Annotated in this window: 56 protein-coding genes and 1 pseudogene (2 of these 57 running past the window's edge); 39 read left to right on the plus strand and 18 right to left on the minus strand. The window is 55.6% G+C overall.

The features are described 5' to 3' along the window. Positions 1 to 372: the 3' end of an AraC family transcriptional regulator gene (locus tag JI62_RS15430; RefSeq protein WP_088700989.1), read on the plus strand. The gene continues 564 nt to the left of window position 1, outside the view; the window shows 372 of its 936 coding nt (coding positions 565–936); its start codon lies beyond the left edge, outside the window; its stop codon occupies positions 370 to 372. A gap of 52 nt (positions 373 to 424) precedes the next feature. On the opposite strand, the gene JI62_RS15435 is transcribed toward JI62_RS15430, so the two are convergent. After that, on the minus strand, positions 425 to 1,213 hold the full coding sequence (locus JI62_RS15435; RefSeq protein ID WP_088700990.1) for a helix-turn-helix transcriptional regulator: 789 nt from the start codon (positions 1,211 to 1,213) through the stop codon (positions 425 to 427). 93 nt (positions 1,214 to 1,306) lie between these two features. On the opposite strand from JI62_RS15435, the gene JI62_RS15440 reads away from it, so the two are divergent. The 4 genes from JI62_RS15440 (at position 1,307) to JI62_RS15455 (ending at position 4,943) form a co-directional block, all read left to right on the plus strand. After that, positions 1,307 to 2,872, plus strand: a complete 1,566-nt coding sequence (locus tag JI62_RS15440) for an MFS transporter (protein ID WP_088700991.1) — start codon at positions 1,307 to 1,309, stop codon at positions 2,870 to 2,872. Between the two features lie 213 nt (positions 2,873 to 3,085). After that, positions 3,086 to 3,544, plus strand: coding sequence for a carboxymuconolactone decarboxylase family protein (locus tag JI62_RS15445; protein WP_088700992.1), 459 nt, complete (start codon positions 3,086 to 3,088; stop codon positions 3,542 to 3,544). Between the two features lie 66 nt (positions 3,545 to 3,610). Then, positions 3,611 to 4,039 carry a RidA family protein gene (locus JI62_RS15450; protein WP_205737538.1) on the plus strand — a complete coding sequence of 143 codons (429 nt, stop codon included), beginning with the start codon at positions 3,611 to 3,613 and terminating at the stop codon, positions 4,037 to 4,039. Between the two features lie 16 nt (positions 4,040 to 4,055). Beyond that, positions 4,056 to 4,943, plus strand: a complete 888-nt coding sequence (locus JI62_RS15455) for a sigma-70 family RNA polymerase sigma factor (protein ID WP_088700994.1) — start codon at positions 4,056 to 4,058, stop codon at positions 4,941 to 4,943. Between the two features lie 124 nt (positions 4,944 to 5,067). Here the strand turns inward: JI62_RS15455 and JI62_RS15460 are convergent, their stop codons facing one another. Beyond that, positions 5,068 to 5,628: a manganese efflux pump MntP gene (locus tag JI62_RS15460; protein WP_088700995.1), complete on the minus strand. Its 561-nt coding sequence runs from the start codon at positions 5,626 to 5,628 to the stop codon at positions 5,068 to 5,070. Positions 5,629 to 6,136: 508 nt separating this feature from the next. Here JI62_RS15460 and JI62_RS15465 point away from each other — a divergent pair. After that, on the plus strand, positions 6,137 to 7,456 hold the full coding sequence (locus JI62_RS15465) for a GGDEF domain-containing protein (protein WP_240513263.1): 1,320 nt from the start codon (positions 6,137 to 6,139) through the stop codon (positions 7,454 to 7,456). A gap of 100 nt (positions 7,457 to 7,556) precedes the next feature. Here the strand turns inward: JI62_RS15465 and JI62_RS15470 are convergent, their stop codons facing one another. Next, positions 7,557 to 8,516: an AraC family transcriptional regulator gene (locus JI62_RS15470; RefSeq protein WP_088700996.1), complete on the minus strand. Its 960-nt coding sequence runs from the start codon at positions 8,514 to 8,516 to the stop codon at positions 7,557 to 7,559. A 453-nt stretch (positions 8,517 to 8,969) separates the two neighbouring features. Here JI62_RS15470 and JI62_RS15475 point away from each other — a divergent pair, with 453 nt between their 5' ends. The 4 genes from JI62_RS15475 to JI62_RS15490 all read left to right on the plus strand — a co-directional run bounded on the left by JI62_RS15475 (position 8,970) and on the right by JI62_RS15490 (position 15,821). Then, positions 8,970 to 10,154, plus strand: coding sequence for an efflux RND transporter periplasmic adaptor subunit (locus JI62_RS15475; RefSeq protein ID WP_088700997.1), 1,185 nt, complete (start codon positions 8,970 to 8,972; stop codon positions 10,152 to 10,154). A gap of 6 nt (positions 10,155 to 10,160) precedes the next feature. Further along, positions 10,161 to 13,364 carry an efflux RND transporter permease subunit gene (locus tag JI62_RS15480; protein WP_088700998.1) on the plus strand — a complete coding sequence of 1,068 codons (3,204 nt, stop codon included), beginning with the start codon at positions 10,161 to 10,163 and terminating at the stop codon, positions 13,362 to 13,364. Positions 13,365 to 13,708: 344 nt separating this feature from the next. Continuing rightward, entirely contained in the window at positions 13,709 to 14,176 is a 468-nt protein-coding gene (locus tag JI62_RS15485; protein ID WP_088700999.1) for an Lrp/AsnC family transcriptional regulator, read from the plus strand. Next, positions 14,163 to 15,821, plus strand: a complete 1,659-nt coding sequence (locus JI62_RS15490) for an aminotransferase class V-fold PLP-dependent enzyme (protein ID WP_240513264.1) — start codon at positions 14,163 to 14,165, stop codon at positions 15,819 to 15,821. The genes JI62_RS15485 and JI62_RS15490 overlap by 14 nt, the downstream gene beginning before the upstream one ends. Before the next feature lie 57 nt (positions 15,822 to 15,878). Here JI62_RS15490 and JI62_RS15495 read toward each other — a convergent pair whose 3' ends face one another. Then, entirely contained in the window at positions 15,879 to 16,838 is a 960-nt protein-coding gene (locus JI62_RS15495) for a sodium-dependent bicarbonate transport family permease (RefSeq protein ID WP_088701000.1), read from the minus strand. A 109-nt stretch (positions 16,839 to 16,947) separates the two neighbouring features. Between JI62_RS15495 and JI62_RS15500 the strand changes: the two genes are divergently transcribed. Both JI62_RS15500 and JI62_RS15505 read left to right on the plus strand, forming a co-directional pair. Then, positions 16,948 to 17,907, plus strand: coding sequence for a LysR family transcriptional regulator (locus JI62_RS15500; protein ID WP_088701001.1), 960 nt, complete (start codon positions 16,948 to 16,950; stop codon positions 17,905 to 17,907). 160 nt (positions 17,908 to 18,067) lie between these two features. Then, the gene (locus JI62_RS15505; RefSeq protein WP_088701002.1) at positions 18,068 to 18,538 is read left to right on the plus strand and encodes a GFA family protein; all 471 of its coding nucleotides are present in this window, start codon (positions 18,068 to 18,070) and stop codon (positions 18,536 to 18,538) included. Here JI62_RS15505 and JI62_RS15510 read toward each other — a convergent pair. Beyond that, positions 18,535 to 19,272: a CDP-alcohol phosphatidyltransferase family protein gene (locus tag JI62_RS15510; protein ID WP_088701003.1), complete on the minus strand. Its 738-nt coding sequence runs from the start codon at positions 19,270 to 19,272 to the stop codon at positions 18,535 to 18,537. The two genes, JI62_RS15505 and JI62_RS15510, sit on opposite strands and share 4 nt — an antisense overlap. Positions 19,273 to 19,632: 360 nt before the next feature. Between JI62_RS15510 and JI62_RS15515 the strand changes: the two genes are divergently transcribed. The 4 genes and pseudogenes from JI62_RS15515 to JI62_RS22945 all read left to right on the plus strand — a co-directional run. Continuing rightward, the gene (locus tag JI62_RS15515) at positions 19,633 to 20,652 is read left to right on the plus strand and encodes a zinc-dependent alcohol dehydrogenase (RefSeq protein ID WP_088701004.1); all 1,020 of its coding nucleotides are present in this window, start codon (positions 19,633 to 19,635) and stop codon (positions 20,650 to 20,652) included. Between the two features lie 26 nt (positions 20,653 to 20,678). Beyond that, positions 20,679 to 21,077, plus strand: a complete 399-nt coding sequence (locus JI62_RS15520) for a 6-pyruvoyl trahydropterin synthase family protein (protein ID WP_088701005.1) — start codon at positions 20,679 to 20,681, stop codon at positions 21,075 to 21,077. After that, a complete protein-coding gene (locus JI62_RS15525) occupies positions 21,074 to 23,011 on the plus strand; it encodes a glycosyltransferase (RefSeq protein ID WP_088701006.1) in 1,938 nt (645 codons plus the stop codon). Before JI62_RS15520 ends, JI62_RS15525 begins: the two co-directional genes overlap by 4 nt. A 4-nt stretch (positions 23,012 to 23,015) precedes the next feature. Beyond that, a pseudogene (locus tag JI62_RS22945) lies at positions 23,016 to 23,915 on the plus strand (lysylphosphatidylglycerol synthase transmembrane domain-containing protein); the annotation flags it as partial. A gap of 57 nt (positions 23,916 to 23,972) precedes the next feature. Here JI62_RS22945 and JI62_RS22655 read toward each other — a convergent pair. Beyond that, positions 23,973 to 24,815 carry a dihydrofolate reductase family protein gene (locus JI62_RS22655; protein WP_170938585.1) on the minus strand — a complete coding sequence of 281 codons (843 nt, stop codon included), beginning with the start codon at positions 24,813 to 24,815 and terminating at the stop codon, positions 23,973 to 23,975. 148 nt (positions 24,816 to 24,963) lie between these two features. Between JI62_RS22655 and ribA the strand changes: the two genes are divergently transcribed. Continuing rightward, positions 24,964 to 26,067 (plus strand): GTP cyclohydrolase II RibA, encoded by a 1,104-nt coding sequence (ribA, locus tag JI62_RS15535; protein WP_088701008.1) that lies wholly within the window; start codon positions 24,964 to 24,966, stop codon positions 26,065 to 26,067. 47 nt (positions 26,068 to 26,114) lie between these two features. On the opposite strand, the gene JI62_RS15540 is transcribed toward ribA, so the two are convergent. The 3 genes from JI62_RS15540 to JI62_RS15550 form a co-directional block, all read right to left on the minus strand. Further along, positions 26,115 to 26,888, minus strand: a complete 774-nt coding sequence (locus JI62_RS15540) for a creatininase family protein (protein ID WP_088701009.1) — start codon at positions 26,886 to 26,888, stop codon at positions 26,115 to 26,117. Between the two features lie 49 nt (positions 26,889 to 26,937). Then, complete coding sequence (locus tag JI62_RS15545) at positions 26,938 to 27,711, minus strand: FkbM family methyltransferase (RefSeq protein WP_240513265.1); 774 nt, start codon at positions 27,709 to 27,711, stop codon at positions 26,938 to 26,940. Between the two features lie 81 nt (positions 27,712 to 27,792). Beyond that, positions 27,793 to 29,298 carry a glucan biosynthesis protein gene (locus JI62_RS15550; RefSeq protein WP_240513288.1) on the minus strand — a complete coding sequence of 502 codons (1,506 nt, stop codon included), beginning with the start codon at positions 29,296 to 29,298 and terminating at the stop codon, positions 27,793 to 27,795. A gap of 309 nt (positions 29,299 to 29,607) precedes the next feature. Here JI62_RS15550 and JI62_RS15555 point away from each other — a divergent pair, with 309 nt between their 5' ends. Then, positions 29,608 to 31,191 (plus strand): alkaline phosphatase, encoded by a 1,584-nt coding sequence (locus tag JI62_RS15555; RefSeq protein WP_088701012.1) that lies wholly within the window; start codon positions 29,608 to 29,610, stop codon positions 31,189 to 31,191. Positions 31,192 to 31,220: 29 nt separating this feature from the next. Here JI62_RS15555 and JI62_RS15560 read toward each other — a convergent pair whose 3' ends face one another. The 4 genes from JI62_RS15560 to JI62_RS15575 all read right to left on the minus strand — a co-directional run bounded on the left by JI62_RS15560 (position 31,221) and on the right by JI62_RS15575 (position 33,414). Further along, positions 31,221 to 31,571 (minus strand): DUF4870 family protein, encoded by a 351-nt coding sequence (locus JI62_RS15560; protein WP_088701013.1) that lies wholly within the window; start codon positions 31,569 to 31,571, stop codon positions 31,221 to 31,223. 19 nt (positions 31,572 to 31,590) lie between these two features. After that, positions 31,591 to 32,526 carry a lysophospholipid acyltransferase family protein gene (locus JI62_RS15565; protein WP_088701014.1) on the minus strand — a complete coding sequence of 312 codons (936 nt, stop codon included), beginning with the start codon at positions 32,524 to 32,526 and terminating at the stop codon, positions 31,591 to 31,593. Between the two features lie 2 nt (positions 32,527 to 32,528). Then, positions 32,529 to 32,915, minus strand: a complete 387-nt coding sequence (locus tag JI62_RS15570) for a DUF4870 family protein (RefSeq protein ID WP_088701015.1) — start codon at positions 32,913 to 32,915, stop codon at positions 32,529 to 32,531. Positions 32,916 to 33,030: 115 nt separating this feature from the next. Then, entirely contained in the window at positions 33,031 to 33,414 is a 384-nt protein-coding gene (locus JI62_RS15575; protein ID WP_088701016.1) for a VOC family protein, read from the minus strand. A 40-nt stretch (positions 33,415 to 33,454) separates the two neighbouring features. Here JI62_RS15575 and JI62_RS15580 point away from each other — a divergent pair, with 40 nt between their 5' ends. The 13 genes from JI62_RS15580 (at position 33,455) to JI62_RS15640 (ending at position 45,894) form a co-directional block, all read left to right on the plus strand. Next, positions 33,455 to 34,099, plus strand: a complete 645-nt coding sequence (locus JI62_RS15580; protein ID WP_170938570.1) for a class I SAM-dependent methyltransferase — start codon at positions 33,455 to 33,457, stop codon at positions 34,097 to 34,099. A 181-nt stretch (positions 34,100 to 34,280) separates the two neighbouring features. Next, positions 34,281 to 35,654, plus strand: coding sequence for an MFS transporter (locus JI62_RS15585; RefSeq protein WP_088701018.1), 1,374 nt, complete (start codon positions 34,281 to 34,283; stop codon positions 35,652 to 35,654). Between the two features lie 124 nt (positions 35,655 to 35,778). Continuing rightward, complete coding sequence (locus tag JI62_RS15590; RefSeq protein WP_088701019.1) at positions 35,779 to 37,566, plus strand: acyl-CoA dehydrogenase; 1,788 nt, start codon at positions 35,779 to 35,781, stop codon at positions 37,564 to 37,566. Positions 37,567 to 37,710: 144 nt separating this feature from the next. Next, positions 37,711 to 39,339, plus strand: a complete 1,629-nt coding sequence (locus JI62_RS15595; RefSeq protein ID WP_088701020.1) for an acyl-CoA synthetase — start codon at positions 37,711 to 37,713, stop codon at positions 39,337 to 39,339. A gap of 22 nt (positions 39,340 to 39,361) precedes the next feature. Beyond that, positions 39,362 to 40,210, plus strand: coding sequence for a 3-hydroxybutyryl-CoA dehydrogenase (locus JI62_RS15600; protein ID WP_088701021.1), 849 nt, complete (start codon positions 39,362 to 39,364; stop codon positions 40,208 to 40,210). 113 nt (positions 40,211 to 40,323) lie between these two features. Beyond that, complete coding sequence (locus JI62_RS15605) at positions 40,324 to 41,097, plus strand: enoyl-CoA hydratase/isomerase family protein (RefSeq protein WP_088701022.1); 774 nt, start codon at positions 40,324 to 40,326, stop codon at positions 41,095 to 41,097. Positions 41,098 to 41,211: 114 nt separating this feature from the next. Beyond that, the gene (locus JI62_RS15610; protein ID WP_088701023.1) at positions 41,212 to 41,829 is read left to right on the plus strand and encodes a LysE family translocator; all 618 of its coding nucleotides are present in this window, start codon (positions 41,212 to 41,214) and stop codon (positions 41,827 to 41,829) included. 52 nt (positions 41,830 to 41,881) lie between these two features. Next, positions 41,882 to 42,571, plus strand: coding sequence for a glutathione S-transferase family protein (locus tag JI62_RS15615; RefSeq protein ID WP_088701024.1), 690 nt, complete (start codon positions 41,882 to 41,884; stop codon positions 42,569 to 42,571). A gap of 110 nt (positions 42,572 to 42,681) precedes the next feature. Then, on the plus strand, positions 42,682 to 43,221 hold the full coding sequence (locus JI62_RS15620) for a YaeQ family protein (protein ID WP_088701025.1): 540 nt from the start codon (positions 42,682 to 42,684) through the stop codon (positions 43,219 to 43,221). A 262-nt stretch (positions 43,222 to 43,483) separates the two neighbouring features. After that, positions 43,484 to 44,473 carry a lipid A deacylase LpxR family protein gene (locus JI62_RS15625; RefSeq protein ID WP_088701026.1) on the plus strand — a complete coding sequence of 330 codons (990 nt, stop codon included), beginning with the start codon at positions 43,484 to 43,486 and terminating at the stop codon, positions 44,471 to 44,473. A gap of 65 nt (positions 44,474 to 44,538) precedes the next feature. After that, complete coding sequence (locus tag JI62_RS15630; protein WP_088701027.1) at positions 44,539 to 44,859, plus strand: hypothetical protein; 321 nt, start codon at positions 44,539 to 44,541, stop codon at positions 44,857 to 44,859. Between the two features lie 97 nt (positions 44,860 to 44,956). Next, positions 44,957 to 45,478: a DUF421 domain-containing protein gene (locus JI62_RS15635; RefSeq protein WP_088701028.1), complete on the plus strand. Its 522-nt coding sequence runs from the start codon at positions 44,957 to 44,959 to the stop codon at positions 45,476 to 45,478. A 101-nt stretch (positions 45,479 to 45,579) separates the two neighbouring features. Then, on the plus strand, positions 45,580 to 45,894 hold the full coding sequence (locus JI62_RS15640) for a DUF6693 family protein (RefSeq protein ID WP_088701029.1): 315 nt from the start codon (positions 45,580 to 45,582) through the stop codon (positions 45,892 to 45,894). 72 nt (positions 45,895 to 45,966) lie between these two features. Here JI62_RS15640 and yghU read toward each other — a convergent pair whose 3' ends face one another. Further along, complete coding sequence (gene yghU / locus JI62_RS15645) at positions 45,967 to 46,839, minus strand: glutathione-dependent disulfide-bond oxidoreductase (protein ID WP_088701030.1); 873 nt, start codon at positions 46,837 to 46,839, stop codon at positions 45,967 to 45,969. 106 nt (positions 46,840 to 46,945) lie between these two features. On the opposite strand from yghU, the gene JI62_RS15650 reads away from it, so the two are divergent. Then, positions 46,946 to 47,641 carry an aspartate/glutamate racemase family protein gene (locus JI62_RS15650; protein WP_022520515.1) on the plus strand — a complete coding sequence of 232 codons (696 nt, stop codon included), beginning with the start codon at positions 46,946 to 46,948 and terminating at the stop codon, positions 47,639 to 47,641. A gap of 15 nt (positions 47,642 to 47,656) precedes the next feature. On the opposite strand, the gene JI62_RS15655 is transcribed toward JI62_RS15650, so the two are convergent. Both JI62_RS15655 and JI62_RS15660 read right to left on the minus strand, forming a co-directional pair. Then, positions 47,657 to 48,088 carry an organic hydroperoxide resistance protein gene (locus tag JI62_RS15655; protein ID WP_088701031.1) on the minus strand — a complete coding sequence of 144 codons (432 nt, stop codon included), beginning with the start codon at positions 48,086 to 48,088 and terminating at the stop codon, positions 47,657 to 47,659. Between the two features lie 118 nt (positions 48,089 to 48,206). After that, a complete protein-coding gene (locus tag JI62_RS15660; RefSeq protein ID WP_088701032.1) occupies positions 48,207 to 48,650 on the minus strand; it encodes a MarR family winged helix-turn-helix transcriptional regulator in 444 nt (147 codons plus the stop codon). 236 nt (positions 48,651 to 48,886) lie between these two features. Between JI62_RS15660 and JI62_RS15665 the strand changes: the two genes are divergently transcribed. From JI62_RS15665 to JI62_RS15690, 6 genes are all read left to right on the plus strand, one after another. Beyond that, positions 48,887 to 49,960 (plus strand): TRAP transporter substrate-binding protein, encoded by a 1,074-nt coding sequence (locus JI62_RS15665; RefSeq protein ID WP_088701033.1) that lies wholly within the window; start codon positions 48,887 to 48,889, stop codon positions 49,958 to 49,960. Between the two features lie 70 nt (positions 49,961 to 50,030). Continuing rightward, a complete protein-coding gene (locus JI62_RS15670; RefSeq protein WP_088701034.1) occupies positions 50,031 to 50,624 on the plus strand; it encodes a TRAP transporter small permease in 594 nt (197 codons plus the stop codon). A 2-nt stretch (positions 50,625 to 50,626) separates the two neighbouring features. Then, a complete protein-coding gene (locus JI62_RS15675; RefSeq protein WP_088701035.1) occupies positions 50,627 to 51,907 on the plus strand; it encodes a TRAP transporter large permease in 1,281 nt (426 codons plus the stop codon). A 17-nt stretch (positions 51,908 to 51,924) separates the two neighbouring features. Continuing rightward, positions 51,925 to 52,452 carry a gluconokinase gene (locus JI62_RS15680; RefSeq protein WP_088701036.1) on the plus strand — a complete coding sequence of 176 codons (528 nt, stop codon included), beginning with the start codon at positions 51,925 to 51,927 and terminating at the stop codon, positions 52,450 to 52,452. Positions 52,453 to 52,527: 75 nt separating this feature from the next. Then, entirely contained in the window at positions 52,528 to 53,523 is a 996-nt protein-coding gene (gene gntR / locus JI62_RS15685) for a gluconate operon transcriptional repressor GntR (protein ID WP_088701037.1), read from the plus strand. Positions 53,524 to 53,594: 71 nt separating this feature from the next. Further along, positions 53,595 to 54,443 carry an MOSC domain-containing protein gene (locus JI62_RS15690; RefSeq protein WP_088701354.1) on the plus strand — a complete coding sequence of 283 codons (849 nt, stop codon included), beginning with the start codon at positions 53,595 to 53,597 and terminating at the stop codon, positions 54,441 to 54,443. Here JI62_RS15690 and JI62_RS15695 read toward each other — a convergent pair. Further along, positions 54,397 to 55,302 (minus strand): DMT family transporter, encoded by a 906-nt coding sequence (locus tag JI62_RS15695; RefSeq protein WP_088701038.1) that lies wholly within the window; start codon positions 55,300 to 55,302, stop codon positions 54,397 to 54,399. The genes JI62_RS15690 and JI62_RS15695 overlap by 47 nt on opposite strands. 204 nt (positions 55,303 to 55,506) lie before the next feature. Here JI62_RS15695 and JI62_RS15700 point away from each other — a divergent pair, with 204 nt between their 5' ends. After that, on the plus strand, positions 55,507 to 55,929 hold the full coding sequence (locus JI62_RS15700) for an OsmC family protein (RefSeq protein ID WP_088701039.1): 423 nt from the start codon (positions 55,507 to 55,509) through the stop codon (positions 55,927 to 55,929). Between the two features lie 169 nt (positions 55,930 to 56,098). Here the strand turns inward: JI62_RS15700 and JI62_RS15705 are convergent, their stop codons facing one another. Continuing rightward, positions 56,099 to 56,447 carry the 3' portion of a PRC-barrel domain-containing protein gene (locus tag JI62_RS15705; protein ID WP_088701040.1) on the minus strand. The gene runs 83 nt beyond the window's last position, so 349 of the gene's 432 nt are visible here — the last part of the coding sequence; its start codon lies beyond the right edge, outside the window; the stop codon is at positions 56,099 to 56,101.

Consider the following 56,447-nt stretch of genomic DNA (forward strand, 5'->3'; position numbering starts at 1 on the left):
ATTGAGTGTGCCTGCAGCGGCGACTCCAGCGGTTGGATTGCCGCCGTGCGCTGCCCACAGCTAGGCAAGGTGCTGGCAGCTATCCATACCCAACCGGAGCGCGATTGGTCAGTCGCCGAGTTAGCGGATGTCATGGGGGCTTCGCGCTCAAGCTTTAACGATAAGTTCAGTCGGATGTTAGGTGTGACTCCCGCTAAGTATGTGGCGCGGGTAAAGATGTTTCAGGCTCGACAGTGGATAGCGCGGGACAATATGCGCATCGCTGTGGCCGCGAACCGGCTTGGCTATGACTCCGAAGCCTCATTCAGTCGCGCGTTCAAACGCATTATTGGACACCCGCCGAGTGAAGCACGTGAAGCAGAGATCGTGTGACGGTTAAGTTTTCTCTTCAACACCCCGTTAAAGACGATGGCATAGGAACGGTTTAGCTGTCGAAGTAAACAACCATTTTGAGATGACGGTGCTCATCAACGATTAGCGTCTCATGGGTATAGGTATGATACACGCCACCTGTATCAAGGAGGCTGCTGATTCCTCGATTGTACCCCTCCATATTTGAAGCCTCCCACCAGCGACGGAAGTCGGGTGATAGCTGACTAAGCTCGTCGATCAGCGTTTGCATGATCGGGTCTTCAGGGACGACAGCTAAGTCACAACGAAACTGCGCCAGCATATGCGAGGCATCCTGCTGCCAGTCAGGGAGTCGCCGTCGCAGGTCGGGCGCGGTAAACACCATCCTTAATAGATTGCGTTCAGACGCTTCTCGGCTGCTGAACTGGAGTAGCTCATCAGCCTGTGTATTCCAACCAATAACATCCCAACGCAGGTTCATGACGTAGCTAGGGCGAGAGAGGTCATCCATCAGCGACTGAATGCGGGGAGACGTGCTTTGCTCTTGATACGCTTCTGCTGGTGGCGCTCGGCGGTGTGCCAACAGAAAAAGATGACAGCACTCAGCGTCATCCAGTTTCAGAGCACGGGAGATATTGAGCAAAAAGCGTTCGGAGACCTTAATGTCACGACCTTGCTCAAACCACGTGTACCAAGTCAGTCCCACCCCGGCAAGCGCTGCAACTTCTTCTCGCCTTAGGCCCGGCGTACGCCTTCGCCCGCTGGTGGGAAGGCCGACGTCAGCGGGCGTCAATTTGCGACGATGCCGCAGCATGAATTCGGTGAGATCATCCTGCGTTCGCTCAAGTCTATGATTTGCCATGCTATTACCTTTGGTAATAGGATAATTTGCTATATTGTAACCCCATATTGAGTGTCTGAGAATGCCTGCTTCCATGATGAAGTCGGAGGCGACATGTCATTCAATTGTGATGTTCACACCCCTTTTTATACGGATGCAGGCGGGCGGCCCTCTAACAAGGCTGGCATTAAAGAGTGGGCGGGGCTTGCGGTACTGGCACTGCCTACCATTCTACTTGGGCTCGATGTAACTATTCTCTATTTGGCACTTCCAGCCCTGGCGGTAGAACTGCAGCCAAGCAGTACCCAGGCACTGTGGATTATGGACGCCTACGGCTTCATGATCGCCGGTTTTCTGATCACTATGGGCACACTAGGGGATCGGGTTGGCCGACGGCGACTGCTGATGGTGGGGGCCTTTGCGTTTGCGATCGCGTCAGTGTTTGCAGCTTATGCACCCAATGCCGAGTGGCTCATTGTGGCGCGGGCAGCGCTGGGTATTGCTGGAGCAACCCTGATGCCCTCTACGCTGGCCCTGATTAGCAATATGTTTTTTGATCAGCGCCAGCGTGCACTGGCGATTGGTATATGGGCAACCATGTTCGCACTGGGGATGGCGTTAGGCCCTGTGGTCGGTGGGTTGCTGTTAGCGCCCTTTTGGTGGGGAGCCGCTTTCTTAATTGCCGTGCCTATCGTCACCGTACTGCTGTTAACTGCTCCTTTACTGCTGCCGGAGTACCGTAACCCACAGGCAGGCCGTCTGGATATTTTGAGTGTCCTATTACTGTTGATAGCAATTTTGCCAAGTATTTATGCCATAAAGGAGTTCTCTAAAGCAGGTGTGACGCCACTGGTATTGGTCACTCTTGCGCTAGGAGTCGTGGGAACACTGCTCTTTGTACGTCGTCAAAAGCAGCTTCCCGATCCACTGCTTGATCTCAAACTTTTTGCCAGTAAAACTTTCACTGCCGCCCTCTTTATACTCCTGATAGGGCTGGTGGGCGTGGCGGGAATGATGCTCTTAGTTACCCAATATCTTCAGCTAGTGGCGGGCTACACGCCGCTGATGGCTGGGCTGTGGATGGGGCCTCCAGCACTCATGATGGTGCTTGCCGGTATCCTTGCCCCTCTCTTTGCGCGCCATATTCGGCCAGCGTTTGTTATTACTGCAGCGCTTATGCTTTCAAGCATCGGCTGCGGTTTGCTGGCTCAAGTAGACCCGCTCACTGTTCAGGTGCTCCAGGTAGTGATCGGTTTCTCGCTGGTGTACCTGGGGCTGGGTACCATTGCCGCGCTGGGCACGGACTTGGTGGTAGGGGCTGCTCCTGCGGAAAAAGCTGGGTCTGCATCGTCGATGTCCGAGATGGTGCAAGAGTTGGGGGTGGCACTAGGCGTAGCACTTCTCGGCAGCATGGCGACCCTGTTGTATCGCGTGCAGATTGCCAGTGCGATTCCTAACGGGATGCCAGACGATATCTCGCGTGCACTGGGAGAAAGCTTGTGGGCAACAACGTCAGTTGCTGAACGACTTCCCGAGGGGATGCTTGAGCAAGCCCAGTCGGCGTTTACGCAAGGTATGAATATGGCAGCCACCGCAAGTGGTATCACCATCTTGGCGCTTGCGTTGATATCAGCCGTCACTCTACGGCATGTGAAAGAAGTTGGAGAGGAGAGTGATTAGTGGCCCATAGGGCAGGGCAGATAGCGATAAGCGCTCGAAATACTCCAGCTACTAGGCAGCGACTTCCTTGCGTTGGTGTACTCCTCGACTCTCAGGCGTTTCGTTTTCAAAATTATTTCTCAACATGTCACAAACAATGAGGCTACTCCGTCTACCTCTGTAGAACGACCGGTGGATAGCTTTCCACTCCATGTAAAACAGAGGAGCAAGACAATGGAAACACGCCTGAACGCCTTTAAAGCCTCTCCAGAAGGCATTGTCGCGATGACTAAGCTAGAGGAGTACGTTCGCCACTGTGGACTGGAATTTAGTCTGATTGAGCTGGTTAAAACACGCGCCTCTCAGATCAATGGCTGTGCATTTTGCCTGCATATGCACACCAGCGATGCCCGCGCAGCGGGTGAGAGCGAGGCACGCCTTTACCTGCTGTCTGCCTGGCGCGAGTCCACTCTCTATACGCCAAGGGAACGGGCGGCGTTGGCCTGGACCGAGGCATTGACAAAGCTACCCGATACAGGCGCTCCTACGAAGGATTACGAGCAGGGCGTGGCGAATTTTACCGAGAAAGAGTTCGTTGACCTTACCTTACTGATTGGAGCGATTAACGTCTGGAACCGCATTAGTGTGGGGTTTCGTTCGCTTCATCCGAATGAAACCCAAAGCCGTCAGTGATCAGAGCTGAGGGGTAGTGATATGTTTTGTTGCATCATCAAACGCTTTAAATGGGGAGTTATCGCTATGGCGCTGAACACAGCTCACGCAGGTGGAGTGACAACAACTATCGTCAATCCTGATGAACTTTATGATCCTGCACCTAACGGCTATAGCCACGCGGTGGTTGCCAGCGGAGGCAGCCGGGTCGCCTACATTGCCGGTCAGGGAGGCGAAAATGCCCATGGAGTGCTGCCTGAGTCGTTTGCGGATCAAGTTGCCCAAGCTTATCGCAACCTTAGAACTGTGTTGCAAGAACTTGATGCGAGCCCGCAACAGGTTACTCGTATTAATACCTATGTCGTCAATTATGATCCTTCGATGTTGGAGGTTATGACCCGCTATGTGAAGGAGACCTTTGGCGATGCGCTGCCTGCGCAAACACTTGTTCCGGTACCGCGGTTAGCGCTGGATGGTATGTTGTTTGAAGTTGACGCGACCGCCGTTCTTGAGTAGCGGGAGTCAAGGCACCATGACAGAACAATTCGCGTGCCAGTTTAATCACTGGCGCCGTTATCTGACCGGTATCGCCTATCGAATGCTGGGTTCGGTGAGCGAAGCGGAGGATGTGGTTCAGGATGCCTACTTGCGCTGGCATGATGCTGACCACCTTTCGGTGAACGATGTGCGTGCCTATCTGACCACCGTCACCAGCCGGCTTTGTCTTGACCGCCTTAGGGTAGCTCATCGGCAACGGGAGGTTTATGTGGGCCCATGGTTGCCTGAACCACTGGTGGAAACGCTGGATACTCCGGTAGACCCCGAGGCGCTAGCCAGCGATGTCTCTTTCGCCCTGATGCTGGCGCTGGAGCGGCTGTCGCCCTTGGAGCGGGCTGCGTTCCTACTGCACGATGTGTTCGGGCTGGATTTTGGTCAGGTCGCCATCAGCCTCGAGCGCAGTGAAACAAGCTGTCGACAACTCGCCAGCCGGGCTCGAAAAAAGGTGCAGGCCGCACGCCCGCGCTATCAGGTAGCGGCTGTCGAGCACAGCCAACTGACTCAGCGCTTCTTTGAAGCAGCACGTAGTGGTGATGTCACCGAACTGAAGGCGCTGTTGAGCGAGAGCGCGACGCTGCATACCGATGGAGGCGGTAAGAGGGTTGCTGCGCTTAGACTTATTATCGGCGCGGATAAAATAAGCCGGTTCTTTGCAGGTTTGGCCCGCAAGTCGACGTCATCCACCCCTTGCTGGATTAATCCTGTGATCGTCAATGGGCTTCCAGGATGGTTAACGATCGAACACGATGGGCTGCCTCAGATCATGACGCTGGAAGTCGTGGATAGTCGTGTTCAGGCACTCTACGTTGTGCGTAACCCGGATAAATTACGCCACTTGGCTGACCAGTTACCGCAGCCTTAGTGATGTAAACAGCTTCTTATCAAGCTCTCTTCTTACGGCGGCTTCATGTGTAAAAGCTCAATCGCTTAAGAAGGAGGATTTCCAGATTTAAAAGGGTTTACGATTATAGATTAATGGCTAAGCATTAAAAAAAAGCCGTGTGCTCTGCCAACACCGCTAAGCCAATCCCGATTAACACAACACCACCGATAAGCTCCGCCCAGTGGCCAACAAACTTACCGAGCTTATGGCCAAGCAGTGTGCCGATGGAGGCCATGACGGTGGTGGCAAGGCCGATAGCCAAGCTTGTGGCGATGATACTGGCATCGATAAACGCAAGGCTAGCACCGACGGCCATGGCATCAAGGCTGGTAGCAGTAGCGGTTAGGATTAATAGCCAGAGTGTTTGCTTGCGGTGCTCTATCTTGTGCTCTTTTTTGAGCCCCGTATAAATCATATGCAAGCCAATCACGGACAATAGGGTAAAGGCCACCCAGTGATCCCAGGCCTGCACATACTGTTGCGATACCATCCCAGCCGCCCAGCCGAGTAAAGGCGTGATGGCTTCGATTACGCCAAATACCAAGCCAATACCAATAGCATGGCGGAATCGGGGCTTCTGCAGCTCAGCGCCTTTGCTGATGGAGGCGGCGAAGGCATCCGCTGACATGGAAACAGCCAGGAATAGTAGGGTGATGGGCGTCATGAAGTATGCATGCTCTCGCTAAAAAAGTACCAGGTATATAAACCCAAAAGCATGGTAATAAAAAAACCATGTCTGAGTGTAAACATAGGGCGATTAATAGCGACAAATCCTAGCATGCTTTAATGCTTAAATAAGCTAAAAAATTAAAAATAAAGTTTGTAGCAGTGAACTAATGTAGCCTTGGCTAACAATCTTTATGTTAGCTTATTTTGTTGGTTTTTAATTTTTTAATGGTTTTTTATTCATTTTTTTGAGATGGCTTTTTAGTTGTTTTAAAGCAGAGGATTAATAATGGCAATGTGGTAAGGCAGCCATTTAACCGCTGGACTGCCCCTATGCGTTGGAGAAACCATGCTTGGCCATTCAGCACTCGTGCTAAGGTGTGTCGCAATGGATTTCTGATGATTTGCGTCAGCATGCTGAGCATGACTAACACAGTGATTAAAAGTAAAAAGTCGCGTATGGCGTACGTCTCCCTTGATCCTTTCTGCTATCGGGAGCCAAAGCAATGCCGAAAAATATGCGCTTAGCGGCGTTTATTCGTGCTGAAATAGAGCCGATTCTTCAGGATTGGGAAGAGTTCGCCAAAACCATCCTTCATGCTAGCCATATGGATACGTCCGGTCTGCGCGACCATGCCAGGAACATGCTTATGGTGATTGCTGACGATATTGATACCGACCAAAACGAGTCCGAACAGGCCGCAAAATCAAAAGGCTGTGGGCCTGACGATGGCAACGAGACTTGGGCAGAAGTGCACGGTTCCGATCGACTGGGCAGCGGCTTCAGCGTTATGGAGACAGTATCCGAGTTCAGGGCTCTGCGTGCGAGCGTCATGTCGCTCTGGACTAAAGCACATCCAGCGGTTACCGGCCCTCAGCTTGAAGATATTACCCGGTTTCATGAAGCGATAGATCAGGCCGTTGCCGAATCGCTGGAGCACTATGCGACCATCAAAGAGATGGAAACCCGGCTGTTCGGCGCCATTCTGGTTGCCTCGCCGGATCCGATTTATGTGTTGGATCTCAACGGTAGATTTACGTATACCAACAAGGCCACTGCCGATCTTTTTGCTATCAAGCCAGAGGAGATCATAGGAAAGTCTAACTTTGACCTCGAATTTCCGTTTGCCTCAGACTTCCAACGCAACTTGGAGAAAGTGATCGCTGATCAGTCCAGTTTCCGAGGTAAGTTCGTTCATACCTTTGCTTCAGACCAGGGTGAAAGGTTCGAGTATCTACTTGCGCCCGTGCTGGACGAGCATTTAAATACCGAAGCAACCGTTTGTATGCTTCGAGATATTACCGAACAGGCACTCGCTGAAGAAAAAATATGGCATAACGCCCATCATGACCTTCTGACCGGACTACCGAATCGGCGCCTTTTCCTGGATCGTCTGGAACAGGAAATTAAGCATGCTAAGCGGCTTGGTAAGCCTATTTCGCTTCTATTTATGGATCTTGACGGTTTCAAACAAGTCAACGATTCGTTTGGCCACGAAGCGGGGGACAGGTTGCTCTCTGTAGTAGCCGAGCGTCTTAATGTGTGTGTCCGGGAAAGCGATACGGTTGCGCGTCTAGGTGGTGATGAATTTACCGTGATTCTCACCGGTGTTGAGCAGCGCAAGGATGTTGAGCGCGTGGCTCAGAGCATTGTGGAAGCACTGGCTATGCCATTTCCCATCGAGCCGCGGCCTGTCCATATTTCCGTTAGCATTGGTATCTCATGCTACCCCCAGGCCGCATCCACCCCGGGTGCGTTGCTAGAAGCCGCGGATAAGGCCATGTACAGAGCTAAAAAAGCGGGTGCTAATCGAGTGTGCTTCTAAGACCCAGACAATAAAACAGATGCTTAACCGAGCTGAACTGCCCTGCGGCCAAAACGCTTCCCTTACAATTCGCTGAATCGTACGGCCAACATGCTCATGACTAGGCGGATTCTACTGTCGCCCTTGTTCCCCGTAACTGACTAACATCAGCCCGGGGCGGGGCGCCAAACATGCGGCTATATTCGCGGCTGAAGTGGGAGGGGCTTTCGTAACCCACCCGGTAGCTGGCGGTGGCTGCTTCCAGCCCCTCGGCCAGCATTAACCGTCGGGCTTCGTGAAGACGCAACTTTTTCTGAAACTGGAGCGGCGACATGCGAGTGACTTCGCGAAAGCTGTGGTACAGCGTCGATTCGCTCATATTGGCTGTGGCTGCCAGCTCGCGGATACGCAGAGGCTGGGTGAAGTTCTCCTTGAGGGTATAGATGACCCGCGCGATCCGGTTGGCCTGGGAATCCGTGGCAGCGAATCGGCGCATCCGTGGTCCCAACCCTCCCATTAGCGCACGGTAGATCAGCTCTCGCCGGGCCAGCGGCGAAAGCACCTTTATATCTTCCGGGGAGTCCAGCAGACTCAGCAGTCGGTAAAGCGCTTCCTGCATACGTACATCCATGGGCGCCGAGCTAAGACCACAGTCTATCTCAGAGCAGATGGCTTCGTGACCCTCAGGCGGTGCCTTATCGCCCAGCTCCAGTATCAGCCCGGCCACCTCTTGGGGATCCACCGAGACTTTGACCGCCAGGTAGGGCTGCTCAGGGGTCGCGTGGTCAATCCTGCCCAGCACCGGTAGGTGAATGGCGCTTGCCATATAACTCGGCCCACTGTAGACGATCTCCTTGTCGCCCAACTGCACGGTCTTGCTACCTTGAATGACAAAGCAGATACACGGTTCATAGACTGCTGAGCAGTAGCTAGTGGCAGAATCTGCACGCACCAGTTGCACCTCGGCAATCGCCGTATCCTGAAGCTCCTCAAGCGGGCTCCAGCGGCGGGCAACGCTGATCAACTGTTGCGACAGGTTGTCGCTGAGCTGGACAATCTGCTCAGGCAAGATAGTGGTCAATGGCTCTCCTCCCTAATCGTTCGCAGTATATGCCTTCGCTGCGTAAATCGGAGGCTTTTTCAATTGATTTTGCAGAATCAGGCAAGCACCGCGCAGAAACCGGCAACCCGCGCCAGGTGTCACCAAACGGTCATGATGCTTGAGCATCGAAACAGCGTGACGATTCAACGACCCTACCAATTGAAGCCTTTCACACCTCACGACAGAATTAGGCAATCTTCTCGCAGGAACCCGATACCCTCCTCACCCCCGCACACCCTATGGTAAGCATTCTCTGGTAGGTGTTTCGCATTCAGCTCGACCCTGCCAGTCCGCCAGCCCTCCTTACTATAACAACACCACTGTCGATTCTGGCGCTACTTAAGCGACTAGATAAAAGCTGACCGCTCACGCGGTACGAAATAGATCACCAACGCTGCTATCGGTTTCCGGTAGCCATTGGAGCAAGTCATCATGGGAAGTTTGAATCAAAGAGCTCGCACAACAAGTGGCCGGGGGATCCTCCCGTTTTTGCTGTTAATGGCTTTGCTGGCGGGATGTGAAGCCAAGAGCGAGGAGGCAGCGGCTGCGCCACCACCGCCGCCAGAAGTCGACGTGGTGAATATCGTTGCTCAACCGGTAGTGTTGAGTGAGTCTTTCACCGGGCGGGTAGAAGCGGCTGAAACGGTTGAGCTAAGGTCCAGAGTCAGCGGCTATATCGAGGAAGTGGCGTTCGAGGAGGGCGAGCTGGTGGAGCAGGGAGATCTGCTGTTCCAGATCGATCCTCGGCCCTATCAGGCGCGGGTCGGCGACGCCCAGGCTGAGCTTGCCCAAGCCAGGAGCCAACTGGCCCAGGCTGGAAGCGAAGCCGAGCGGGCCCGTGTATTACTGGGGCGCCAGGCTATTTCCCAGGAGGTGCATGATCAGCGTCAATCAGCCCTGAGTAACGCTCGTGCCATGGTCGATGCCGCTGAGGCAGCGTTGCAGACCGCCGAGCTTGACCTTGAATACACCCGCATTACAGCGCCGGTCAGTGGCCGTGCCGGTCGGGCGATGGTCACTCGCGGTAACCTGGCCAACGCCGATCAGAGCCTGTTGACCACGCTGGTCACCATCGATCCGATCCATGTCTACTTCGAGGCGGACGAGCAGGCCGCGTTTGCCAGCTATGCACTACTGAGTGGAGAGGAGCCGAACAGCCTGAAGATCGAACTGGGTGGCGACGCCACGCGGCAGTTCACTGGCACCCTGGACTTTATCGACAACCGTTTGAACCCTAACACCGGCACTCTGCAATTCCGGGCGCTGTTGGCCAATCCCGATGGCCGCATTCGTCCTGGGGAGTTTGCGCGGGTCGAAATGCCGGTCGCGCGGTTGGAGCAAGCATTGCTGGTGGATGGCAAGGCGGTTCTGACCGACCAGGATCGCCGCTACGTCTACGTGGTGGATGAGAACAATTTGGCCCAGCGGCGCCCGGTCGCCACAGGGCGCCAGGTGGATGAACGCACGGTCATCAGCGAAGGGCTCGCTGCCGGCGATCGGGTGATCGTCAACGGGGTGCAAAAAGTCTTTATGCCGGGCATGGAAGTGAGCCCTCAAACGGTGTCCGCCGCCCCGGCTGCTGACGCTCAACCCGCCATTGCTGCCAGGGAGGACTAAACCGCCATGAATTTCTCGCGTTTCTTCGTGGATCGACCGATATTTGCGGCGGTGCTATCGATTATTATTCTGGCGGTGGGGCTGATCTCGATTCCCAACCTGCCGATCAGCGAGTACCCCGATGTCGTGCCGCCCTCCGTGGTGGTGCGCACGGTTTACCCCGGCGCCAACCCGAAGGAGATCGCCGAAACGGTCGCCACGCCCTTGGAAGAAGCCATCAATGGCGTCGAGGACATGATGTACCTCAAGTCCGTGGCGGGCTCTGATGGTGTGCTGCAAATGACCGTCACCTTCCGCCCGGGTACCGATGCCGAGGAGGCCGCCGTTCGGGTGCAGAACCGCGTCAGCCAGGCCGAGGCCCGGCTACCGGAAGCCGTGCGTCGGCAGGGCGTCACCACCCAGAAGCAGTCGCCTACGTTTCTGATGGTCGTTCACCTGACCTCGCCCAGCGGCGAATACGACACTCTCTACCTGCGCAATTATGTGCGGCTGAATGTCCGTGATCGATTGGCCCGGCTCGAAGGGATCGGTGATGCGCAAATCTTCGGCGGGGGAGACTATGCCATGCGGGCGTGGCTCGATCCTGATCGCATAGCTGCCCGCGGCCTGACGGCCAGTGATGTGGTTGGCGCCATGCGCGAACAGAACGTGCAGGTCTCCGCCGGGCAGTTGGGAGCCGAACCCATTGAAGAGAGTGACTTCCTCACCCTGATCAACGCCCGAGGGCGGCTGGAAACGGTGGAGGAGTTTGGCGACATCGTGCTGAAGCGCGGTGAGGGCGGCGAGATCCTCAGGCTTGCGGATGTGGCCCGGCTGGAAATGGGTGCCGGGGACTATACGCTGCGCTCGCAGTTGGACGGCAATAACGCCGTGGGTGTGGGGATATTCCAGGCACCGGGCGCCAATGCGCTGGAGATTCGCGAGCAGGTCATTGCCACCATGGACGAGCTGTCCGAGCAGTTTCCGGACGGCGTGGAGTATGAAGCGGTCTACGACACCACCATCTTCGTGAATGACTCGATAAAGTCGGTGATCGCCACCCTGCTGGAAGCCGTGCTGCTGGTGGTGTTGGTCGTCACGCTGTTCCTGCAGACCTGGCGTGCCTCCATTATCCCACTGCTGGCGGTGCCGGTATCGGTGATCGGCACGTTCGCGGCGCTCTACCTGCTGGGCTACTCCATTAACACGCTGACCCTGTTTGGCCTGGTGTTGGCCATCGGTATCGTGGTGGACGACGCTATCGTGGTGGTGGAAAACGTGGAGCGGAATATCGAAGAGGGCCTAAAGCCTCAGGCCGCCGCGCATCAGGCCATGCGGGAAGTCTCCGGGCCTATCATCGCGGTGGGGCTAGTGCTGTGTGCGGTGTTTATCCCCATGGCCTTCCTGTCGGGGGTGACCGGGCAATTCTATAGCCAGTTCGCGGTGACGATTGCCATCTCCACGGTGATCTCCACCATCAACTCGCTGACCCTGTCGCCCGCGCTGGCCGCGATGCTGCTCAAGCCCCATGACGCGCCCAAAGATCGACTCACCCGCGTGATCGATACGCTGTTTGGCTGGATTTTCCGTCCCTTCAACCGCTTCTTTAACGCCAGCTCCGACAAGTACCAGGGCGGCGTGGCTCGCTCCCTGAAGCATCGTGGCGCGGTGTTTGTGGTCTACGCGCTGTTGTTGCTGGGCACTGGCGTGATGTTCAAGGCGGTGCCGCCCGGGTTTATCCCGGTGCAGGACAAGCTGTACCTGATCGCGGGCGTCATTCTGCCGGAAGGCGCGTCGCTGGAGAGAACCGACCAGATGCTTCAGGACGTCGTGGATATCGCCATGGAGACCGAGGGCGTGGAGCACGCTATTGCCTTTCCCGGCCTGAATGCGCTGCAGTTCACCAACACCTCCAACACCGGGGTGGCCTTTCTAACCCTCAGTGCCTTTGGTGAGCGCAGCCTTAGCGCCGCGGAAATAAACGCCCGCATTAACCAGGGCATTGGTGGCTTGAAAGAAGGCTTTGCGTTCTCCTTTATGCCGCCGCCGATTCTGGGCCTGGGCAACGGGTCTGGTTTTCAGCTGTTTATCGAGGATCGCGGTAACCTTGGCTATGGGGCATTGCAGCAGGCGGTGAACCAGCTCCAGGGCGCGATTGCGCAAACGCCGGGGATGGGCTTTCCGATCAGCAGTTATCAATCCAACGTCCCGCAGCTGGATGCCGAAGTGGATCGGCTGCGGGCCAAGGCCCAGGGCGTGCCGTTAACTGAGCTGTTCGACACCCTGCAGACCTATCTGGGTTCGACTTATGTGAATGACTTCAACCGCTTTGGCCGCACCTGGCAGGTGATCGCCCAGGCGGACGCCCCTTATCGGGCAAGCGTGGAAGACATCGCCCGGCTGCGCACCCGTAACGACCAGGGCGAAATGGTGCCCATCGGCACCATGGTGGATATCCGTCAAACCTTCGGCCCCGATCCGGTATTGCGCTACAACGGCTACCCGGCGGCGGACTTGGCTGGTGAGTTCGACCCCCGCGTACTCTCTTCCGCCCAGGCGATGGACGCCATCAACGCCCTTGCTGAAGAGGTGCTGCCACCGGGCATGGCGCTGGAGTGGACTGATCTGAGCTACCAGCAGTCCACCCAGGGTAACGCGGCGCTGGTGGTCTTCCCGCTGTCAATCCTGCTGGTATTCCTGGTGCTGGCGGCGCTTTACGAGAGCTGGACGCTACCGCTGGCGGTAATTCTGATCGTGCCCATGTCGATGCTCGCGGCGCTGATCGGTGTCTGGTTTGGCGGGGGCGATAACAACATCTTCGTGCAGGTGGGGCTGGTGGTGCTAATTGGCCTGGCGTGTAAGAACGCCATCCTGATCGTGGAGTTCGCCCGGGAGCTGGAACTGCAGGGCAAGGGCGTGGTGGAAGCGGCCCTGGAAGCCTGCCGGTTGCGGCTGCGTCCGATCATCATGACCTCGATCGCCTTCACGGCGGCGGTGTTACCTTCGGTAGTCGCCACTGGCGCAGGCGCCGAGGTACGGGCGGCGCTGGGTACGGCGGTGTTTGCCGGCATGATTGGGGTGACGCTGTTCGGCCTGTTCCTGACCCCGGTATTCTATGTGGCGCTGCGCAAGCTCTCCGGTTCTCGGCTGCTTGTTAGCCATCACAGCGCTAATTTGGAGACCGATAATAGCGCCGGTCAGGGTGACTTACCTGAAGTTATTCGTTATTAATCAAAATTAGCTTTGTTGTAAGAGCCCACTGCACCGCTTTTGCTAATCAAGCATCAGCTGGGCAGTGGGTTTTTGTCTTTCCGTTTAGACATCCACTTGATGACGGCTGTCGTAAACCGCAAGTTCTAGTGCCAAGTCTTATCAATGTGTTAATACACTTGTTTATTTTAATAATTCATTTCGGTGCGCTTGATTGATTATGCGCTTTGCTATAGCGCGTTATAATGGCCTTAAAGTGGTGTTTGAAACAGCGTTGTGTGGCGTGAAAATTTATTTCAATTAACCCTTGATGATATGCTATTTTTAGAAAAATATACTCAAAATAATAGCTGGGGGAAAATAAATTGCTTATTGACCGATTTGATTTAAAAATTCTTGAACAGCTGCAGCGCGATGATACTCTTTCTATAGCACAGCTTGCAGAGGGGATTGGTCTCTCTGTTACGCCATGCTGGCGGCGAATACAAAGACTGGAAAAAGAAGGCGTCATTGAAAAAAGAATTGCCGTACTGAACCCTGGAAAGCTGGATCTTAGTCTCACCGTGTTTGTGATGGTTAAAACGGATAAACATAATCAAGCGTGGCTTAACGCATTTCAGGAAACCGTTAAAGACTTTCCTGAAATCGTAGAAGTTAATCGTTTGGCAGGTGAGTACGACTACTTACTCAAGGTCATTACGCGCAATAATCAGTCTTATGACGCCTTTTATAAAAGGCTTATTGCGAGAATAGAGCTTAGTAATGTCACATCGTGCTTCTCAATGGAACAAGTCAAGAAAACCAACGAGCTCCCCCTCGGTGATCTCTCATGAGTGGATGGAGCGCCTGCAGAGCGGAGTGATTGGAGAGGGGCAGTCGATTCCTGGGCCATTCGGCTCCTGCCCCTTGCTTTATGCCGACTACACCGCTTCAGGAAGGGCGCTTGATATCGTGGAGCGTGCGATGCAGGAAGCCGTGCTGCCTCTTTACGCTAACACCCATACCGAAACTTCTTACACCGGCAAGATGACCACGCGGCTGCGGGAAGCCGCCCGCCAAGCAATCGCGGAATCGGTCGGTGCCAATGACGACTATGCGGTTATTTTTGCTGGCGCCGGGGCGACGGCGGCGATAGATCGCTGTTGTCGGATCCTAGAACTGACGCCTGGGCAGAGTGTTTCGCAAGCAGCCAAGCCTGTGGTGTTTGTTGGCCCCTACGAGCATCACTCCAATGATCTGATGTGGCGAGAGTGTGATGTGGATGTGGTACGCATTCCGCTAGGCAGCCATGGCCTCCCTGATCTCATGGCGCTTGAACAGAAGCTGCAGGCCTATGCACAACGGGATATCAAAGTGGTAGCGTTTTCGGCCGCCTCCAACGTAACGGGTATTTTGACGCCGGTGCAACAAGTGGCAAGGCTAGCGCATCAATATGGCGGCCTGGCTATCTTTGACTATGCGGCGAGTGGGCCCTATGTAAAAATCAATATGGCTGGCAGCGGTGACGATGATCATCTGGATGCCATTTTTCTGTCTCCCCATAAGTTTGTCGGCGGGCCGGGCAGTTCCGGCGTATTGGTGATTCGCAAAGCTTTGTGCCGCAATGCCAAGCCATCCATCGCTGGAGGCGGCACAGTCTCCTACGTGACGGCGGCCCATCATCGTTATGTGCGTGATGTTGAGCGCCGAGAGGAGGCGGGCACGCCCAATATCCTGGGGGATATTCGAGCCGGGCTGGCGTTTCGTATTAAGGAAAGCGTTGGGGTCGAGGCGATTGAGTCGCGCGAGAAAGCGCTGGTGGCGATGGCCGTGGCACGCTGGCAAAAAGTTGCTAACGTGCGCCTGCTGGGGGCCCTTGATGTGCCCAGGCTGGCGATTTTCTCTTTCAATATCACTGCCGGTGGCAAGGCCATTCACCACAACCTTGTGGTTGCCATGTTGAATGACCTGTTTGGTATTCAGGCAAGAGGGGGGTGTTCCTGTGCCGGGCCGTATGGTCACGAACTGCTCGCCATTGATAGCAAGACCGCAACAGAGCATGAATTTTTAGTCCAAAAAGGTAAAAGCATATATCGCCCAGGTTGGGTAAGGCTCGGATTTAACTTCTTCTTTAGTAATGAGACGGCTAACTATGTAATATCTGCAGTCGAGTTTATTGCCCGTTATGCACCGGTATTGATGAAATTATATTCAGTCGATGAAGCCACCGGTGTCTGGGTCGCTCAGTACCAGAAACGGCCTACTCAGCCCGAAGCGCCAGTGACACCACAACTGTTGGATACGCTTTTGCGTCAGGACGCTTTAACAGAACCCGCCGAGACGCAGGAATCCGTGGATTGTTTTGCCCGAGCGCTTGCGTTGGTCGAGCAGGCGAAAGCCCTTCCTTTACCCGCCAGCCGTCACGATGACGATGTACCCGTTCGCTGGTTCTGGTGGCCCCATGAAGCAGACCAGGCTGATGCGCCATATCGCCATTAGCGAGAATCGTTTCAATCGTTTCTCTAATGAGAATCAACAGATTATTCTCGCGGTGGCTCATCCCGCCAGCCATCCCCAAAGTTGATGATAGAGCGGAATGCCGATTAGCACGTTAAAGGGGAAGGTAATGCCCAGTGAGGCCAGCATGGCAAGACCAATATTAGCCTCTGGGATAGCGGCGCGAATGGCGACGGGCGCGGCAATGTATGACGCGCTTGCGGTAAGACTCGCCAGAATAACCGCTGAGCCTGCGGGTAGCCCAAGCCAGAATGCCATTAGCAATCCAATGCTGGAGAGCACGACAGGCGCTGTCAGTGCTAATATGACGAGGCGACTGTGCCCCCAGCGCAGGCCGCGCAGCGTCTCTGCGGCGACCAGGCCCATCTCCAGCAGGAACAGCGCCAGAATGCCCTGGAAGGCGTTGGTGTAAAGGCTGGTCACTGATTCACCGGCATTCGGGCCATAGAGCCAGCCGATTAAAACGCCACCCACTAGCAGAATCACGCCGCGATTGGTCAGGGTCTCGTGCCAGAGCCCTGACGTTTTATTCAGCCCTGCAGGTGTTGCAGTGCGGCTATCGCGACTGAAGCGCCGGTAGAGCAACAGCCCGAGCATAATGGCGGGTAGTTCAAGCAGTACCAAGTAAAGGGTGACTTGGCCGCCGGTTGTCAAACTATGCGCTTCAACATAGGCCAGTGCGACTGCGAAGGTGCCCGCACTCACCGAGCCGTAGTGAGCGGCAAGGCTGGCGCTATCTGCGAGCGAAAGCCGCACCACATAGCGAACTACCGGAAAAACGATCAACGGAATTAAAATCCCCAGCAGGGTGACCCCGGCTAGTTCGATAAGCAGCGCGGCATTCAAACTGCCGTGCAACGCCATGCCGCCTTTAAGGCCAATGGTCAGCATCAGCAACAGGCTTAGAATGTCATAAGCGGCTTTGGGAATACTGAGATCGGAGCGCACCAACCCCGCGACCACGCCTAACACAAAGAACATCACCACAATATCCGGCACGGACAATCTCCTTGATGGGGTTTTAAAGCGGCTACTTTAACGATCCAAAGAGATTGATGAAAATAAATAAACTTTATATAGTCATAGATAATTATCTATGGTTTAGGTTATGAAAGTACGCCAACTCACTTTTCGCTTGCTACAGGTCTATGCTGACGTGGTTCGCACAGGCTCACTGACGGCCACTGCAAATCGGCTCCACCTGACCCAACCCACGGTGTCTCAGCAGCTAAAACGGCTGAGAGAGATTGTCGGTGAACCGATTGTGCGCCACGAGGAAGGCCGCTTGGTGCCCACGGAGGTTGGTCAGGCGCTTTACCAACTGAGCCAGGACTTGCTTAGCCGTGCCGATGTGTTTAGTCAGTACGTGGAAGAGTACAACAGCGGCGGGCGTGGGCACTTCAGTATTGGCTTGGTCAATACCGCGCAATATGTATTGCCACGGCTATTGGGGCCGTTTAGTCAGGCTAATCCGCAGGTCGATATCACGGTGGAGATCGGTAATCGTCAGCAGATGCTCAATCGTTTTGAGCGCCATGAAGACGACCTTTACGTATTTAGTCACCCGCCTTTGGATGATGACGTGCTGGCCGCTCCGTTCCTGAGCAACCCCTTGGTAGTGGTGGGGCCGGAAGCGTCCCACTGGGCCGATGTCAACGACCTCACCATGGAGGCCCTGAAAGACCAGCGTTTTCTGCTCCGCGAACCGGGCTCCGCAACCCGGCATACCTTTGATGCCTGGCTGTACAGTGCGGGTATTGAGTTGCGCTCCACCCAGCAGATCGCCAGCAATGAGGCGATTCGCCTTGCCGTGGCCTCTGGTATGGGGTTGGCGGTGCTGTCCCGGCATGTGGTGGCAGATGCCCCCAAAGGCATTCAAGAGCTGCCCTTGCAGGGCTTCCCGCTGAAAAGTCGCTGGCATTTTGTGGTGCGCAGAGAGCGTCGCTTACCGCCCGCCGCCTATCGTTTTTTGAGCTTTGTACAAGGCTCGCTGGCCCAAGCGTTTGAAGAGCCCGAAGGGGGACTGGCGGTGGCTGAACTGCTGCAAGCCTTAAAGGTTGAGCGTTGAAATGGCTCCCCAGCAGCATCACTACTCCCGTTGAAGGCGCCGATGATCTCATACGCTAAGCTATGATGAGAGGGCTTAAAAGGGAGCTGAAGACCGCACTCGGCGCATGCAGTCGTGCTTCGATACTCAATTTGGGTAACCGCTGCAAACGGAGGTAACTATGCTGCTCAAAGGATCATGTCACTGCCAGGCTGTGACGTTTAGTGTGAGGTCTCCGCACCCTTATCCATTCAACCGCTGTTACTGCTCTATTTGCCGTAAAACGGCAGGCGGTGGGGGCTATGCCATCAACCTCAGTGGCGATAGCAAAACGCTCAATGTCAGTGGCGATGAGCACATTTCTATCTACCGAGCGGTCATTAATGGCGTGCAAAGCACGGGAGAGAGACATTTTTGCAAGCACTGCGCCTCATCGCTATGGGTTTATGATCCTGACTGGCCCGAGCTGGTGCATCCCTTCGCCTCTGCGATCGATACTCCTTTACCTACACCGCCCAAGCGAACGCACATGATGTTGGGAAGCCGGGCCGACTGGGTCGAGGTCAATGCACAGTTCCAAGATAAATGCTTCGATGAATACCCGGATGAAAGCCTTGCCGAGTGGCATCAGCGCTTGGGATTAGAGTGTTAATTCTGCTTGCTATGCTTTGATTTTCGGTACAGCCACCAAACGTCAAACCCAAATGAATAGGTTAGAGATATCAATGCGCTAGTGGCGAGCAGGCTGGCAAGAAAGTGAGACGTGAGAGGCGTCAACGCCAGTAGTAGTGCGACCACCTGCCAGACACAAACAGCCTTGCGTCGAAAGCTGGTAAACAGCGGTTTTGAGAGCCACGGGAACTGCCAACTGGCGACGATAAACAGGTAGCGCATTCCGCCTATCAACAGCACCCAAAGCCCCAGCGATTCCAACCTTAGCAAGCCTGCACATAGCAGTAAAATTAGTAGGGCATCCAGCTCCATATCGAAGCGCGCACCGAATCGGGTATGGCTTTTGGTGCGCCTGGCAATCCAGCCATCAACACCGTCCAATAGCAGGGCGACCACTGCAATTGCCAACCACTGCCAGATACCTCCTGCAAAAGCATTGTCGGCGAGCGCGCCTGCCACGAGAGCCACCAACACCGCTCGGGCCAACGTGACCCGGTTTGCCCAACCCAGTGAGCCGTAGGGCCAGAAGATGACGACCAGGGTGGATATAAACGTGTAGAAGCCTATAGCCACCCCCCAGTTAGCGGGAGTAGCCATTAAAAGGGGCAGACCTTTGCCCAAGGATATTAGCAGCATGCCACCCAGCAGTAGCTCTGCAGCGCCATAGAGGCGTTTAGGCAGGGTGTAAGATGAAGCGTTAGAGAAGAGCGGCATGGTGTCTCACAAAGCGGCGTCGCTATCCGCAGTTGAAATAAATGATGCAACTATTTTTATATGTACCATTCTTGTAGAAGAAGGTAGGTTTGTCCATACGATCAAGAAATAGCCAAGTTAGTTTCAATTGTTCCAAATGGTTAATCGAATATTTTCTTTTCACCCGCTAAGCTGAAGATGGTGAACCATTGAAAACTGTTCTGCCTAGGGCCGTGCAATGCATGGCCACACATTATACTCGAGGGCTGAGACATACGGTGTGTCTCTTATCCCTAGCTTTAAGCGCAATGGTGCCACGCCACATTCAACGGAATGAAAGAGAGCCCGGATCAAGTGGGCTCGTAACGAAAAGGAACGCTCATGTCGGCGCTTGACGATGTAGGCAAAGCCCCCAATGCCGCCAAAAAAACCTTGGCCACCGCCTTTTGGGTGACCAACCCAGCACAAGGCGAGATGAGGCGTGAACAACTAACTCCTCCCGCCCAGGGTGAGGTGCATATACGTACCTTGTACAGCGGTATCAGCCGAGGCACCGAATCGCTGGTGTTCAATGGTCGTGTGCCTGAAAGTGAATTCTCCCGCATGCGGGCTCCCTTCCAGTCGGGTGAATTTCCTGCCCCTGTTAAATATGGCTACTGTAGCGTTGGTCGCGTTGAGCAGGGGCCAAACGCCCTCCAGGATAAAACCGTTTTTTGCCTGTTTCCCCATCAGGATCACTACATTGTTCCTGCTTCGGCGGTGCTGGAAGTGCCCGCCAATGTGCCTGCAAAACGCGCCGTCTTGGCGGCCAATATGGAGACCGCCATTAATGGCGTGTGGGACGCCGAGCCGATGCTGGGTGAGCGAATCACCATCATTGGTGCCGGTGTCGTCGGTGCGCTGGTAGCGTACCTGTGCGCCAAGGTGCCCGGTGTTAACGTCCAGTTAGTCGACATTAACCCTGAGCGTCGCCAGCTCGCCGAGCAGTTGGGCGTCACCTTCTGCACTCCCGAGCAAGCCCTTCATGACCAAGATTGCGTGATTCACGCCAGCGGCCAGTCTGCCGGCTTGCGCCAAGCACTGGCGTTAGTGGGCAGCGAAGGGCGCATTATCGAAATGAGCTGGTTTGGCGAGGGGGATATTGCGATACCGTTAGGCGGTGCTTTTCACTCCCAGCGGCTGACGCTCAAGGCCAGCCAGGTAGGCCAACTGCCGCCCAAATTACGCCCACGCTGGGATTACCAGCGCCGCTTAACATTAGCGCTGAGCCTGCTGGTAGACGAGCGGTTGGAGGCGCTAATCAGCGGGGAAAGCGACTTTGAACAGTTGCCCACGCTGGCCCCTAAGCTGTTTGGCCGCGGTAGCGCTGAGCTCTGCCACCGCCTGCGCTACTCCTCATAACCTATTTACTTATCATTGGAGTTTTTATGTTCCGTTTATGTGTTCGTGACCACTTTATGATTGCCCATAGCTTTAATGGTGAGATCTTTGGCCCTGCCCAGCGTACCCACGGGGCTACCTATGTTGTCGATGTAGTTTTTCAGCGCCCCGAGCTGGATGAGGACGGCCTGGTGATCGATATCGGCCTTGCCAGTGAAACAGTTAAATCGGTACTGGCGGGTTACAACTTCTGTAATTTGGATGAAGTGCCTGAATTTGCCGGTAAAAATACCACCACCGAGTTTATGGCCAAGGTGATCTTTGACCAGCTCGCCAAGGCGATTAGTGAGGGCAAAATGGGCATCACCGCCAAAGGGATTACTCATATGGAGATCAAGCTACATGAATCCCATGTGGCCTGGGCAAGCTACGAAGGCGCGCTATGAGTCAGCGTTTCACTTTAATCGTTGCCGGTAACCCTGCTCAGCGTACCGGCGGCTATATTTACGACGCCCAGATTGTCTCGTCCTTGCGTGACCAGGGATGGGAAATTGACGTCGTTGGCTTGGCAGGCACATTTCCTGATGCTGATGCCGAGGCGGCAGAAGCGCTTACACAGGCCCTAGCGTCGCTTCCCGATCAGGCGGCGGTGGTGATTGATGGCCTGGCCATGGGGGCGCTGCCGGAGGTGATTGCTCTGCATGCCCAACGGCTGGATATCACCGCCTTGCTGCATCACCCATTAGGCGATGAATCTGGCCTTAATGAGGCCGATCAGCAGCGCTTTCATCGCAGTGAGTTAAACGCGCTTGCCCACGTGGCGCGGATTATCGTCACCAGCCACTTTACCGCCCGGCGCTTACCGGAGCTGGCGGCCCATTATGAAATGCCACTCCATCCTAGTGTCACTGTGGTTGAACCGGGCGTTGCCCTGGCGCCGATCAGCCCCACAGCAGAACCGGGTGAGGTGCTACGTTTGCTATGTGTGGCAACGCTAACGCCGCGCAAAGGGCAGGATATTCTGGTAAAGGCATTGGCGGGCGTTAGCGGCGATCACTGGCAGTGCGACTGCTACGGTGGCGCTAGGGATGCCACTTTTACCCAGCGCGTTCAGCAACTGATTGATCAAAACGGCTTGCAAGGCAGTGTTCGGCTATACGGCGAGTGTGATGGCGCTACGTTGGAAGCGGCCTATCGCGGCGCTCACGCACTGGTACTGCCCTCCTGGTATGAAGGCTATGGCATGGTGGTCACCGAAGCCTTGGCCCACGGCTTGCCGGTGATTACCACCACCGGTGGTGCGCTTCGCGACACCCTGCCTGCCGGCGCCGGTTTGAGCGTTGAACCAGGTGACGTCGATGCGCTTCAAGGTGCCCTCAGCCGTTTTTGCCATGATGACGAGCTACGCCACCAACTGCGCCAGGGAGCCGCCCAGGCCCGGGATGCGTTAAGCGACTGGCAAGACGCGGGCGCGAAGTTTGCCGCGGCGTTAACTTCGCCCGCCGATTCTCCCAATTTACGCCCAGGCAGCCAGTTTGCGTCCGACTGGCTGACGCTGCGCGAGGCGGCTGATATCGATTCCCGTAGCCAGCCCTTGGCTGAGTTTGCCGCGGAGTGGCTGAACGCGCGTACTTCGGCGCCGCTGATAGCGGATCTTGGCTGCGGCCGGGGTAGTAATATGCGCTTTCTGGCGCCGAGCCTGAGTGGCCACCAGCGCTGGAAGCTGATCGATCACGACGCCATTTTGTTAGCCCAGGCGCGCCAGCGTGCTGCCGGATTAAGCAATAGCCAAGGGCAGCCCGTGGCCGTTGAGACGCACTGCGTATCACTGAAAGCGCTTGCTGAGGTGCCGCTCGACGACGCGCACCTCGTCACCGCATCGGCGCTGCTGGATCTGGTCTCCCAGCAGTGGATCGATGCTTTGGTGGCCCGCATTGCCGGGCAGCAACAGGCGCTGCTGATAGCGCTAAGCGTGACCGGTGAGTGGCACTTTATTGACCCTCAAGGCGCGCCGGTGCTGGATGACGAAGACCGCTGGCTGCTGGCGATGTTTATGGCTCACCAGCAGCGCGATAAAGGTTTGGGTGATGCATTGGGCGGACAGGCTCACGAGGCACTAATCGACGCCCTGGAGGGGGCTGATTATCGCGTTGAACAAGCCGAAACGCCGTGGCAGCTCGCTGCGGGCAGTCAAGAGCAGTTGCCATTGATGGTGGCGCTGCTCGAGGGTTGGGCCGAAGCCGCCACCGAGCAAGCCCCTGAAGCTGCGGCGCGTATTGCCACTTGGCTGCAACAGCGTCAGCAAGCGGTGGCCAATGGCGAGCTGGGCATTTGGGTAGGGCACTGTGACCTGCTTGCTATGCCTCAGGAAGAGGCGTAAGCCGATGGGAATTGCTGAGCGTTGGCATACTCGCCTGTCCAGCCCGTGGCTTCGCCGCGGGCTGGTTAGCGCTGCTCTATTAGCGGCGGTGGCGCTGTGGGTTGAACCTCAGGCTGTCGTGGCGGAGGTACGGCGTTTCTCTGCCGAATGGGTCGTACTGGCGTTAGCCATCAGCACGCTTCAGATCATGCTCTGCGCCTGGCGCTGGCAGTTTACCGCGGGACTGATCGATGTGCCGCTGCGCTTTGCTTACGCCCTGCGTGAGTACTATCTGGCGCTACTGGTCAATCAACTGTTGCCCGGCGGTGTATTAGGCGACGCCGGACGGGCGCACCGTCATGCCACCCAAGCGCACTCTAAGGGGCGAGCCTGGCGTGCGGTGATTATTGAGCGCGCTTCAGGGCAGGTCGCCGTGGTCGTGCTTACGTTAACAGCGTTGCTGCTTTCACCGCTCTGGCATACTGCGTTGGGAGGGGCATTGATCACCGCGGTGGGCTTAAGCGCATTAGCTGTGCTTGTGGCGATCATCGTCATTGGCTTGCTGCTGCGCCAGCGTTTTAGCCACTGGTTAGCAAGACTGCCGCATTGGTGCCAAGCCTTGGCTGGCGATGTAAGACGCGGTCTGTTGCGTCGAGGCGTGTGGCCCCAGCAATTGCTCTCGTCACTGGTGATTGTGCTTAGCTACGGTTTGGTTATGGTCTGTGCGGCTAGGGCGATCGGGGTTGAGTTACCGGCGCTGCAGGTGCTGGCACTGACACCGGTACTGCTACTGGCCATGCTGATTCCGTTTTCGGTGGCCGGTTGGGGGCTTCGTGAAGGCGCCGCCGCCGGTGTCTGGGCGCTGGTCGGCCTGCCGTCCGCCCAAGGGGTGGCGGTGTCGTTAGCTTACGGTGTGCTGGTGTTGCTGGCGAGTCTGCCCGGCATTTGGGTGGCGCTTAGCTGTCGTGAAAAAGCTCAGCCCTCAGGCGGTGGTATCCCGCAGTCGCAGGTCGAACAGCGTGTCGTCACCGCAGCGGAAGGTTCGCGTGGGCGGGCGCAACGCACTCTCAAGCGTTTCGATGGGCGTCATCTTGAGGCCTGGCCTGCCGGAGCCGATCAGCAGTGGGGCAACCAGCAGATGCAGCCGGTCAACGGCACCCGCTTCGATAAACTGAGATACGGTAATACCGCCGCCCTCTACCAGTACCCGCGTCAGACCTTTGTCGGCCAGCAGAGTGACAACATCACTGGGGGTGAACTGACCGCTAGCATTCAGCGGCAGCTCGCAACGTTCAACGTGGGCCAGGCTCGTCGTCGCCTGCGATTCAGTCCCCACGGCAGACCCCACTATATGCAGCGTCGGGGCGCTATCGGTATTCAGCAGCGCCAAGTTATTGGGAATTCGGCCGCGTGGATCAAGCACCACCCGCGCCGGGTTAGTGCCGCTAACGTGGCGCACGGTCAACTGGGGGTTATCGGCGCTGGCGGTACCCGCACCGATAACCACCGCGTCGACCAAAGCACGCAGGCGGTGCAGGTGAACCAAGCTTTCATGGCCGTTGATGTAGTGGGAGTGGCCGCTTTCCGTCGCGATGCGGCCATCCATACTCTGCCCCAACTGCGCCACCACCCACGCAGGCCGACTGGCCAGTGGGGTCAGGCAATCGAGCAGTTCACGCGCCTCAGCGGCGACCGTTTTGTCCGTTTGCCACTCGCCGGTAGGCGTCAAGGTGATAGCCACATCGCAAGAGCGCTGATGGCGCAACGCCAGCAGCCATTCCCAGGCATCGCCCAGCGCAATAGTGTTGATATGGGATTCGGGCATGACGCCTCCGGGCTAAATAAACCGCTCCATCATGCGGGCTCTGGTCAGTTGAGAGCAAGTTGTTCAGAGCAAGAAGTCGTACAGTTGAGAGCAAACAGCTCAGTGCAAGCGTGCACCATCCCCCTTGTAAGGAAGCCAGGAGGCCTACATGTACCAGATTGAACGCGCTATTTTCGATATCCGTCGTGGATTGCCAGTGGTGGTGAATGCCAGTGGGCAGCGTTTGCTCGTGCAGGCACTGGAAGGCAGTGAGTCAGTTGAAGTGCTTGCCCAGTTAGCGGGCGAGCGGCCTTCGCTGGTGCTTACCCGTCACCGCCTAGCGGCGTTAGGCATGAGCTTAACCGCCGAAGCCGCCAGCTTGCCGTTGGTGGCCCACATTACGACCAGTGAGCTGCATAACTTGGCCGCTGCGGAAATGCTTTCGAAACCCGCTAGTGGGCTACTAAGCGGCTTAAAACCGGCAGGGTTAGCCGAACTAGGCGCGGTTACCCTAATGCGCCGCGCCTTGCTAATCCCAGCAGCGCTCTGCGCCTTTGTTAGTGAAGAAACCGCAGCGGATATTGAGGAGCAACTGGCAGACGGGCGGTTGCTTGAAGTCAACGCTCAAGACGCTGAACAGTGCCTTGCCGGGGCGCCGGGTATGCTTAAGCGGGTGAGTGAAGCGAATATCCCCCTTGAGGATGCTGCCGACAGCCGCTTTGTACTCTTCCGTGAGCCGGACGGCCTGCGCGAGCACGTTGCGGTGGTGATCGGTAAGCCGGAGCGCTGGGAAGGCGCGGTGCCGCTACGCCTGCACTCGGCATGTTTAACCGGCGACCTGTTCGGTAGCCTACGCTGCGACTGTGGTGAGCAGCTGCGCAACGCCGTGGCGGATATTCAAGCCATGGGGGGCGGCGTGCTGCTCTATTTGGCGCAAGAGGGCCGGGGCATTGGCTTAGCCAATAAGCTGCGCGCCTATACCTTGCAGGATGGTGGGCTGGATACCGTGGATGCGGATCAAGTACTCGGTTTTGGTGACGACGAGCGCCAGTATGCGGTGGCGGTGGATATGCTCAACGCCCTCAATATCGACCAGGTGCAGCTATTGACCAATAACCCGCTGAAGATGGAGGCGCTTCGTCAGGGCGGTATTGAGGTGGTCTCACGCCAAGCACTGTATGGCAGCGTGACCGACCACAATCAGCGCTATCTGAATGCCAAAGCTACCCGCGGTGGACACTTGCTGGAAGACGTATTAAGCAGCCAGCGATGAACCTGATGGGGCGCTGGCTAAAGTTGCTTCCCGCTGGTTCAGCGATGTTAGTTGGCCAGCGGCGGTAGGTGGGCAGTTTCCGTCACCACTGTCGCTAACTGACGAGCATAATGCTGCACCAACCGTTTGCCTAATTCAACGCTGGCGTGGCTGGCATCCCCGGCCACACCCTGGGCACTCAGGTCTTCCGCTAACCAAGCAAATGCCGCGGCCCCTTCGGCACTGACTAACGCATCACCTTGGGGCGCCGCGGGCGGTGCTGCCTGATAGCCCTCTAGCTGTACCAACGTGGGTGCCAAATAGTGCATCATCGCGGTTTCGAGCAGCCCGCCGTGTAAGCCGTAGCGTAGCTCTTCAGCGCCAATCGCGCCTTCCAGGGGGGGGAGCCGAGTATAGGTGGCTTTGACCACACGCATTGCATGCCGCCGCCGTAGCGTGAGCCCCGCCAAATCCATCACCGCCTTATTGCCACCATGGCTGTTAAGCAGTACTAAACGACGAATGCCGGCGCGGGCTAAGCTGTCGCCGTAGGCCTCCAGGGTGGCAATCGAAAGCGAAGCGGGCAGGCTGAGCGTGCCGGGGAAGCTGGCGTGCTCATCGCTGGCGCCTACCGCAATCGACGGCAGGCAGATGACATTTAAATTGGCATCAAGCGCCTCCAGCATCGCGGTCTGCAGGCCCTCGCCAATCATCAAGTCAGTGGCTAAGGGAAGGTGCGTGCCGTGCTGCTCAATGGCGCCAAGCACCAGTACCGCGACCGGGTCACGTTGGGCGAACTCGGCTAACTGTGGAGCGGTGAGGGTTTGCCAGTGGTGAATCATTGCGTGACGTGCCTATGCCTATAAAAAGTTCAAATAGCGTGCGCAAAAATTAAAGCGGGTTAAGCAGTAGCGGATGGTCTGAGCGGCAGGCGTAGAGATCCCCGGATGGAAGGGCTTCGGCTCCCGCGCTGAGCCACTCGCTAATCGCTTGCGGCGTTTGCCACTCTGCCCAGCGAAAATGGCGCTGCTCGCCCGCCACTACATTGTAGCGGTACTCGCCAAGACGGCTTAAATGGTTAACGCAGTCCTGGTTCACTTCCAGGGCGCCAGCCACAAACTCCACCGACAGCGCTGCTACTGGGCGGCTTAGTCCTGCCAGAACCTCGGCCTCAAAGCCTTCAACGTCTATTTTGATGAAGCTGGGCTCGCCATACTCATCAATTAACGCATCCAGCGTGGTCACCGGTACTCGCAGCCGTTGCTCCCAGCGTACCTGGCTAAAACCTGCGTTGCGCTCACCAATCTGCTCCCGCCACTCGGTGGCCAGGGTGGAGAGGGTCGGATTGCCGGGGCTGATAGCGATCTCGGCAAAGCCGCTGGTTGGGCCAGCCGCCATTGGCAGCAGGTTAATGGTCGTTGGTTTCACTAGGCGTTTAAACCACTTGGCGAGGTCGGGCTGGGGCTCCAGCGCCACCACTCTGGCGCCCAGCGCATGAAAAGCCGCGCTACGGTCGCCTAAATGCGCACCAATATCAAAAGCAACACTACCGGGGTGAATGAATGGCTTATAGAGGCGCTGGAGCCCGCGCTGGCGCCCCGGCCGCCAGTAAATAAACAGTGAGCGGGCTAGCCCGCCTGCGCTGCGCAGTCGTTGTAGCGCCATGCGACGCATTAGCTAGGTTCTCTGAATGGACGTGCATTGATCCAAACAGGCGCTGGCGATATAAGCTTTGCTTGATAAGGGCTATTCGTCATCGGGATACCACACGTAATTCCAGGTTTCGCTAACGGGTTCGCCATTTAAGGTGAGCCTTAGGCGCACATCGCTGGGTTGATCGCTCGCGGGCAGCCGGAAGCTCGCCCGCCAGCCGTTGTTGGGCAGCGAAGTGACTTGAGGGAGCAGTACCTCACCATGTTGGGAGCTGATATCGAGCTCGACGGCTTGGTCGGCGGTAATATCCGCTAACGCACCGCCCTGAAAATCGACGATAAATTGGCGCTCCTCCAGCGAGGAAGAGTCCGCTTGTCCCGGCACGCCCGCACGGCCATGGCGAGTACGAATGGCGCGGCCAAGTTGATGCTCATCGGGCTGGGCATTCAGCGTGTGAGTGAGATAGTGCAGGCGACGGGATTCGCCTGCATCCAGCGTATCGTCCGCCACCCAATAGGCGACAATGTTGTCGTGGGTCTCATCGGGAGTGGGGATTTCGACAAGTTCCACATGTCCCGGCCCCCACTCGTCCAGTGGAACAACCCACTGGCTGGGGCGGCGGTGGTACTGGGCTTCGACATCCAAGTAGCGATTGAAGTCACGCTCCCGTTGCATTAACCCGAAACCCTGAGGGGAGTCGTCTACAAACGTGGAGCTACGCAGGTGGGGGGGATTACTCAGTGGACGCCAGATCCACTCGCCGCTGCCAGTGTGCATCAGCAGACCGTCGGAGTCGTGCACCTGGGGGCGAAAATCGTCCGGCCGCTCGCGGCTTGCCTCACCGAAAGTGAACATGCTGGTGAGCGGGGCGACACCCAGCTTGGCAATATCTTCGCGGGCAAACAGCTCCGCTTCGACCTCGACCTGGGTATTCTCGCCAGGCTGGATAACAAACCGATAGGCACCGCTGACCGAGGGGCTGTCCATTAACGCCAGTAGCTCAATCTGTTCAGCATCCGCATCGGGTTTATAGAGCCAAAACTCACGAAATGCCGGGAATTCTTCGCCATCAGGGGAGGCGGTATCGATCGCCAGCCCTCGGGTGGAAAGTCCGTACGCCTGGTCACGTCCCACGATGCGGAAGTAGCTGGCACCTAGAAACACAGCAAACTCATCGGCGTATTGATCGCTATTAAGGGGGTAGTGGAGACGAAAGCCCGCATGGCCGCTGCCGGTAAGGTCTTGCTCTTTGAGCGCTGCAGCATTGCCATCATAAGTATAGTCTGCTGCAGAAAAGGGCAGGGGCGTTGCCGTGTCATTGTCGATAACGTTCAAGGCAATCGGGGTTTGGAAAAGAAAGCCGCTGTGAAATAGCTGTAGGCTAAAAGGACTCTCGTCTTTCCAGTAGGCATGTTCGGGGTCAAAGCGAATCTGCCGGTAGGTATCGTAGTCAAGCTCGCGCAATACCTCAGGTAAGCTCTCTTCCGGGGCTTGGTAGGCCTCTTCAGCGAGCTGTTGGGCGCGCTCAATAACCTTGCTGAAATGCTCATCGTCTTCAGCCAACGCAGGCAAGGCGAGCGTAGAGCCAATTAACACGATCCATTTACCAGGCCACCCCTTGGCAACAGGCCTCCTAAAAAACGGTCTTCTACCAACACAGTTACAACCCATGGATGAAATCCTTTCTGGTGAAGGCCTGCAAAACGCGTGGGCCTTATGCCAAGCAAAGCGTGAAGTCTTTACACAATAACTATACGATAAAATATGACAGTACATGATTATTGTGTTTTTCAGCAGCCTTATTCCTTGCTCTTGTGTCTTGCGATTGGGTACGCCCTCTCTTCGAGAGAGCGCTGACAGGTTATATCAGTGACATTGTAAGCAAAGGCAGTCCCAGATGAGAGTGCGATGAGTCGATTATTACTACTGTTTCTAACGCTGAATTTCTTACTCATTGCACCGCTCTGGTGGCGTTTTGGCGAGATCAGCTCATATTTGCTTGCTTGGGAGGCGCTTATCATTGCGCCGCTAATGCTGCTGCTCCCTGTTGGCCAAACGCGCCGCGTAGTGGCTGTTGGCGTGGTCAGTTGGGTGATGTTAGCAATTGCCGTGAATTTAGGCACTGCCGCCACCCAAATGGCCTTTGCCCGGCCACTCAATCTCTATCTTGATGTACCTCTGCTGCGCTCAATTTATCACTTGTTAGTAGGTAATGTAGGTCAACTGTTGGCAGTTTGCGCAATGCTGGCGGGGGTTGCCTCGTGGTTCGCCATCACACTGATTTTAGTGCGCCTGCTGCTGCCACCCGTCGCCTACTCTGTTAAGCGTCTGCCTGGTGTGGTGGCATTAACACTGCTAGTCATTGCCACGAGCAGTGCAGCGCTTGAGCTTAGTGGGATCCGGCTAGTGGATAGTGCTCGTTTACCGATGGTGAACACGACACGCTTTCAGTGGCAGCAAGTGACCGATACCCACGCCGCCCGCCTCGCCTTTACAGCACAGCTGGAGACCGCACCAATGGAAGCCCGCTCACTGCCGGGATTGGCGGGGCGCAATGTACTGCTCACCTTTATTGAGTCCTACGGTATCTCGGCGCTGGAAAATCCACGTTACTCCGATGTTCTACTGCCTACGCTAGCTGAAATGCAGCAGCGGCTGGGTGAACATGACCTCCATGTGGTCTCTGGCATGCTGGCCTCACCCATTCGCGGTGGGCAGTCGTGGCTGGCCCACGCGACAGCCCTCAGTGGCCGCTGGATCGACAACCAGCTGTGGTATCGGCTGATGCTAGACAGCGACCACACCACTTTGATCGATGATTTTCGTGCCACCGGTCAGCGCACCCTGAGTGTAATGCCCGCGATTACCCTGGCGTGGCCGGAGGGCGAGGCCTACGGTTTTGATGAGATCGCCGCAGCGAAAGATATCGCCTATGCCGGGCCTGCTCTCAACTGGGTCACCATGCCGGATCAATTTACTCTCGATTACACCCAGCGTTACTTGCTAGGAGAGACGCCGGTGTTTGCCCAATTGGCCCTAATCTCCAGCCATGCCCCCTGGACACCCATCCTGCCTGTCTTGGATGATTGGTCATCCATTGGCGATGGGGGTATTTTTGCTCCTTGGGAGGACGCTGGTGACCCGCCAGAAGTGCTGTGGCAAGACATTGAGCGTATTCGCGATCACTACGGCTGGTCGGTGGACTACGCTGTGAAAGTCACAGGCCGCTGGGCCGAACGCGTAGTGGATGATAATACCCTGATGATAGTGCTGGGGGATCATCAAGCCGCGCCGCTGATTACCGGCGACGATGCCAGCGCGGCAGTGCCGGTGCATATGATTAGCGGCGACCCAGAGCTATTGGCGCCCTTTATAAAGCGCGGCTTTGTTCCCGGCACGCTGCCTGCGCTCGAAGAGGCGAGCAGTGCGCCCAGAATGAGCCAGCTTCGCCACTGGCTGCAGACCGATTTTGGTGAGCTAGATGATGGTTAAGGCGGTGATAGCAGCGAGTGATGCGCAGTTTACCAAAGCCAGCTATTAGGGCGTGCCGGTGTTAGCCCTTTGCGCAAATCGAACCAGCCGAGCAGGCAGCGTACGCCCAGCCATACCGCTAACAGCGGCCAGAGCAGGGTGCCGACTATCACAATGCTGAGCAGGAAGGCGATGCAGGCATACAGGGTGCCGATCCAGAAGGTGCGAATCAGGTAACGATAGTGATGCTGCAGCCAGGGCGCCGCTTCTTTGCGATAGACATAGGCGATGATGACGCCAATCAGAAGGGTGATATTGGCTGTGACGATACCTGCTAGGTAGAGTGCGTAAATAATCTGTGGCGCGCGTATGTCATCGCGCTTTACAGGGGGTTGTGTCATCAGAGCTCTCTTTTTCAGCCTAATAAAGACGATAGTCGCGGAAATTGGCTAGATTTTGCTGCTCCTGCACTACTTTGCGGTAGCGTTTGTACTCCCATTGATACTGTGCCGGTTCCAAGGCAATTGCACTTTCAACACTCGCATTGACACCAGTGGCAGACTGCACATCCTCGTCGCTATAAACCCGCTCGTCGGCCTCCAAAAAATGGATTTCAAAGCCTTGACCAGGGATACGTAGCGCGACGCCGGTAACTACCCGCGCCTGAGTCCGGGCGACCAATTTCGGGAGCAGGGTGGCGGTGTAGGCCTCGCGACCAAAGAACGGCGCAAAAACACCACTGCCCCAGTCGGGCTCCTGATCAGGAAGTATGCCAATCGCTTCGCTGCGTTTAAGCGCTTTAAGCAGCGCCGCCACACCTCGAGGGTTGGTGGGTACCAAACTGGCCCCCATGCGTTCGCGGCCATGACGAATGACCGGGTCGAGGGCGGTGATTTTGGGCGGCTCGTACATAGCGGTAAAGGGAAAGTGACTCGAAAGCCAGAAGTTAAGCACTTCCCAGTTGCCGAAGTGGGGGGCAAGCACAATCACGCCGCGGCCTTCGGTACGGGCGTTATCGAGCTTATCGCGACCGTGCACCGCTAAAATGCTGGTCTCTACCTTGTTTGGTTCCGCCATCCAGGCGTGGCCCAGTTCCAGCATGGTAGCCGTTGAGTGGCGTAAACTGTGCTGACCAAGGGTTTTACGCTCAGCGACAGAGAGGTTTGGGTAGACCGCCGCTAAGTTGCGATCGGTGATCCAGCGCTCACGCTTATTAAAGCGGTAAACCAGGGGGCCGAGCGCCGAAGCAATACGCCACAGGCGCGCAAGCGGCCAGTGTGACAGTTGACGCCATAGCCAACTGATCGCGCTGGCTTTGGAAAAACGCCTAGCGTTATTAGCCCCCTGTGGTGTCATCGTTAAATCAACCAAGTATCTACATTGGACGGTGCGCGCTTCTCTTGCAGCCCTTTGAAGCCTTTAACGCAGCGAATAATCAACCAAATGGCTAACGGTAGCATGAGTAGGAAACCGAGCAGAACCGGGGTTAAGAGCAAGCAAACGAGTCCGTATACCAAACCTATCCAAAACGTACGAATCTGATAGCGGTAATGCTCGTCCAGCCACAAAGGGCCTTTGCCTTTATAGACGTAGGCGATAACCACACCAATAATCGACGTAAAACCAAGGATAAAACTGGCCAGATAGAGCGCATAAATAACCATGGCCATGGTCGTATCGGGCTGATGCTGCTCTTCGCTGATGACATTGCCCTCAAGTGGGGAATCAGTTTCCTTATCAAGCATAACGTTTCCTTTCGATCAATCTGTATAGATGCTGAAGTGAGTGATGATGCCGAGTACACATCAGTGCGCGCTGTTTAAGCGCGGCACATGATACCTTGATTCATTAGACTTAGCATTAACGCGAAGAGGGGCGGCAAATCTCTAGCAGATTGCCGTCCGGGTCACGCAGGTAGATGGATTCAATCGGGCCAGTGGCGCCTTGGCGAGCGACGGGGCCTAGCTCTACGTCAATCGCCAGCGCGTCTAAATGCTGCTTGAACTCGTTCAGCGGCAGTTGGCAACGCAGGCACAAATCCAGGCTGCCAGGCGTAGGCGTTGCTGAAATGGGGGCAATGTCAGTATCTGTTTGATGCAGGCGTAGTGCCGTATCCCCGAGCATCAAATCGACCCGCTGAGCATCGCGATAGCGTACGTCTAAGCCCAAAACCCGCGAGTAAAAATCCACTGCACGACTAATGTCGGTCACGGTAACAACAAGATGATCCAGACCTGATAGCATGCCACCTTCCTTAATACATAACGTTAAGCCAGAGAATACAATGATGCGCCGCTGTCCGCTCTGCGCTGAATCCACGATTGCGCTCTACCACCGGGATCGGCGTCGTGACTACTACCAGTGTGCCACGTGCAAGCTGGTATTTGTCCCCCCTGAGCAGCATTTGAGTGCTGCTGAAGAAAAGGCTGAATACGATAAGCATCAAAACTCGCCGCATGATACGGGATATCGACGCTTTTTAGGGCGTTTATTTACCCCGCTATTAGCCAAGCTCTCACCCCAAGCTCGCGGTCTTGATTTTGGTTCAGGGCCGGGGCCGACGCTGTCGGTTATGTTTGCCGAGCAGGGGCATCCGATGACTATTTACGACCTTTTTTACGCCCCCGATGCCTCAGTTTTGACACAAATATATGATTTTATCACCGCCACAGAGGTTGTTGAGCACTTGGCGCAGCCCGGCAAGGTGCTTACGCAGTTGGTGGCTCAGCTGGCGCCAAGTGGTTATCTGGGCTTAATGACCAAACGCGTTACTTCGCCGGAGGCTTTTGCCCGCTGGCACTATATTAGCGACCCCACCCATATCAGCTTTTTTAGTGAGGAGACCTTTCGTTGGTGGGCACAAAAGAATAGTTTAGTAGTGGAATTTCCTGGGCCTGACACGGTTATTCTACACAAAACGCTATCGTGAATAATTGTAACGTTAGAAAAGCATTGACTTTGCCCGCTTGAGGGCAATAATTGCGCGCCGCTATCCCGGCCTGACTCGATGTGCCAGGTGAGATGACGGTTTCTGTGGACACGTTTAGTAGCGTTTTTACGCCTGTTTTCAGCCCCTTTTTTGCACCACTTTTAGGCAAGACGAGGTTTTCATGTCGCGGCAACTGCTAGCCATGGCGCTGGCGCCCCTGTTAGGGCTCTTCATTCTCGGGATTGGCAATGGTTTTCTCGCCACCTTAATTACCGTGCGCCTGGATGCTGCCGGTGAGTCCGCTACGGTCATCGGTATTGTGTCGTCCGCTTATTTTATCGGCTTAGCGTTAGGCGCAATGGTGAATGACCGCCTGTTGCTGCGCATTGGCCATATTCGCGCCTACGGCAGTTTTGCCTCATTAGTCGCCGTCACGGTGTTGCTTCAGGGCTTGTTCTTCGACCCCTGGGCCTGGTTTGTACTGCGTCTCATTGGCGGCTGGGCCACGGTGGGGGTGTATCTGGTCATTGAAAGCTGGCTGCTTACGTCAGGCGATCAAAAGGTTCGCGGCCGCCTGCTGGCGCTTTACATGATTTCGCTCTATGCCGCTGGGGTACTGGGTCAGCTGCTGCTAGGGGTGACCAATGCCATGGGCGTCACCGCGCCCTTTATGGTAATTGGGCTACTGGCCTCGCTCTCAGTGCTGCCCATGGCGATGATTCCCCGGGTATCGCCGATTATGGAGCACGCCGAGCCGCTTCCCCCGCACCGTTTGATCACGCTGACGCCTACCGGCGTGATGGGCAGCTTAGGCTCCGGGATGGTGGTAGCCGCGGCGTATACTCTGTTGCCGCTTTATCTGCAGCGCATTGGTATGAGTGTCAGCCAAGTGGGGCAGATGATGGCGGTGGTGATTATGGGCGCTATGCTGCTGCAGTACCCGATTGGTCGCTGGTCGGATCGCCATGACCGACAGATGGTACTGATCGGCATTAGCGGTTTCTGTGTGCTGATCTCGGCGGCGATGCTCTGGCTACCGCTCTCTACGCCGATGCTGGCGCTGCTGCTGTTCTTGCTTGGCGGTGGGGTGTTTGCCCTCTACCCGGTGGCGGTGAGCCACGCCGCCGACCGCGCCCCCGCAGGGGCGCTGGTGCGCATGAGCCAGGGTCTGCTGCTGATCAACTCGATTGGCGCCACCCTCAGCCCCCTTATGATCTCCCCGGTGATGACCGCCATGGGCGATGCGGGCCTGTTCTGGGCCTTCGGCTCACTCAGTCTATTCTTCTTGCTGTTCTTCGCCTGGCGCCGCAGCGTACGCCCAGCGCCAGTGCCCGTGGCACCCTTTACCCCGACTACGCCCATGACCGCTGCCGGTGCTGAGCTGGTGGTCACCGAAGAGTTGATGCAGGGGGCGCTGGAGCACGAGCACTTGGAGGATCTCTCCGATGCCGTATGGGATGTGGAAGCGGCCGAGCCGGTGGTAGGGCCGCCCGCGGAAGATGAAAGCCATATCACTTACTATGATGATGTGGAACAAGTAAATAAGCGAAATTAAAACGCAGCAGAGACGTTGGTGGTAGCGGGTGATACCTTGGGCTAATGGTGTAGGTGAGAGAGTATTACTACTATCTAGGGCATGCTTTCAAACAATTGTTTAATTTTTCAGCCCGAGGTTCGCCATGAATGTTTACGCCGCACCGGTACGCGATTTGCGCTTTGTGCTCGAAGAGTTATTAGCGCACCGCTCGCTCAGCCTGCCGGGCTTTGAAGAGGCCACGCCCGACTTGGTCGAGGCGGTGCTCGAAGAGGCCGCAAAGCTGGCCGGTGACGTCTGGGGGCCGCTTAATAAAGTTGGCGATCAGCAAGGCGCCAAGCGCCACACCGACGGCAGCGTGACCACGCCGGAGGGCTTCGCTGCGGCTTACCAGGCGTATGTCGAGGGTGGCTGGAACGGTATTGGCGTGTCAGAGGCTCTAGGCGGCCAGAACCTACCGGAAGTGGTTGCCAGCGCGGTGCAGGAGATGCTTCATGGTGCCAATATGGCGCTGGGGCTCTGCCCCATGCTGACTGCCGGCGCCATTGAAGCATTGGCTCACCACGGCAGCGATGCACTCAAAGCGACTTACTTGCCCAAGCTGGTGGAAGGCACCTGGACGGGCACCATGAACCTGACCGAATCTCAAGCGGGGTCGGATCTCTCCCAAGTGCGCACCCGCGCCGTGCCTGAAAATGATTACTACCGCATCAGCGGCCAGAAGATCTATATCACCTGGGGCGAACACGACGCCGCCGAAAACATTATTCATCTTGTGCTAGCCCGCAAGCCCGATGCGCCGGAAGGCAACAAAGGTATTTCCCTGTTTCTGGTGCCCAAGTTCCTGGTCAATGAAGACGGCTCCTTGGGTGAGCGCAACGATGTCACCTGTGCCTCTATTGAGCATAAGCTGGGCATTCACGGCTCGCCGACGTGCACCCTGAGCTTTGGCGAAAATGACGGCGCCATTGGCTACTTGGTCGGCGAAGAGGGGCGTGGCCTGAACCATATGTTCACCATGATGAACGAGGCGCGGCACAAAGTCGGCATCCAGGGCATTGGTGTGGCTGAGCGCGCCTGCCAGCACGCTTTTGCCTATGCGTTGGAGCGTCGTCAAGGGCGCTCTCCCAAAACCCGTGGCGGCGCAGAGTGCAGCATCAGCGATCACTTGGACGTGCGCCGTATGCTGCTCTCCATGCGTTCGCGCACCGATGCGCTGCGCGCCCTGGCGCTCTATTGCGCCGCCGAGTTGGACACTGCCCGCCACGCGGAAAATGATGATGCCCGCCAAACTGCCCAGGCCCGTGCGGATATTTTGATTCCAGTGATTAAAAGCTTCTCTACCGATCAGGCAGTGGAGATTGCCTCCATGGGCATTCAGGTGCATGGCGGCATGGGCTATGTGGAGGAGACCGGCGCTGCCCAACTGCTGCGCGATGCACGCATTGCGCCGATTTACGAAGGCACTAACGGTATTCAGGCGCTCGATCTGGCGGGTCGTAAACTCCAGCGAGACAACGGCGAAGCGCTCACCGTGCTGCTGCATGACGTTGCTGCTACCGTGGAGCAGCTCAACGCCGACCCTGCCCTGAAAGCGTTGGGCAGTGGTTTGGCCGCAGGGCTTGAAGATCTAAAAGTTGCCCAAGCGCTGGTGCTTGAGCAAGGTCGCGACCCTGAAATCGGCCCAGACGCAGTGCAGGCTTACGCTACGCCGTTCCTTAACTTGACGGGCCATGTGCTGTGCGCCTGGCAGATGGGCCAGGCGGCGCTTAGCGCCCAGGCAGCCCTTAACAACGGCAGCGATGATCCCTTCTATACTGCCAAAATGCGCAGCGCCGAATTTGCAATTACTCAATGGCTGCCGGTAGGCCGCGCCCAGCGCGCGGTGATAGAGGCGGGCATGCAGTGTTTAAGCGATTTTGAGGTTCATTAACGCTAATGTTTAGCTTCGCGCCGCCGCCCTCTGGGGCGGCGGCGCTGTTTCTGCCCTGTCAAAACAGTTATTTAAAACAATCATTTAAAACGATCTTTTAAAGCCAACGCTTTCAATAACATTAACAAAACTCAGGAGCCGACCATGACCGCTATCTTTGAGCAGGGCTTGCCCCAAACCGTTGCCAACCACGTGCCGCTTTCCCCGCTGACTTTTATCGAGCGCTCGGCGTCGATCTATCCTGACTACCCTGCGATTGTCCATGGCAGCACGCGGCGTACCTGGGGAGAGACCTGGTCACGCTGCCGCCAGCTTGCCTCGGCGCTCGAAAAGCGTGGTATTCAGCCGGGCCAAACCGTGGCGGCGATGCTGCCCAACATTCCCGCCATGTTTGAGGCGCATTTCGGCGTACCGCTCGCAGGCTGTGTATTGAATACCCTGAATATTCGCCTGGATGCCGAAGCGATCAGCTATATGCTGGAGCATGGCGAGGCCAAAGCGATTTTGGTCGACCCTGAATTTGCCGACGTTATTCAGCAAGCAGTGGCCAAGCTTAAACACAAGCCGCTGATTATTGATGTGGCTGATAGTGAGTTTCTTGGCGAGACTCAGGGCATTGGCGAAATTGAGTACGAGGCGCTGCTTAACGAAGGTAATGCTGACTTCGCCTATCAACTGCCTGCCGATGAGTGGGATGCGATCTCGCTGAACTACACCTCCGGCACCACCGGCAAGCCCAAAGGGGTGGTTTACCACCACCGCGGCGCTTATCTCAACGCGGTGAGCAATATTATGGAGTGGGCGATGCCCCACCATCCCATCTATCTCTGGACACTGCCGATGTTCCACTGCAACGGCTGGTGCTTCCCCTGGACGATTGCCGCCAACGCCGGAGTGAATGTCTGCCTTCGCCGCGTTGATCCCAAAAAGATCATGCAGTTGATCGCCGATGAAAAGGTCACCCACTTCAGCGGGGCGCCGATTATTCTTAATGGCCTGGTGAATCTACCGGCTGAAGACAAATGCGAGTTTGATCACCCGGTAAAAGTGACCACCGCCGGTGCCGCGCCGCCAGCCTCAGTGATTTCTGGGGTCGAAAAGCTAGGCATTGAGGTCACCCACGTATACGGCCTGACCGAAGTATACGGCCCGGTAACCGTATGCGCCTGGCGTGAAGCGTGGGATGAGTTGCCGCTGGAAGCACGTGCCAAAATCAAAGCCCGTCAGGGGGTGCGCTACCACATGCTTGAAGCGCTGTGCGTGGCAGATCCTCTCACTATGGAGCCAGTGCCCAAGGATGGACAAACCATGGGTGAAATACTCATGCGCGGCAATAACGTTATGAAGGGCTATTTAAAGAACCCCGAAGCCACCGAGCAGGCGCTGGAGGGCGGCTGGTACCACACCGGCGACTTGGCGGTTTGGCATCCGGATGGCTATATCGAGATTAAAGATCGCTCCAAGGACATCATTATTTCCGGCGGTGAAAATATCTCCACCATTGAGGTGGAGGATGCTATTTATGGCCATCCCGCCGTTGAAGAGGCAGCGGTGGTTGCCAAGCCTGACGAGAAGTGGGGCGAGACGCCCTGCGCGTTCGTGAAACTCAAAGTTGGTTACGGCGAAGTCACCGAGGCCGATATTATCGCCCACTGTCGTGAACATTTGGCAGGCTACAAAGTGCCCAAGACGATCATCTTCAGCGAACTACCGAAAACCTCAACGGGCAAGATCCAAAAATTCGTACTGCGTGAAGAAGCTAAACAGCATTGATAATTCACTAAGGAGAGCGTGCATGAGCGATCAAAAAATTGGCGTTGTAGGGGCCGGCACCATGGGGCAAGGGATTGCTCAGGTCATCATCGCCAGTGGCTTTGATGTCTGCCTTTACGATGTGGCTGAGGAGCAGTTAAGCCGTGCCGAGGAAAGTATCAACAAAGGCTTGGGCAAGCTGGTAGCGAAAGAGAAGCTCAGTGAGGCGGATAAGCACGCTGCCATGGCACGTCTCTCCAACACCACCACGCTAGGTGACCTGATTAAATGCACGGTCATTATCGAAGCTGCCCCCGAACAGCCCGAACTCAAAGAGAAGCTGTTTCGTGATCTAAGCCAGTTGAGCAGCACCGCTATTCTAGCTTCCAACACCTCGTCGCTGTCGCTTACCCGCCTAGCGGCGGTTTGCGAACACCCCGAGCGTGTGGTGGGTATGCACTTCTTTAATCCGGTGCCGGTGCTCAAGCTGGTGGAAGTCATCCGCGCCGAACAGACCTCGGACGCTACCGTTGCCGAGATTGAAGCCCTTGCGAAGGCGTTGGGTAAAACCGCGGTGCCGGTAGGCGACGCGCCAGGCTTTGCGGTGAACCGCCTGCTGGTGCCGATGATCAACGAAGCTGCCTTTATCGTTCAAGAGGGCACCGCGACACCCGAAGCGATTGATAACGCCATGAAACTCGGCGCGGCTCACCCCATGGGGCCACTGGCGCTGGCCGATTTGATCGGCCTGGATGTCTGCCTGGCGATTATGGAAGTGCTCCAAGAGGGCTTTGGTGATCCCAAATACCGCCCCTGCCCCTTGCTTAAGCGTATGGTCGCCGCGGGCTATCTTGGCCGCAAAACCGGTCGCGGTTTCTACAATTACGACTAGCTTTTGCAGAGCAGGATAGTGCGGCGATAAGAAGTTATTGCCACTCAACCAAGCGTTCGCTAGGGTTGGTGTTTACGTTAACGTGCAATAACAAATCAAATAAGGAGTCCGCCATGAGCGAAACAGTGATCGAGAAGGTTGATAACGATGGGATGGTGCGCCTGACCATCAATCGTCCTAAAGCGCTGAATGCCCTGAACAGCGAAGTGCTCGCCGCGCTGGAAGCGCAGCTGGTAGAGCTTGAGTCCCACCCCACGCTACGTGGCGTAGTGATTACCGGCGCGGGCGAGAAATCCTTCGTGGCGGGTGCTGATATCACCGAAATGCGTGACAAAACACCTGAAGAGGCGCGAGCCTTCGCCAGCCAGGCGCTACGCACCATTAAACGCCTAGAGACACTGCCCGTGCCGGTGGTCGCGCTGGTGAACGGGTTTTGCCTTGGCGGCGGCTGCGAACTGGCGTTGGCCTGCGACTGGGCGGTAGCCAGTGACAACGCCGTATTTGGGCAACCGGAAGTCTTGCTGGGCGTCATTCCTGGCTTTGGGGGTACACAACGCCTGCCACGCCGCGTTGGCCCCGCGATGGCGATTGATCTGGTCACCACCGGGCGCAAAATCGACGCCCAAGAGGCGCTACGTATCGGCTTGGTGAACCGGGTGATGCCGCAAGCAGAGTTAGAAAACTACGTTGAAGAGTTAACCAAGCAGCTCAAAGGCAACGGCCCGCAGTCGGTGCGTGGCGCTAAGCAGGCGGTTCACGATGGTATGGATCAAGACCTGGACAGTGCACTGGCGCTGGAAACCAGCCTGTTCGCCTTCTGCTTCGCCGGTGACGAGCAGAAAGAGGGCATGGCGGCCTTTGTCGAGAAGCGTAAAGCCAACTTCTAAAATCAGGCTTCTAAGCCTTCCTTCGTTCCGGTTTTACTTATTTAGGGGGTGGCGCTTGCGTCACCCCCGTTTTATGCTCAAAACCTAACCACCATCTTCAACAGAGTCGCCAATATGCAATGGGCCGCCTTTATCCTCGCCGCACTGGGTTTTGCCTATTTACCTGGGCCTGCGATGCTGTATACCGCAGCGCAAACCCTGGGCCGTGGCCGACGGGCAGGATGGTTAGCGGTGATGGGTGTACATATGGGCTGCTATGTTCATGTGATAGCCGCCGCGCTGGGCTTGGCGCTACTGTTTGCAGCGATTCCGCCTGCCTATATCGCCATGAAAATCATCGGTGGGCTCTATCTGCTCTGGATGGGGCTGCGGCTATGGCAACAGGGCATCCGTGCCCATGGCGATGAGGTACCGCTGGCCACCACTAAACGCGTGTTGCGCGACAGCTTTCTGGTGGAAGTGCTCAACCCAAAAACCGCGCTCTTCTTCGTCGCCTTTCTACCCCAATTTGTGCAGCCCGAGAGTGCGATGCCGGTAGCCTGGCAACTGCTTTGGCTGGGTATTGCCACCAATCTACTGTTCTCCTCTGCGGATGTCGTGGTGGTGCTACTGGCAAGCCCGCTGCGGGCGTGGCTACAAAAGTCCCAAGGCTCATCCCGCCTCATTCAGCGCATAGGCGGTAGTGTATTGATGGGATTAGGCGGTAACACGCTGGCTCAAGCGGCGCGTTAAAGATGCCTGCCCATATAGGCGAATTGTGTATCCTCACATTAAGGAGCGTTGCATGTTTGAGTTGTATATTGCCAACAAGAATTACTCATCTTGGTCGCTGCGCCCTTGGGTGCTGATGAAAGCGCTGGAGATTCCGTTTAATGAGCATCTAATGCCCTTTGAAGGGGGCACCGGTGCAAGCCACGACACCTTTATTCGCTTTTCACCCTCTGGTTTAGTGCCGTGTTTAGTGGATGACGATCTGGCGGTATGGGACTCCCTGGCGATAGTGGAGTATCTGGCTGAACAGCACACTAACGTTTGGCCGGGTGATAAGAGCGCACGTGCCTGGGCACGCTCTGCAACCGCAGAGATGCATAGTGGCTTTGGTGCGCTGCGTGACGAGTGTCCAATGAATTGCGGTGTGCGGGTGGCATTGGATAGCGTATCGGCCAAACTCAAAGCGGATGTGGCGCGCTTGGATATACTTTGGCAGCAGGGTTTGGAGCGTTTTGGCGGGCCGTTTTTAGCGGGCAAGCGCTTTACTGCGGTCGATGCGTTTTATGCGCCCGTGGCGTTTCGCGTGCAGACATTCAACTTATCGCTCAGCGCCGCGTCCCAAGCGTATGTTGAACACCTATTAGCGCTGCCCGCTATGAAAGCGTGGTATCAAGCGGCGCTTGAAGAGCCATGGCGTGAGTCCATGCACGAAGCCGATACGCTGAAAAATGGTACCCTTACCGCCGATTGCCGTGCGTCTTAACCTGGCTCTGATGCCAAGATATACCGATAGCCCGCTGTGGATGCTCTGGCAATTCACCAGGAGCATCCTGCATCGGGTACACTGACGAAAATTTTCGTTTGGAAATCTCCATGGCTCTTAGTGCAACGCCCTATAAAGTTGATATTAATCTGACCGATCTGGATCGCGGGGTGTATGAAACGCTGCGCTTTACCGTGGCTCGCCACCCGTCAGAAACCGAAGAGCGCATGACCGCGCGCTTGCTCGCTTATGTGCTGTGGTATAGCGAGACCCTCGCCTTTGGGCGTGGGCTTTCTGATGTTGACGAACCGGCACTGTGGGAGAAAAGCCTGGACGGGCGTCTACTGCACTGGATTGAAGTCGGTCTGCCGGATGCTGAGCGCATTACCTGGTGCTCACGGCGGGCTGAGCGCGTTTCACTGCTCGCCTATGGCCGGGTAGACCTATGGGAGAGCAAAGTGCTGCCCAGCGTGGCATCGCTGAAGAATGTCCATGTGGCGGGACTGCCCCAAGAGGCTCTGGCGACCATCGCGAAAGATCTGCCCCGGGCGATTAACTGGGCGGTAATGATTAGCGAAGGATCGCTGTTTATTACTGATGAAAACGGCCAGCACGAAATTACCCCGCAGTGGCTGCTGCGCGACAGGTAGTGATTCAACTAAGTCATTAGCCTACCCACCTCCGTCTAATCGACTACGCTATAAATCTAAGCAAATGACAGCAGAAGGGTGGCCTACGAGCTACCCTTTGTTTTTAGTGACTTAGCTCTTTTCTGCAGAAGACAGTAAAAGTATGCTTGCTATCTTTTTGCACAATTACATACAATCAACAATGTTTGTTGATGTCCTTCAAAAGCGGCCTCAAAAAACAGTCTTAAAAAACGCTCCCTAGGAAAATCTCAAGGAACGAGTAATGAAAGCAATTACCCCTCTACGATGGCAACTGCTCCCGCTAGTGGCTGTCATAAGCCTGATGTCAACGCTCGCGCAGGCCAGCGATAGCGTCCTCTCTGTTAAACACGAAAATGATGGTATGGCCAGCAGTGATGATGGCCACTTTACCAGCGGTTTTGAGCTCAATTGGGCGTTTGAACCAGAAGCGCAAAGTTGGACACAGCGTTTGGCCACTGCTTTGCCCGATAGCCTCATCGGCAACGCTGATATGGCAGCTTTCCGGCTTGTGCATCAAATCTACACACCCAACAATATTGAACAGCGTGGGTTGATTGAAAATGATCGCCCCTACGCAGGTCTCGTTTACGGCGGTATCTCTCTCTATGAAGATGTGCCTAGGGGGAACTGGCGCCAGGCGACTGACCTTCACCTGGATATTGGTTTGGTAGGCCCCTCATCACTGGCCGATAGTATTCAGCGTGAAGTGCACCGTGTCACTGAAAGCGACCGACCCAATGGGTGGGATAACCAGCTTGGCGATGAAGCCATCGTCAACCTCGCCATGCGCCGCCAGTGGTGGAATAGCACCCCATTGATTGGCAAACAGTTTGCCCATGGCCCCAGTGTCGGTGCCGCGTTGGGTAACCTCTACACCTACGCAAGCGCTGGGTATAGCGTACGTTGGGGGGATGAGGCGGCTGGCATTCCGACGTTGACACCCAACCCGGGTAGCCGCCACTACATGGTCGGTAAAGAGGGGTGGCAGTGGTACCTGTTTGCTAGCGTAGACGGATATTATATGGCGCAAAACCTGACGCTGGATGGCAATACGTTCAGAAATAGCCATTCGGTTGATCGCAAAGAGTGGGTAGGCGACGTATCAGCAGGGCTGGCGCTGGCCTGGGAAGATTGGCAAGTCACCTACGCGGCAGTACAGCGTTCACGGGAATTTGACGGCCAGGAAGAGCAGGATAAATTCGGTTCTATCACGCTATCTAAGCGCTTCTAAACGGTTAGGTTAGGTGAAATTAGGTGAGGTGAGTAGACGCGCCCAACGGGAAAGGAGTATTGCTTATGGCTGACAAGTATCCTCATACCCCGGATGGGCGCTATTTTGTCGCCAAAAATCGACTTTGGCGCTGCACTGACCCGCGCTTAGATGAAAACGAAAGACGAACCCATATCAAAGCATTGATGAAAGCCCGTCGGGCTGTTAGAACAGCCCAACAGCAAGAAGATGAAGACGCACTTCGCCAGGCCCGCAACGCGGTGCAAAGCGCTAAAGAAGCACTTGGTGAGCGTGGCCCCGTCTGGTGGGATGATAACGCCCCCGATGAAGGTGGCCTTGCGCCCCATAACAGTTCCTATGCCCAGTGGTGGGAGAGCCAGCACTAACTCCCCAATGACCTATACAACTGATCCAGTCCTGCTAGCCTAAATGTTGAAATATGTGATGTTTACATAACGTTGGCGTTTAAGGGAGTATGAGCACATGGAAATGTATTTTTTTAATGGTTGGGGAAATTTACTGCGCGTTATTATTGTTGGGGTACTGGCTTACGCTGCCCTCGTTTTTTTCTTGCGAATATCGGGTAATCGCACGCTTTCGAAGATGAACGCCTTCGATTTAATTGTCACGGTGGCGCTTGGTTCCACATTGGCCACGGTTCTCTTATCTAAAGATGTGGCATTAGCTGAAGGCGCTGTGGCGATGGCACTACTGATTTCTCTTCAGTTCATCATTACTTGGTTCAGTGTACGAACTGCCTGGGTGCGTCGGTTAGTGACGGGCGAGCCACTGATGCTGCTTTATCGTGGGGAATTTATTACCACCTCCATGCAAAAAGCACGGGTTACTCAGGATGAAGTTCAGTCGGCTATTCGCGGCAGTGGTATTGCTGATGTGATGGCAGTGGAAGCCGTGGTGCTGGAAACGGATGGTTCCATGAGTGTCATTAAGCCGAATGCAGAGAGCAGCCATTCGAGTTTAGAGGGGGTTCGTGGATCCCGGTGAAGCCAACACACAGTATATGTGTCTAAGTAATATTAGTTTTCCCGTTCACGTTTGCACCTGACGGTGGTATTCTTCGCCACTGTTAATTTTAAGGACGCAACGTGAATATCAAAGCTGATCTTTCCATTATCGATATCATCGGCCATCTGGTTGTTTGGGTGATACTCAGTATCATTACCCTTGGGGTAGCGCTCTTTTTCTTCCCCTACTCGTTTTCGCGGTTTGTGATTAACCGTACCACGGTCGTGGATGAAGCTGGCGTTGAGCGAAAAATGGTCTGCGATATCAATATTTTTAGCAATATAGGCCATATAATTTTGTGGATGCTGATTTCGTTAGTGACCCTGGGACTGGGATATATTTTCTACGTCTATCGGGTATGGAATTACGCGTTAAATAATTCGCGGGTTAAATAGTTTTATCCTGTCACCTGAGAGTGACCAAGAGCCTATGCTTAAACAGCCAGCATAGGCTCTTTTTTTGGCGGCTTAATCACCGTCAGTCAGTTTATCCTGCGTTTTGAGCTCGAAGTCGCTGGCATCATGACGTTCGTGCAACTGCTCATGGGGCTCGCCAAAGGTGCGGTTGACCATGCGGCCACGCTGAACGGCTGGGCGCTCATCGATCTCTTCCGTCCAGCGTAGAACATTCTTGTAAGTGTGGGCTTCCAAGAATTCAGCCGCTTCGTAGACACGGTTTTTCACCAGCGCGCCATACCAGGGGTGAATCGCCATATCCGCAATGGTGTACTCATGGCCCGCCATAAAACGGTTTTCCGCCAAGTGGCGGTCAAGCACATCGAGCTGGCGCTTGACTTCCATGGTGTAGCGGTCAATCGGATACTGGTATTTCTCCGGCGCGTAGGCATAAAAGTGACCAAAGCCACCGCCTAGCATCGGTGCGCTGCCCATTTGCCAGAACAGCCAGGAGAGGCACTCGGTGCGTTTTGCCGGGTCGCTGGGTAAGAAAGCGTCAAATTTTTCAGCCAAATAGAGCAGGATTGCGCCAGACTCAAACACCCGTTGTGGGGGATTGGTTGAGTGATCCATTAGGGCGGGAATTTTGGAGTTGGGATTCACCTCGACGAAGCCACTGCTGAACTGATCGCCTTCGCCAATTTGGATCAGATAAGCGTCGTATTCGGCACCAGCTACGCCTTTCTCCAACAGCTCTTCAAGCATCACGGTGACTTTGACACCGTTAGGCGTGGCCAGGGAGTAGAGCTGAAGAGGGTGTTTGCCTACCGGCAGCGCTTTGTCATGGGTAGGGCCTGCAATTGGGCGATTGATATTGGCAAATTTACCGCCGTTGCCAGGTTCCCACTTCCAAACACGCGGGGGTGTATAGGTATTGTCGCTCATTCGTTTCCTCGCTATAAATGGTTTATCGATAATGCTGCGGCTATTATTCGTGGCAGGGGGTGATTAGCCTGATAATAAAGTAGCTCATTTTCTTCAGAGGTGACGGATGCGTGTTATTGGTGTGTTGGGCGGTATGAGCTGGGAGTCGACCCAAGGCTATTACCGAGCCCTAAACGAGGGCGTAAAAGCAGCGCTGGGCGGATTTCATTCGGCTAAGATCGTGCTGGTTAGCGTCGACTTTGCCGACATTGAAGCGCTGCAACAGCAGGGCGATTGGCACGCCGCTGGTGAACAACTGGGCAACGCTGCCCAAAGTGTTGAGCGCGCGGGCGCCGACTGCCTGCTGATTGCCACCAATACCATGCATAAAGTGGCGCCCGCTATTGAGCAGGCGATTACGATTCCGCTACTGCATATTGCTGATGCCACCGCTGAACAACTTACCGCTGACGGAATCACTCGTGTCGGCCTATTGGGAACGCGCTTTACCATGGAGCAGGACTTTTATATCGGCCGCTTGGAAAAGCAGTTCGGTATTGAGGTCGTGGTGCCCGATCAGTCTGAGCGCGACACTATTCATCGGGTGATCTTTGATGAACTCTGCCAGGGTCGAGTAGAAGATGTATCGCGGCAGCGCTACCTGGCCATCATTGATTCCCTGCATGCCCAAGGAGCCCAGGCGGTGATTTTAGGCTGTACTGAAATCGCTATGCTGGTGAACCAGCGTGATACCACAGTACCTCTTTACGACACCACCGCTCTGCATGCCCAGAGAGCGGTGGCGTGGGCACTAAATGATTAATTTAGGTAACGACACTTAGACCAGTGTCAGGGTGACATTAATATTGCCGCGGGTGGCGTTGGAGTAGGGGCAGACAACATGGGCTTTGTCGACCAACTGCTGGGCGACATCCTGCTCAAGCCCGGGCAGGCTGATTTTTAGTTCGACTTCGATACCAAAGCCGGTAGGAATGGCGCCGATACCTACGTGGCCATCAATCTTCGTATCCTGCGGAAGCTTTACTTTCTCCTGGCCAGCAACATGCTTAAGCGCGCCTAAAAAGCAGGCTGAGTAGCCAGCAGCAAACAGCTGCTCTGGGTTGGTGCCATCACCGCCTGCGCCACCCAGCTCCTTTGGCGTGCTGAGTTTAACATCCAGCGCGCCATCGGACGATTTGGCTTGGCCTTCACGGCCCCCAGTGGCGGTGGCGTGGGCACGATAAACAACGTTTTCAATAGTGTTTGTCATTCTGTATCTCCTGTCAGTGTTTTCATTATGAAACTGCGTCACTAACTTAGCGCAGCTTTATTTTGCGCGCAATATAAATGGCAAGTAAATCTCAATGCCCTGCGCCAGCAAGCTAATGCTATTGGTTCTTTTGCAGGCTATCGCGTAGCCGCACTAAGTCCTCTTTCAGCATGGTTAGTGCCTCAATCGACTGCTCGCTGGCATGCACCACACAGCTGGGAATATGGCACGCCTGTTCGCGCAGCGCTTTGCCTTTCTCAGTGAGGTACAGCTCTACCACCCGCTCATCTTCGTGGCTGCGCTTGCGATTCAACAGCTGATCGGCTTCAAGGCGCTTAAGCAGAGGCGTCAGTGAGCCAGGATCGGTTAGTAGGCGCTTACTCAGTGTGCCTACTGTGATGCCATCGTTTTGCCACAATACCAACATGGCAAGGTATTGCGGGTAAGTAAGCCCCAACTTTTTGAGCAGAGGTTTATACACTTTGGTCATCATCAACGAGGTTGAATAGAGCGCAAAGCAAAGCTGGTGATCGAGCTCTAATTCGCTACAAGATGGTTGCACAAGTATGGGTTCCGATCCGAAATACGTCGCCTAATGTAGCGCGGGAAGCAGTGAGTGGCTATCCCTAGACGTTGGTCGTAAGTTGGCAGTTTTGTTTTGACACGCACAGGGCAGGTAGCTAGCCTTCGCATACTTAATGTTACCGGTAACAAGTTGCCGTTCATTGAATCGGCCATTAACAAACTCGCTATTAACAACTCAACCATTAACAACAATGAGTACTTGGAGATAACGCTATGACCGCTATTTGGCGCAACGCACTGACCTTGGTCGGCGCGACCACCCTGACATTGGGTATGGCTCATGCCCAAAGCCCCGAACTCTCTGATCCGCCTGAAATTGAAGGCGAGGTAGTTGGCGACCACGGTTCGCATACTTTGCGCATGGGGATTGGCCTTGCAGAAAGCTCGCCGCAGTACCTATCCAGCCAATACTTTGGTGAGATTCTGGAGCAGCGCACCGACGGCCGTATCACGGTTAACGTTTTCCCTAACAGTCAGTTAGGCGACGACGTTCAAATGATGGAAATGCTGCAAACCGGTACGCTGGATATGACCTATCCGTCGAGCTCAGCCACCACGGGTTACGTTGAAGAGCTGGCCGCTTTTGATCTGCCGTTCCTGCTGCCTAGTCGCGAAGCCGCTGTAGCGGTTATGCAGAGCGATGTGGCCCAGGGCATGCTGGATGCCTTTGAAGGCACCGGCCTGAAAGCGCTCGCCTTCTCTGAGAATGGCTATCGTCAGCTCTCGAACAGCGCACGTCCGGTGAGTAGTCCTGACGACGTTGCCGGTCTAGATGTGCGCGGTTTAAGCGTTCGTACCATGGAAAACCCGGTGCATCTGGCGATTTGGGAAGCCTTAGGCGCCAACCCCACGCCAATGGCCTTTGGTGAGCTGTTCTCCGCGATGGAGCAGGGCGTGGTTGATGGTCAGGAAAACCCCTGGAGCACCATCCTAACCTCTAACTTCAACGAAGTGCAGGACTATGGCACTGAAACACGCCACGTCTATACTCCCTTTATCATGATGCTTTCTGAGCGTACCTGGGATCGCATGGCGCCTGAGTATCAAGAGCTGGTGTTGGAAGCCGCTCGCCAGTCCGCAGAGTACGAAATTCAGCTCTCTGCTGAATACGATGACTGGTCACGGGATCAGCTAGCAGAGCGTGGTATGGAAATTACTCGACTGGACGACGAGCAGTTAGCCGCGTTCCAAGAGGCCGTACAGCCGGTCTACGAAGAGTGGGCACCGCGCATTGGTGAAGACCTGATCGCCGACATTCAAAAGATCGTTGAAGAGAGCAGCAACTAAACCTTACGTTTAGCGCACCACTTGGGCAGGCCGGTGAGCCTGCCCGACGTGTCAGTGCCCTGGAGTTCCTATGTCACTCTCCTCTACACCCCCCAATACGTCTACGCCGATTGAAGACCCCTCGGTGTATCTGGACGATCCCAACCGCAAATCGCTGGAAATCGATACCGATACCCACCAAGGCCCCGCTCTGTTCCGCTGGCTGACCTTAGGCATGGAGTATCTGATCGGCGCTATCTTAGTGGCGTTGATTGTGTCCGTTTCCAGCAACGTGGTGGGGCGTGCGCTGTTTAATCACTCGCTGCCCTGGGCGGATGAACTGGCGCGCATGCTGTTTATATGGCTGGTATTTATCGGTGCCGCCGCAGCGTTCTCCCGCTACGAGCACATTGCCGTTGATGCACTGGTGCGGCGCCTGCCGCTGCGGCTAGCACATATGCTTTATCTGCTGCAGCACCTGATTATTACCGGCCTGATGATGGTGATGATTTGGGGTGGCTACCAAGTGCTTGAGCGCTCTAGTGGGCGTTCGGCGATTATGAACGTACCGCTGAGTTTCATCAGTCTTTCGCTGGTGCTGTGCGTCATTTTTATTGCAGCAGTATCGATTTGGCGGATGTGGGTCAGCCTGAACGTTATTCGTCACCCTGAAGGGGAGCGCTAATCATGCTATGGATTTTTCTGGCCATTTTATTGGCCTCCATCGTTATTGGGCTGCCCATTGCCTTTGGTTTAGGCGTGGCAGCGTTGGTGATGGCGGTCCTCTCCGATATTCCACTGTCGATCATGATCGAACAGTCTATTCGTGGGGTTAACAGCTTTCCGCTGCTGGCAATCCCGTTCTTTATTTTAGTTGGCGAGGTGATGAGTAACGGCGGTATCGCGCGTCGCTTGATGGAACTGGCGGGTGCCTTGGTCGGCTTTATGCGCGGCGGTTTAGGGCAAGTGGCCATTACCGGTTCGATGTTTTTTGGGGGTATCAGTGGGTCAGCGGTAGCCGATACCGCCGCCACCGGCGCCATGATGATCCCCTCCATGAAAGAGCAGGGTTACACCGCAGCCAATGCCACCGCGATTAATACCGTCTCGTCGGTGATTGGGATCATTATTCCGCCTTCGATTCCGCTGATTCTGTACGGTATCGTCACCGAAACCTCCATTAGCCGCCTGTTTATCTCCGGTATTATCCCCGGCCTGTTGATTGGCTTTGCGCTGATGGTGACCACCTATATACTTGCCAAAAAGGATGGTGGGGGCGTGCAGCAGTTCCGCTGGGATCGTCTTTGGAATGCCTTTAAAGCTGCCTGGCTGGCGCTTGTGCTTCCGGTGATTGTGATTGGCGGTATTATTTTTGGCGTGTTTACGGCTACCGAAGCGGCCGTGGCGGCCCTGCTATACTCGCTGGCGATTTCGCTGATCGTGTACCGCGAGTTTAAGCTTAAAGAGCTTGTCGGTATGTTGATCCGTACGGCTCGTCTGACCGGCATGGTCATGATGTTACTGGCATTCGCGACGGTGATCGCTTGGTTCCTGACCATCAATATGGTGCCGCAAACCTTGGTCAGCCAGGTGCAGGCAATTACCCAAGATCCGTTTATGCTGCTGTTGATTGTGGCTTTCTTGCTGCTGTTGGTGGGGTTTGTGATGGACTTAACCCCGGCAATGGTGATCATGGCGCCTATGCTGGCACCCATTGTCACCTCGGTGGGGGTTGATGCAGCCTACTTCGGTGTGCTCATGGCGTTTGTATTAGGCATCGGGCTCTTAACCCCGCCGGTGGGCACCTGCCTCTATGTAGGCTGCGGTGTGGGTAAAGTCTCGATGGAGTCGTTGGTTAAAGCCATGCTGCCTTACTATGCGGCGCTCCTCGTGGTGTTGGTAGTTCTGATCGCCTTCCCAGGCATCGTTACTTGGCTGCCTGACCTCACTGCTGTACGCGGCAATTAAATAACAGGAGAGCCTCTGTGAAGAACCTCTCACAGCGTATTTTGGTGATGGGCGTGTCTGGTTGTGGGAAGTCACATATTGGCCAGCAGTTGGCGGACACTCTGGGCTCTACCTTTATTGACGGTGATGATTATCACTCCCCAGCCAACGTGGCTAAAATGGCCAGTGGCACGCCGCTCAACGATGATGACCGGAGCGAGTGGCTGGATACCTTGGCAGCACTGTTTGCCGATTATCGGGCAAGGGAGGAGTCGCTGGTAATTGCCTGTTCCGGGTTAAAAAAGCGTTATCGTGACCGGCTGAGGCAAGGAGACCCCGCACTGCAGATCCTCTATTTGGAGGGTAGCCGGGAGCTACTGCTTGAGCGGCTGGAAACCCGGGCCGGGCACTTCTTTAAAGGCGATACCATGTTGGCCAGTCAGTTGGCCGACCTGGAGCCGCCGAGTGAAGAGGAGGCCTTCAATGCCTCAATCACCTTGTCGCCCCAAGTGATTGTTGCGCAATTCGCGGCGACGCTGCCGGAGCCCAGTCGCTCGCCGCGATAAAGAAAAGAGTGCACGTTGGGGTCGCTTACAGCAGTTAGACCCCAATGCATGCATCTTGTATAAGGCAGTCACTTCTTGAAGAAAAAACGCCCCACCCTACAGGATATTGCCGACCACGTCGGGGCTACCAAAATGACGGTAAGCCGCTGCCTGCGAGACCCTGAAACCGTCTCGGAAGGCCTGCGTGAGCGCATTTTCTCGATTGCCGAACAGATTGGTTACATTCCCAATCGCGCACCGGATTTGCTCTCCAGGGCGACCAGCCACTCCATAGGGGTGCTGGTCCCGTCGCTCACCAACCAGGTATTCGCCGATGTGATCCTCGGTATCGAAACGCTGACGGAGCCTGCGGGCTATCACCTGATGCTTTCTCACTATGGCTATAGCCCTGAGCTGGAAGAGCGCAGCTTGGCCTCGCTGCTCTCCTATAATGTCGACGGGGTGATTTTGTCTGACCGTGACCATACGCCGCGCAGCCTGCGTATGCTGGAAACCGCCGGTATCCCGATTGTTGAAATCATGGATACCCACCGCCCTCCGCTGCAACAGGTGGTGGGTTACGATAACGTTCAAGCCGCGTATGACATGGTCAGCGAGATGATCATACGGGGGCGACGCCAGGTGATTTACCTGGCGGTGCGCCTGGATGAGCGTACTCGCCAACGTGAGCGTGGCTACCGCCAAGCCATGCGAGAGCATGGCTTAACACCTGTTACGCTACAAAGCACACAGCGCTCCTCTTACAGTGTGGGGGCGGCACTGCTGCAGCAGGTGATGGCAGATTACCCCGCAGCGGATGGTCTGTTCTGTACTAACGATGATGTTGCGGTAGGTGCCTATTTCGAATGCCTGCGGCGGGGAATCGATGTGCCAGGGCGGATGGCGCTAGCCGGTTTTCACGGCCACGATGTAGGTCAGGTAATGACGCCAAGACTCGCCAGCGTCGTCACGCCACGTCAGGCCATTGGTGAAACAGCCGCGCGGGAATTGCTAGCACGGATCCGGGGGGAGTCGCTGACCCGGCAAGTGGTCGATTTGGGCTATCGTATTGAAGTGGGAATGACCTTATAGAGCCCGTTATCGAGTAGCCGTTAGCAGTGTAAATGACTAAAGTAGCCTTTTACTTTTGTCGCGAGGCCGTCGTGCAGATTACTCAACTCACTATTTACCCCGTCAAATCACTAAAAGGCATCAGCGTCACTCAAAGCGAGCTGCAAGAGCACGGGCTAGCCTGGGATCGCCGCTGGATGCTGGTGGATGCGCAGCAGCGTTTTGTGACCCAGCGTCAACTCCCGGCGCTTGCCACCGTTGAGGTCGCGCTGACCGATGAGCACTTGGTGCTGTCGCATCCTAACGTCGAGCCGTTGAGCGTACCGCTGGCCGAACCCGAGGGGAATTTGCGCCTGGTTAGCGTATGGAATGACCACTGTAAAGCGCTGCCGGAGAGCGATGACGTATCGCGCTGGCTGGTCGCCGCTCTAGGCGAGCAGGCTCAGGGGTTAAGCATGGTGCGTTTTGCCACCGAGTTTAGCCGTGCGGTAGAGGAGGATTTTCTTGATGGCGGCGCTGCGCACACCTATTTCTCCGACGCATACCCCTTTTTGATTGCCACCACGGGGTCGTTAGACGCTCTAAACCAGGCGCTAGTGGCGGGCGGGCACGCTCCTGTGCCCATGAATCGCTTTCGGCCCAATATCGTCGTAGAGAGTGATGAGGCGTGGGCGGAGGATCGTTGGGCAACATTGTCAGAGCAAAGCGGCGCTTTTCAACTGGCGTTACGCAAGCCGTGTAAGCGCTGCAAAATCACCACCATTGATCAGCATACGGCCGCAGTGCCTGCCCCGGCTGAACCGCTAAAAACCTTGATTGAACTCAATACGCAACCCAGCCTGAAAGGCGCGCATTTTGGCCAAAATGCCACGCTGCTTGAAGGCGCCGGCAGTGTTATTCGTGTGGGGGATAGGCTGGCGGCGGTGTCTCGCGACGCTTAATGCGCAGCAGGTTAGTGGCAATTGCCGTGCCGATCAGGGTTATCACCATACCGGCGATAATTTGCAGGTTGAGCGTTTCGCCAAGCAGCAAATAGCCCCATATCAGCGCGCTTACTGGTACCAGAAATGTGACCGTTGAGGTGGCAGTGGCGCCCGCGCTGGCAAGTAAGCCAAAGTAGAGCAGAAAAGCCAGCGTGGTGCTAAGCGCAGCCAAGGCCAAGGCATTGCCCCACGCCAGTGGGCTAATGGGTTCGCTCGGCCACAACAATATGCCGGGAATCAGCAGCACCAGCGCCGACATAGCGCTGCTGCCTGCGGCCAGTACACGGGTTGGTAGATGGCCAAGGCGCGTTTTTGAGTAGTTGCCTGCAATACCGTAGCAAAATGTGGCGCCTAAAACGGCCAAAATGAACCAGCCGTCGCCGCCCAGGGCAAAATCGAGCCGATCGGCCGAGAGCACGTAAACACCCAGGAGTGCCAATGCAAGTCCTAGATACTGTTGGCGCAGTATCGCGGTAGCGAAGAACAGCGCGCCAAGCAGCGCAGTAAAAATCGGCGTGGTGGCATTAATCAGCGAGGTAAAGCCCGCTTCAAGGCGCGTGGTGGCAAGTGCCAGTAGTGAAAAAGGCAGTACGTGATTGACCACCCCTAAAAACAGCAGCGACCCCTTGTGCTGCCAGATGAGTCTTAGATAGTGCAGGCTGATCAACAGCGGCATCAATAGCAGCGCACCAATGCCCATGCGCACCAGCACTAACGGCACTGCACCAAACTCGGGGGCGGCCACGCGCATAAAGATAAACGACAGGCCCCATAGCGAAGAGAGCAGTATCAAGCGCAGCGCATCAGCCGACGACATGGCGAGTCCTTAACGTTCAAGAAGTGATCCAGTTAGGTAGCTAACCAGCTTAAGGCCGAATAGAAGGGGATGGAAGTGATTGAAGCACGGGGTCGGCAGAACAGGAGAAAATCAGCTACGCTGGTTAGGTGGTCGAGCGGCAACTGCCGTTAGGCTTTGTCTGACAACATGTCTATGTATAATCGCACACACAAGGAGTTGTTCATGGATCGTAAAGCTAGTGCACGTTGGGAAGGTGGTCTCAAGGATGGTAAAGGCACCGTTTCAACCGAAAGTGGCGTTTTAGATGCCAAGTACTCCTTCAGCAAGCGCTTTGAAGATGAAAAAGGCACCAATCCTGAAGAGCTGATCGGTGCGGCACACGCCAGCTGTTTCTCAATGGCGCTCTCAATGATTTTGGGCGAGAAGGGCTATACCGCTGACGCTATCGAAACCAGTGCCAAAGTGACTCTTTCCCAAAGTGATGCCGGGTTCGATATCTCGAAAATTCACCTGGACGTTGTTGCTGAGATCAATGGCGCTGACGAAGCCGCTTTTCAGGAAGCAGCGGAAACGGCTAAAGCTAACTGTCCTGTTTCCAAGGTTCTTAATGCAGATATAAGTATGACGGCTAAATTAAAAGGCTGACGATAAGCTATTTTGATAGCTTACGTTTTCAATAGCATAAGTTATGGTGCCGCCACATTGATTGATGTGGCGGCATTTTTACTTTTTTTATTGTCTGAATGAGTAGAAAAAGTGTTGATCATAAAAAAGCCTTGGCAAATGCCAAGGCTTTTTTGGAACTAATTAGCGTTTACTCATCTTCGCTTTTATCTTCGCTACGCTGATACTCTTCAGCAGCTTCAAGGGCATCTTCTGAAGCATTAACGGTGATGACATAATTTTCGCCATCTTCGTCTTTGGTTAGCTCAAGTGAATCCCACTCGATAGCGACATTTTTCTCGCCCATGCCCAGAAAGCCACCAACGCCAACGACAACAGCGTTAATCTGACCATCTTCATCAATTACTAAGTCAGTGATGGTGCCAATATCTTCATCATCTTCGACGCTGCTTTTGACCTGGTTGCCGGTTAGGGCGTCAGCATGGAAAGTGCCTGCTGGCGTTTCAGTCAGGTAAGTTGCTTCCATGGTGGAGGTGTTC

The sequence above is a fragment of the Halomonas campaniensis genome (genome assembly GCF_002211105.1).
Classification (GTDB): Bacteria; Pseudomonadota; Gammaproteobacteria; order Pseudomonadales; family Halomonadaceae; genus Vreelandella; species Vreelandella campaniensis_A.

Coding starts and splice junctions, on each gene's coding strand:
- JI62_RS15435 (WP_088700990.1), bottom strand. CDS start 1,213: ATGGCAAATCATAGACTTGAGCGAACGCAGGATGATCTCACCGAATTC.
- JI62_RS15440 (WP_088700991.1), top strand. CDS start 1,307: ATGTCATTCAATTGTGATGTTCACACCCCTTTTTATACGGATGCAGGC.
- JI62_RS15445 (WP_088700992.1), top strand. CDS start 3,086: ATGGAAACACGCCTGAACGCCTTTAAAGCCTCTCCAGAAGGCATTGTC.
- JI62_RS15450 (WP_205737538.1), top strand. CDS start 3,611: ATGGCGCTGAACACAGCTCACGCAGGTGGAGTGACAACAACTATCGTC.
- JI62_RS15455 (WP_088700994.1), top strand. CDS start 4,056: ATGACAGAACAATTCGCGTGCCAGTTTAATCACTGGCGCCGTTATCTG.
- JI62_RS15460 (WP_088700995.1), bottom strand. CDS start 5,628: ATGACGCCCATCACCCTACTATTCCTGGCTGTTTCCATGTCAGCGGAT.
- JI62_RS15465 (WP_240513263.1), top strand. CDS start 6,137: ATGCCGAAAAATATGCGCTTAGCGGCGTTTATTCGTGCTGAAATAGAG.
- JI62_RS15475 (WP_088700997.1), top strand. CDS start 8,970: ATGGGAAGTTTGAATCAAAGAGCTCGCACAACAAGTGGCCGGGGGATC.
- JI62_RS15480 (WP_088700998.1), top strand. CDS start 10,161: ATGAATTTCTCGCGTTTCTTCGTGGATCGACCGATATTTGCGGCGGTG.
- JI62_RS15500 (WP_088701001.1), top strand. CDS start 16,948: ATGAAAGTACGCCAACTCACTTTTCGCTTGCTACAGGTCTATGCTGAC.
- JI62_RS15505 (WP_088701002.1), top strand. CDS start 18,068: ATGCTGCTCAAAGGATCATGTCACTGCCAGGCTGTGACGTTTAGTGTG.
- JI62_RS15510 (WP_088701003.1), bottom strand. CDS start 19,272: ATGCCGCTCTTCTCTAACGCTTCATCTTACACCCTGCCTAAACGCCTC.
- JI62_RS15515 (WP_088701004.1), top strand. CDS start 19,633: ATGTCGGCGCTTGACGATGTAGGCAAAGCCCCCAATGCCGCCAAAAAA.
- JI62_RS15520 (WP_088701005.1), top strand. CDS start 20,679: ATGTTCCGTTTATGTGTTCGTGACCACTTTATGATTGCCCATAGCTTT.
- JI62_RS15525 (WP_088701006.1), top strand. CDS start 21,074: ATGAGTCAGCGTTTCACTTTAATCGTTGCCGGTAACCCTGCTCAGCGT.
- JI62_RS22655 (WP_170938585.1), bottom strand. CDS start 24,815: ATGCCCGAATCCCATATCAACACTATTGCGCTGGGCGATGCCTGGGAA.
- ribA (WP_088701008.1), top strand. CDS start 24,964: ATGTACCAGATTGAACGCGCTATTTTCGATATCCGTCGTGGATTGCCA.
- JI62_RS15540 (WP_088701009.1), bottom strand. CDS start 26,888: ATGATTCACCACTGGCAAACCCTCACCGCTCCACAGTTAGCCGAGTTC.
- JI62_RS15545 (WP_240513265.1), bottom strand. CDS start 27,711: ATGGCGCTACAACGACTGCGCAGCGCAGGCGGGCTAGCCCGCTCACTG.
- JI62_RS15555 (WP_088701012.1), top strand. CDS start 29,608: ATGAGTCGATTATTACTACTGTTTCTAACGCTGAATTTCTTACTCATT.
- JI62_RS15560 (WP_088701013.1), bottom strand. CDS start 31,571: ATGACACAACCCCCTGTAAAGCGCGATGACATACGCGCGCCACAGATT.
- JI62_RS15565 (WP_088701014.1), bottom strand. CDS start 32,526: ATGACACCACAGGGGGCTAATAACGCTAGGCGTTTTTCCAAAGCCAGC.
- JI62_RS15570 (WP_088701015.1), bottom strand. CDS start 32,915: ATGCTTGATAAGGAAACTGATTCCCCACTTGAGGGCAATGTCATCAGC.
- JI62_RS15575 (WP_088701016.1), bottom strand. CDS start 33,414: ATGCTATCAGGTCTGGATCATCTTGTTGTTACCGTGACCGACATTAGT.
- JI62_RS15580 (WP_170938570.1), top strand. CDS start 33,455: ATGATGCGCCGCTGTCCGCTCTGCGCTGAATCCACGATTGCGCTCTAC.
- JI62_RS15585 (WP_088701018.1), top strand. CDS start 34,281: ATGTCGCGGCAACTGCTAGCCATGGCGCTGGCGCCCCTGTTAGGGCTC.
- JI62_RS15590 (WP_088701019.1), top strand. CDS start 35,779: ATGAATGTTTACGCCGCACCGGTACGCGATTTGCGCTTTGTGCTCGAA.
- JI62_RS15595 (WP_088701020.1), top strand. CDS start 37,711: ATGACCGCTATCTTTGAGCAGGGCTTGCCCCAAACCGTTGCCAACCAC.
- JI62_RS15600 (WP_088701021.1), top strand. CDS start 39,362: ATGAGCGATCAAAAAATTGGCGTTGTAGGGGCCGGCACCATGGGGCAA.
- JI62_RS15605 (WP_088701022.1), top strand. CDS start 40,324: ATGAGCGAAACAGTGATCGAGAAGGTTGATAACGATGGGATGGTGCGC.
- JI62_RS15610 (WP_088701023.1), top strand. CDS start 41,212: ATGCAATGGGCCGCCTTTATCCTCGCCGCACTGGGTTTTGCCTATTTA.
- JI62_RS15615 (WP_088701024.1), top strand. CDS start 41,882: ATGTTTGAGTTGTATATTGCCAACAAGAATTACTCATCTTGGTCGCTG.
- JI62_RS15620 (WP_088701025.1), top strand. CDS start 42,682: ATGGCTCTTAGTGCAACGCCCTATAAAGTTGATATTAATCTGACCGAT.
- JI62_RS15625 (WP_088701026.1), top strand. CDS start 43,484: ATGAAAGCAATTACCCCTCTACGATGGCAACTGCTCCCGCTAGTGGCT.
- JI62_RS15630 (WP_088701027.1), top strand. CDS start 44,539: ATGGCTGACAAGTATCCTCATACCCCGGATGGGCGCTATTTTGTCGCC.
- JI62_RS15635 (WP_088701028.1), top strand. CDS start 44,957: ATGGAAATGTATTTTTTTAATGGTTGGGGAAATTTACTGCGCGTTATT.
- yghU (WP_088701030.1), bottom strand. CDS start 46,839: ATGAGCGACAATACCTATACACCCCCGCGTGTTTGGAAGTGGGAACCT.
- JI62_RS15650 (WP_022520515.1), top strand. CDS start 46,946: ATGCGTGTTATTGGTGTGTTGGGCGGTATGAGCTGGGAGTCGACCCAA.
- JI62_RS15655 (WP_088701031.1), bottom strand. CDS start 48,088: ATGACAAACACTATTGAAAACGTTGTTTATCGTGCCCACGCCACCGCC.
- JI62_RS15665 (WP_088701033.1), top strand. CDS start 48,887: ATGACCGCTATTTGGCGCAACGCACTGACCTTGGTCGGCGCGACCACC.
- JI62_RS15670 (WP_088701034.1), top strand. CDS start 50,031: ATGTCACTCTCCTCTACACCCCCCAATACGTCTACGCCGATTGAAGAC.
- JI62_RS15675 (WP_088701035.1), top strand. CDS start 50,627: ATGCTATGGATTTTTCTGGCCATTTTATTGGCCTCCATCGTTATTGGG.
- JI62_RS15695 (WP_088701038.1), bottom strand. CDS start 55,302: ATGTCGTCGGCTGATGCGCTGCGCTTGATACTGCTCTCTTCGCTATGG.
- JI62_RS15700 (WP_088701039.1), top strand. CDS start 55,507: ATGGATCGTAAAGCTAGTGCACGTTGGGAAGGTGGTCTCAAGGATGGT.